Source organism: Pseudonocardia ailaonensis, assembly GCF_039531635.1.
Classification (GTDB): Bacteria; Actinomycetota; Actinomycetes; order Mycobacteriales; family Pseudonocardiaceae; genus Pseudonocardia; species Pseudonocardia ailaonensis.
Genome location: NZ_BAAAQK010000003.1, coordinates 353,112 through 410,782, shown reverse-complemented (window position 1 = coordinate 410,782; position 57,671 = coordinate 353,112). Strand labels below are relative to the sequence as shown.

Annotated in this window: 51 protein-coding genes (1 of these 51 only partly in view); 27 read left to right on the top strand and 24 right to left on the bottom strand. The window is 74.9% G+C overall.

What is annotated here, in order from left to right:
- Positions 1–215, top strand: partial view of a MarR family winged helix-turn-helix transcriptional regulator gene (locus tag ABD324_RS04685; RefSeq protein ID WP_344412685.1) — the 3' portion only. The gene continues 199 nt to the left of window position 1, outside the view; only the last 215 of its 414 coding nucleotides appear in the window; its start codon lies off the left edge, out of view; it ends in the stop codon at positions 213–215.
- A 160-nt stretch (positions 216–375) separates the two neighbouring features.
- On the opposite strand, the gene ABD324_RS04680 is transcribed toward ABD324_RS04685, so the two are convergent.
- Both ABD324_RS04680 and ABD324_RS04675 read right to left on the bottom strand, forming a co-directional pair.
- Complete coding sequence (locus ABD324_RS04680) at positions 376–1,248, bottom strand: S1 family peptidase (protein WP_344412683.1); 873 nt, start codon at positions 1,246–1,248, stop codon at positions 376–378.
- Positions 1,249–1,330: 82 nt separating this feature from the next.
- A complete protein-coding gene (locus tag ABD324_RS04675; RefSeq protein ID WP_344412682.1) occupies positions 1,331–2,566 on the bottom strand; it encodes an arginine deiminase in 1,236 nt (411 codons plus the stop codon).
- Between the two features lie 19 nt (positions 2,567–2,585).
- On the opposite strand from ABD324_RS04675, the gene ABD324_RS04670 reads away from it, so the two are divergent.
- From ABD324_RS04670 to rocD, 3 genes are all read left to right on the top strand, one after another.
- On the top strand, positions 2,586–3,035 hold the full coding sequence (locus ABD324_RS04670; RefSeq protein WP_344412681.1) for an Lrp/AsnC family transcriptional regulator: 450 nt from the start codon (positions 2,586–2,588) through the stop codon (positions 3,033–3,035).
- Positions 3,036–3,170: 135 nt separating this feature from the next.
- Positions 3,171–4,007, top strand: coding sequence for a dimethylargininase (ddaH, locus tag ABD324_RS04665; RefSeq protein ID WP_344412680.1), 837 nt, complete (start codon positions 3,171–3,173; stop codon positions 4,005–4,007).
- Positions 4,008–4,078: 71 nt separating this feature from the next.
- Positions 4,079–5,266: an ornithine--oxo-acid transaminase gene (rocD, locus tag ABD324_RS04660; protein WP_344413425.1), complete on the top strand. Its 1,188-nt coding sequence runs from the start codon at positions 4,079–4,081 to the stop codon at positions 5,264–5,266.
- Here rocD and ABD324_RS04655 read toward each other — a convergent pair.
- On the bottom strand, positions 5,253–6,368 hold the full coding sequence (locus ABD324_RS04655) for a DNRLRE domain-containing protein (RefSeq protein ID WP_344412679.1): 1,116 nt from the start codon (positions 6,366–6,368) through the stop codon (positions 5,253–5,255). The two genes, rocD and ABD324_RS04655, sit on opposite strands and share 14 nt — an antisense overlap.
- A gap of 133 nt (positions 6,369–6,501) precedes the next feature.
- A complete protein-coding gene (locus ABD324_RS04650; RefSeq protein WP_344412678.1) occupies positions 6,502–7,197 on the bottom strand; it encodes a TetR/AcrR family transcriptional regulator in 696 nt (231 codons plus the stop codon).
- 522 nt (positions 7,198–7,719) lie between these two features.
- Here ABD324_RS04650 and shbA point away from each other — a divergent pair.
- The 6 genes from shbA (at position 7,720) to ABD324_RS04620 (ending at position 13,593) form a co-directional block, all read left to right on the top strand.
- Positions 7,720–8,328 (top strand): RNA polymerase sigma factor ShbA, encoded by a 609-nt coding sequence (gene shbA, locus ABD324_RS04645; RefSeq protein ID WP_344413423.1) that lies wholly within the window; start codon positions 7,720–7,722, stop codon positions 8,326–8,328.
- Between the two features lie 99 nt (positions 8,329–8,427).
- On the top strand, positions 8,428–8,823 hold the full coding sequence (locus tag ABD324_RS04640) for a DUF948 domain-containing protein (protein ID WP_344413421.1): 396 nt from the start codon (positions 8,428–8,430) through the stop codon (positions 8,821–8,823).
- Positions 8,820–9,119, top strand: coding sequence for a hypothetical protein (locus tag ABD324_RS04635; RefSeq protein WP_344412677.1), 300 nt, complete (start codon positions 8,820–8,822; stop codon positions 9,117–9,119). Before ABD324_RS04640 ends, ABD324_RS04635 begins: the two co-directional genes overlap by 4 nt.
- Before the next feature lie 43 nt (positions 9,120–9,162).
- A complete protein-coding gene (gene alaS, locus ABD324_RS04630; RefSeq protein ID WP_344412675.1) occupies positions 9,163–11,823 on the top strand; it encodes an alanine--tRNA ligase in 2,661 nt (886 codons plus the stop codon).
- 25 nt (positions 11,824–11,848) lie between these two features.
- A complete protein-coding gene (gene ruvX, locus ABD324_RS04625) occupies positions 11,849–12,262 on the top strand; it encodes a Holliday junction resolvase RuvX (protein ID WP_344412673.1) in 414 nt (137 codons plus the stop codon).
- Between the two features lie 131 nt (positions 12,263–12,393).
- The gene (locus ABD324_RS04620) at positions 12,394–13,593 is read left to right on the top strand and encodes an endolytic transglycosylase MltG (RefSeq protein ID WP_344412671.1); all 1,200 of its coding nucleotides are present in this window, start codon (positions 12,394–12,396) and stop codon (positions 13,591–13,593) included.
- Positions 13,594–13,719: 126 nt separating this feature from the next.
- On the opposite strand, the gene ABD324_RS04615 is transcribed toward ABD324_RS04620, so the two are convergent.
- A complete protein-coding gene (locus ABD324_RS04615) occupies positions 13,720–14,571 on the bottom strand; it encodes a spermidine synthase (RefSeq protein WP_344412669.1) in 852 nt (283 codons plus the stop codon).
- 381 nt (positions 14,572–14,952) lie between these two features.
- Between ABD324_RS04615 and ABD324_RS04610 the strand changes: the two genes are divergently transcribed.
- The 5 genes from ABD324_RS04610 (at position 14,953) to aroQ (ending at position 19,547) form a co-directional block, all read left to right on the top strand.
- A complete protein-coding gene (locus tag ABD324_RS04610; protein ID WP_344412667.1) occupies positions 14,953–15,927 on the top strand; it encodes a prepilin peptidase in 975 nt (324 codons plus the stop codon).
- 32 nt (positions 15,928–15,959) lie between these two features.
- Positions 15,960–17,159, top strand: coding sequence for a chorismate synthase (gene aroC, locus ABD324_RS04605; protein ID WP_344412665.1), 1,200 nt, complete (start codon positions 15,960–15,962; stop codon positions 17,157–17,159).
- A gap of 110 nt (positions 17,160–17,269) precedes the next feature.
- Positions 17,270–17,893 carry a shikimate kinase gene (locus ABD324_RS04600; RefSeq protein WP_344412662.1) on the top strand — a complete coding sequence of 208 codons (624 nt, stop codon included), beginning with the start codon at positions 17,270–17,272 and terminating at the stop codon, positions 17,891–17,893.
- A 140-nt stretch (positions 17,894–18,033) separates the two neighbouring features.
- A complete protein-coding gene (gene aroB / locus ABD324_RS04595) occupies positions 18,034–19,122 on the top strand; it encodes a 3-dehydroquinate synthase (RefSeq protein WP_344412660.1) in 1,089 nt (362 codons plus the stop codon).
- Positions 19,119–19,547: a type II 3-dehydroquinate dehydratase gene (gene aroQ, locus ABD324_RS04590; RefSeq protein ID WP_344412658.1), complete on the top strand. Its 429-nt coding sequence runs from the start codon at positions 19,119–19,121 to the stop codon at positions 19,545–19,547. Before aroB ends, aroQ begins: the two co-directional genes overlap by 4 nt.
- Here aroQ and ABD324_RS04585 read toward each other — a convergent pair.
- Positions 19,544–20,242 carry an MBL fold metallo-hydrolase gene (locus tag ABD324_RS04585; RefSeq protein ID WP_344412655.1) on the bottom strand — a complete coding sequence of 233 codons (699 nt, stop codon included), beginning with the start codon at positions 20,240–20,242 and terminating at the stop codon, positions 19,544–19,546. The genes aroQ and ABD324_RS04585 overlap by 4 nt on opposite strands.
- Positions 20,243–20,266: 24 nt before the next feature.
- Here ABD324_RS04585 and ABD324_RS04580 point away from each other — a divergent pair, with 24 nt between their 5' ends.
- The 4 genes from ABD324_RS04580 (at position 20,267) to ABD324_RS04565 (ending at position 24,400) form a co-directional block, all read left to right on the top strand.
- Positions 20,267–21,349 carry a M24 family metallopeptidase gene (locus ABD324_RS04580; RefSeq protein WP_344412653.1) on the top strand — a complete coding sequence of 361 codons (1,083 nt, stop codon included), beginning with the start codon at positions 20,267–20,269 and terminating at the stop codon, positions 21,347–21,349.
- Between the two features lie 142 nt (positions 21,350–21,491).
- On the top strand, positions 21,492–22,055 hold the full coding sequence (gene efp, locus ABD324_RS04575; protein WP_344412651.1) for an elongation factor P: 564 nt from the start codon (positions 21,492–21,494) through the stop codon (positions 22,053–22,055).
- Position 22,056: 1 nt separating this feature from the next.
- The gene (nusB, locus tag ABD324_RS04570; protein ID WP_344412649.1) at positions 22,057–22,476 is read left to right on the top strand and encodes a transcription antitermination factor NusB; all 420 of its coding nucleotides are present in this window, start codon (positions 22,057–22,059) and stop codon (positions 22,474–22,476) included.
- Positions 22,477–22,663: 187 nt separating this feature from the next.
- The gene (locus ABD324_RS04565) at positions 22,664–24,400 is read left to right on the top strand and encodes an ankyrin repeat domain-containing protein (protein ID WP_344412647.1); all 1,737 of its coding nucleotides are present in this window, start codon (positions 22,664–22,666) and stop codon (positions 24,398–24,400) included.
- Between the two features lie 398 nt (positions 24,401–24,798).
- Here ABD324_RS04565 and ABD324_RS04560 read toward each other — a convergent pair whose 3' ends face one another.
- The 3 genes from ABD324_RS04560 to ABD324_RS04550 all read right to left on the bottom strand — a co-directional run bounded on the left by ABD324_RS04560 (position 24,799) and on the right by ABD324_RS04550 (position 28,983).
- Positions 24,799–25,524: an SDR family NAD(P)-dependent oxidoreductase gene (locus ABD324_RS04560; protein ID WP_344412645.1), complete on the bottom strand. Its 726-nt coding sequence runs from the start codon at positions 25,522–25,524 to the stop codon at positions 24,799–24,801.
- 119 nt (positions 25,525–25,643) lie between these two features.
- Complete coding sequence (locus ABD324_RS04555; RefSeq protein WP_344412643.1) at positions 25,644–26,570, bottom strand: DMT family transporter; 927 nt, start codon at positions 26,568–26,570, stop codon at positions 25,644–25,646.
- Between the two features lie 31 nt (positions 26,571–26,601).
- Positions 26,602–28,983 carry an MGDG synthase family glycosyltransferase gene (locus ABD324_RS04550; protein WP_344412641.1) on the bottom strand — a complete coding sequence of 794 codons (2,382 nt, stop codon included), beginning with the start codon at positions 28,981–28,983 and terminating at the stop codon, positions 26,602–26,604.
- A 47-nt stretch (positions 28,984–29,030) separates the two neighbouring features.
- On the opposite strand from ABD324_RS04550, the gene ABD324_RS04545 reads away from it, so the two are divergent.
- A complete protein-coding gene (locus tag ABD324_RS04545) occupies positions 29,031–30,140 on the top strand; it encodes an MGDG synthase family glycosyltransferase (RefSeq protein ID WP_344412639.1) in 1,110 nt (369 codons plus the stop codon).
- Positions 30,141–30,178: 38 nt separating this feature from the next.
- On the opposite strand, the gene ABD324_RS04540 is transcribed toward ABD324_RS04545, so the two are convergent.
- The 8 genes from ABD324_RS04540 to ABD324_RS04505 all read right to left on the bottom strand — a co-directional run bounded on the left by ABD324_RS04540 (position 30,179) and on the right by ABD324_RS04505 (position 39,870).
- Entirely contained in the window at positions 30,179–30,838 is a 660-nt protein-coding gene (locus ABD324_RS04540; RefSeq protein WP_344412637.1) for a VC0807 family protein, read from the bottom strand.
- 202 nt (positions 30,839–31,040) lie between these two features.
- Positions 31,041–32,045: an adenosyl-hopene transferase HpnH gene (hpnH, locus tag ABD324_RS04535; protein WP_344413419.1), complete on the bottom strand. Its 1,005-nt coding sequence runs from the start codon at positions 32,043–32,045 to the stop codon at positions 31,041–31,043.
- A 9-nt stretch (positions 32,046–32,054) separates the two neighbouring features.
- Entirely contained in the window at positions 32,055–33,554 is a 1,500-nt protein-coding gene (ispH, locus tag ABD324_RS04530; protein ID WP_425565742.1) for a 4-hydroxy-3-methylbut-2-enyl diphosphate reductase, read from the bottom strand.
- 53 nt (positions 33,555–33,607) lie between these two features.
- Positions 33,608–35,536: a squalene--hopene cyclase gene (gene shc, locus ABD324_RS04525; RefSeq protein ID WP_344412635.1), complete on the bottom strand. Its 1,929-nt coding sequence runs from the start codon at positions 35,534–35,536 to the stop codon at positions 33,608–33,610.
- Positions 35,536–36,585, bottom strand: coding sequence for a polyprenyl synthetase family protein (locus ABD324_RS04520; RefSeq protein ID WP_425565727.1), 1,050 nt, complete (start codon positions 36,583–36,585; stop codon positions 35,536–35,538). Before ABD324_RS04520 ends, shc begins: the two co-directional genes overlap by 1 nt.
- On the bottom strand, positions 36,582–37,994 hold the full coding sequence (hpnE, locus tag ABD324_RS04515; protein WP_344412633.1) for a hydroxysqualene dehydroxylase HpnE: 1,413 nt from the start codon (positions 37,992–37,994) through the stop codon (positions 36,582–36,584). Before hpnE ends, ABD324_RS04520 begins: the two co-directional genes overlap by 4 nt.
- Entirely contained in the window at positions 37,991–38,959 is a 969-nt protein-coding gene (locus ABD324_RS04510; RefSeq protein ID WP_344412631.1) for a squalene/phytoene synthase family protein, read from the bottom strand. The genes hpnE and ABD324_RS04510 overlap by 4 nt, the downstream gene beginning before the upstream one ends.
- Positions 38,956–39,870, bottom strand: a complete 915-nt coding sequence (locus ABD324_RS04505; RefSeq protein ID WP_344412629.1) for a squalene/phytoene synthase family protein — start codon at positions 39,868–39,870, stop codon at positions 38,956–38,958. The genes ABD324_RS04510 and ABD324_RS04505 overlap by 4 nt, the downstream gene beginning before the upstream one ends.
- A 126-nt stretch (positions 39,871–39,996) precedes the next feature.
- On the opposite strand from ABD324_RS04505, the gene ABD324_RS04500 reads away from it, so the two are divergent.
- Positions 39,997–41,226, top strand: coding sequence for a PucR family transcriptional regulator (locus ABD324_RS04500; RefSeq protein ID WP_344412627.1), 1,230 nt, complete (start codon positions 39,997–39,999; stop codon positions 41,224–41,226).
- A 211-nt stretch (positions 41,227–41,437) separates the two neighbouring features.
- Positions 41,438–41,980 carry an Rv1733c family protein gene (locus tag ABD324_RS04495; RefSeq protein ID WP_344412625.1) on the top strand — a complete coding sequence of 181 codons (543 nt, stop codon included), beginning with the start codon at positions 41,438–41,440 and terminating at the stop codon, positions 41,978–41,980.
- Positions 41,981–41,991: 11 nt separating this feature from the next.
- Here the strand turns inward: ABD324_RS04495 and ABD324_RS04490 are convergent, their stop codons facing one another.
- Genes ABD324_RS04490 through galT form a run of 3 tightly spaced genes read right to left on the bottom strand, consistent with a single transcriptional unit; the run spans position 41,992 to position 44,655 of the window.
- Positions 41,992–42,369, bottom strand: a complete 378-nt coding sequence (locus ABD324_RS04490) for a YchJ family protein (protein WP_344412623.1) — start codon at positions 42,367–42,369, stop codon at positions 41,992–41,994.
- A gap of 46 nt (positions 42,370–42,415) precedes the next feature.
- Positions 42,416–43,534, bottom strand: a complete 1,119-nt coding sequence (galK, locus tag ABD324_RS04485; protein ID WP_344412620.1) for a galactokinase — start codon at positions 43,532–43,534, stop codon at positions 42,416–42,418.
- The gene (gene galT / locus ABD324_RS04480; RefSeq protein ID WP_425565726.1) at positions 43,531–44,655 is read right to left on the bottom strand and encodes a galactose-1-phosphate uridylyltransferase; all 1,125 of its coding nucleotides are present in this window, start codon (positions 44,653–44,655) and stop codon (positions 43,531–43,533) included. The genes galK and galT overlap by 4 nt, the downstream gene beginning before the upstream one ends.
- 60 nt (positions 44,656–44,715) lie before the next feature.
- On the opposite strand from galT, the gene ABD324_RS04475 reads away from it, so the two are divergent.
- Positions 44,716–45,420: a GNAT family N-acetyltransferase gene (locus ABD324_RS04475; protein WP_425565725.1), complete on the top strand. Its 705-nt coding sequence runs from the start codon at positions 44,716–44,718 to the stop codon at positions 45,418–45,420.
- Here the strand turns inward: ABD324_RS04475 and ABD324_RS04470 are convergent.
- Together ABD324_RS04470 and ABD324_RS04465 are read right to left on the bottom strand one after the other, a co-directional pair.
- Entirely contained in the window at positions 45,404–46,624 is a 1,221-nt protein-coding gene (locus ABD324_RS04470; protein WP_344412616.1) for an ROK family transcriptional regulator, read from the bottom strand. The genes ABD324_RS04475 and ABD324_RS04470 overlap by 17 nt on opposite strands.
- Positions 46,625–46,760: 136 nt before the next feature.
- Entirely contained in the window at positions 46,761–47,336 is a 576-nt protein-coding gene (locus ABD324_RS04465; RefSeq protein WP_344413411.1) for a helix-turn-helix domain-containing protein, read from the bottom strand.
- Between the two features lie 118 nt (positions 47,337–47,454).
- Here ABD324_RS04465 and ABD324_RS04460 point away from each other — a divergent pair, with 118 nt between their 5' ends.
- The gene (locus ABD324_RS04460) at positions 47,455–48,636 is read left to right on the top strand and encodes an MFS transporter (protein WP_344412614.1); all 1,182 of its coding nucleotides are present in this window, start codon (positions 47,455–47,457) and stop codon (positions 48,634–48,636) included.
- Positions 48,637–48,828: 192 nt separating this feature from the next.
- Positions 48,829–51,960, top strand: a complete 3,132-nt coding sequence (locus ABD324_RS04455) for a helix-turn-helix transcriptional regulator (protein ID WP_344412612.1) — start codon at positions 48,829–48,831, stop codon at positions 51,958–51,960.
- Between the two features lie 119 nt (positions 51,961–52,079).
- On the opposite strand, the gene ABD324_RS04450 is transcribed toward ABD324_RS04455, so the two are convergent.
- Positions 52,080–52,721: an RNA polymerase sigma factor gene (locus tag ABD324_RS04450; protein WP_344412610.1), complete on the bottom strand. Its 642-nt coding sequence runs from the start codon at positions 52,719–52,721 to the stop codon at positions 52,080–52,082.
- Between the two features lie 198 nt (positions 52,722–52,919).
- Positions 52,920–53,192: a hypothetical protein gene (locus ABD324_RS04445; protein WP_344412608.1), complete on the bottom strand. Its 273-nt coding sequence runs from the start codon at positions 53,190–53,192 to the stop codon at positions 52,920–52,922.
- Positions 53,193–53,395: 203 nt separating this feature from the next.
- Here ABD324_RS04445 and ABD324_RS04440 point away from each other — a divergent pair, with 203 nt between their 5' ends.
- On the top strand, positions 53,396–54,646 hold the full coding sequence (locus ABD324_RS04440; RefSeq protein WP_344412606.1) for a metallophosphoesterase family protein: 1,251 nt from the start codon (positions 53,396–53,398) through the stop codon (positions 54,644–54,646).
- A partial coding sequence (locus tag ABD324_RS04435; protein ID WP_344412603.1) for an AAA family ATPase occupies positions 54,646–57,671 on the top strand: 3,026 nt, incomplete at its 3' end. The genes ABD324_RS04440 and ABD324_RS04435, both read left to right, overlap by 1 nt.

Here is a 57,671-nt window from a genome sequence, read left to right as displayed (position 1 = left end):
TCGACCGGCTCGAGGCCCGGGGGTTGCTCCGGCGGGAGCCCGATCCGGGGGACCGGCGGAACAGGATCGTCTCGATCACGGGGGAGGGGCGGGAGCTCACGGACTCCGCCGCCGCCGGGATCAGGGCCGTCGAGGAGGCCGATCTTCTCGACGGGCTGGAACCGGCCGAGCGCGCCGCGCTCCGTTCCCTGCTGGCCCGGCTGCTCGACGACTGAAGCGCCGGCGAGGTGGCTGCGACCGAGACCGGGATGTGCGTCGGACAACCTTCTCTGTCCGATGGACGGCTCGATCGACTCACGGGTCCGCGGGGCCGATCGGACGTCGCAGATGTGTGTTTCGGCCTACCGAAAGTGCCGACTCGCGGGGTTTGGTGGGTCAGGCGGTCTTGAGGGTGAGGTTGAGGGCCTGGAGGGCGGCGTCCATGGGGGTGAAGTAGGCGGTGCAGCGGTCGCCCCCGCCGGAGTGGATCCCCTGGGCCTGGCCGGCCGCGGTGATGTACGGGCCGCCCGAGTCCCCGGACGCCGAGCACAGCGCCGCGACCACCATGTTGCGCTGCTGCTGGCCGTCGAAGTTGACCGTCCGGCCCCGGGCGGTGATCGTGCCGCAGCTCTTGCCGCTGGTGCTGCCGTAGAGGCAGACCGACGCGCCGACCGGGGCCGGGGTGCTGCCGTGCACCGTCACCGTCGACACCGCGGGGCTCGCGACGGTGGCGGCGGTCACCGGCACCGCGCCGACGTCCACACTCGACTGTGCGGTGACCGCGCCGGTGCCGATCACGGCGCCCGACTGGTCGTCCCACTCGTCGGACTCACGGGTGCAGTGCCCGGCCGTGATGATCCAGTCCTGGGCGCCGCGGGCCGCGGTGAAACCGAGCGTGCAGCGCGTGGCGCCGCCGGTGATCTTCTGGCCGCCGCGCAGGTCCTGGTGCTGGGGGACACCGGCCCCGGTCTCGATCCGCACCAGGGCCGGGTCGATCCCGGCGAGCAGGCCGTCGACCGCGGCCGTCCGCGCGCCGGACAGGCGCATGTCGACCGTGTCGCCGTCGATGCCGTAGTCCGCGATCTCCGGCGGCATCGCGGCGGCGGTCCGGGTGTCCAGCAACGCCATGACGGCTCCGGCCCCGGCCAGCGGCGCGGCGGCCTTCGGGTCCTGCGGTGACGCGGCGGCGACCCCGGCCCCGGCGAGCGACGCCACCGCGGCGACGACGAGCGCGCCGCGCAGGACGGTGCGGAATCGGATGCGCGCCACGGGTTCCCCCTCGTCGCCGGACCGGACACCCGCCCAACGAGGCGCACCGGGTCCGCGAGGCGGCCGATCACCCCACCGTGCGTCACTCGAACGGGGCATCGCGGACCAGCGGGCAGCTCATGCACCGCGGCCCGCCGCGGCCCCGGCCCAGCTCGCTGCCGGGGATCTCGATCACCTCGATCCCGTTGCGGCGCAGGTAGGTGTTCGTGGTGACGGTCCGCTCGTAGGTCAGCACCACGCCCGGGGCCACCGCGAGGACGTTGCACCCGTCGTCCCACTGCTCGCGCTCGGCCGCGTGGACGTCCTGCTCCGGGGTGAGCACCCGGATGCCCGGCAGCCCCAGCGCGCCGGCGATCGCGCGGTGCATGTCCTGCGGCGGATGGTCCGTCACGACCATCTCCTTGTCCGAGCTGCCGGGGCGCACCAGGTAGGACGGCAGCATCCCGAGCCCGGCGTACTTCACGAACGTCTCCGGGTCGGCCATGGTCAGCACGGTGTCGAGGTGCATCAGCGCCCGCGTCTCCGGCATCCGCAGGGCGAGGATCCGGTCCACCTCGCCGCCCGCGAACAGGCTGCGCGCCAGGCGTTCCACCCCGGCGGGCCGGGTGCGTTCGCTCATCCCGACCAGCACCGCGCCACCGCCGAGGACGAGCACGTCGCCGCCCTCGACCGTCGCCGGCCCGTTGGCCGAGCCCGCCGACCAGACGGCGAACCCGGCGTCGGCGAAGAGCGGGTGCCACCGGTAGACGGCCTCGTAGTGCACGGACTCCCGCATCCGCGCCTGCTTGCGCATGCTGTTGATCGCGACGCCGCCGCCGATCCACGCGCTGGTGTCGCGCGTGTAGAGGTGGTTGGGCAGCGGTTCGAGCACGAAGTCGTCCGGGCCCAGCACATGAAAGGCCACCGACCGCGGCTCCGGGATCCGGTCCAGCACCTCGCGCTTGGTGATCCCGCCGATCATGTGGTCGGTCAGCGTGCGGGTGTCCAGGGCGTCGAACAGGTTGCGCAGGGCATCCACGGCCAGGGGGCCGTAGATGCGGTCGTCGAAGATCCGGCCCAGCACGTACGCGCGCGCCTCGGGCAGCTCCAGGGTCTCGCGCAGCAGCTCGCCGAACAGGTGGACCCGCACCCTGCGGTCGCGCAGGACCGCGGCGAAGCGGTCGTGCTCCTCCTGCGCGCGCTGCACCCACAGCACGTCGTCGAACAGGAGCTGCTCCTTGTTGCCCGGGGTGAGCCGCTTGAGCTCCAGCCCGGGCCGGTGCAGCAGGACCTCGCGCAACGCACCCACTTCGGAGTCCACCCGGTACACGCCGTCCATCGTGGCCGATGATGGCCGCATGCGCCCGGACGAGCTCGACGACCGCCTGATCACCCTGCTGGTGGCCGACGCGCGGCGCAGCTTCGCCGATCTCGGCGCCGAGGTGGGGCTCTCGGCGTCCGCGGTGAAACGGCGGGTCGACCGGCTGCGCGCCGACGGGGTGATCACCGGGTTCACCGCGCAGCTCGACCCGGCGGCCCTGGGCTGGACGGTCGAGGGCTACGTCGAGCTCTACTGCCGGCCGAGCACCCCGCCCGCCGCCATCCGCAGCGCCGTCGAGGGCCTCGCCGAGGTCGTCGACGCCAGCACGGTGTCGGGGGAGGCGGACGCGATGGTGCACATCGTGGCCACCGACATGCGCCATTTCGAGCGCGTCCTGGAGCAGATCGGGGCGGAGCGGTTCGTCGAGCGGACCAAGTCCGTGCTGGTCCTCTCGCCACTGATCAGGAGATCATCGCCGACGCACTGAACGTGCGCCTCGTCGTCGCAGGACGCCCGGATCGTGCGCAGATGGGCAACGGAACGGCGTTGTGGCGCGTGAGCCGTCCTCCCTACGGTGGACCCAAGTCCCGACGAGGTGACTCCCGCTCTCCAGGGAGGTTCCGTGACCGCCGTCCTGCACGATCCCGCCGCTCCCGCCGCCCGCACCCCGATCCGCCGCCACTACGTGATGTGCCCGCCGACGCACTTCGCCGTCGAGTACGCCATCAACCCCTGGATGCGCCCCGACGTGCCCGTCGACCGCGGTCTCGCGCTCGACCAGTGGGAGGCCCTGCGCCGCACCTACGTCGCGCTCGGCCACGAGGTGACCGTCGTCGACGCGGAGCCCGGCCTGCCGGACATGGTGTTCGCCGCCAACGGCGCCACGATCGTCGGCGGGCGGATCTACGGCGCGCGCTTCCGGTACGCCGAGCGCGCCCGCGAGGCCGAGCTGTACCGCAAGGCGCTGGTCGACCTCGGCCCCTACACCGAGCCCCGGTACGTCAACGAGGGCGAGGGCGACCTGCTGGTGGCGGGGGACGTGCTGCTCGCCGGGACGGGCTTTCGCACCGACCCGCGCGCCCACGCCGAGGCCGCCCGGGTGCTGCACCGCCCGGTGCTGAGCCTGGAGCTCGTCGATCCCCGCTACTACCACCTCGACACCGCGCTCACGGTGCTGTCCGACCACGACGTCGCCTACCTGCCCGAGGCCTTCTCGCCGCGCTCCCGCGGGATCCTCGCCGGCCGCTACCCGCACGCGATCCACGCCGACCCGCTCGACGCCGCGGTGCTGGGCCTCAACGCGGTGTCCGACGGCCTCCACGTCGTGCTGCCCTCGGCCGCGACCGGCCTCGCCGCGAGCCTGCGCGACCGGGGCTACGAGCCGATCGGCGTCGACCTGTCCGAGCTGCTCAAGGGCGGTGGCGGGCCCAAGTGCTGCACGCTGGAGGTGCGCGCGTGACCGTTCCCTCGGTCGTCCCGGTCTTCCCCGCCGTCCCCGCGGGCTCCGCCTCCGTCGCCGAGTCCGCGACCATCCACCACGAGCGCCTGGTCGCCGCCCACTCGGCGAACAACTACCATCCGCTCTCGGTGGTGATCGCCTCCGGCGACGGCGCCTGGGTCACCGATGTCGAGGGCCGCCGCTCTCTCGACTTCCTCGCCGGCTACTCGGCCCTGAACTTCGGCCACGGCCATCCCGCGCTCCGCGCCGCCGCGCACGCCCAGCTCGACCGCGCCACCCTCACCAGCCGCGCCTTCGGCAACGACCAGCTCGGCCCCTTCTGCGCCGAGCTCGCCGACCTGATCGGCAAGCAGATGGTCCTGCCGATGAACACCGGCGCCGAGGCCGTCGAGTCCGGGCTCAAGGTCGCCCGCAAGTGGGGCTACGAGGTCAAGGGCGTGCCCACGGACCGGGCGCGGATCGTGGTGGCCGCGGACGGTTTCCACGGTCGCACGATCTCGGTCGTCTCCTTCTCCACGGATCCCGACGCCCGGGGCGGGTTCGGTCCCTTCACCCCCGGGTTCGACGTGGTCCCGTACGGGGACGCCGCCGCTCTGCGCGCCGCGATCACGGACGACACGGTCGCGGTGCTGCTCGAGCCGATCCAGGGCGAGGCCGGGGTCGTCGTGCCGCCCGCGGGCTATCTCCGTGCCGTCCGGGACATCTGCTCGGAGCGGAACGTCCTGTTCGTCGCCGACGAGGTGCAGTCCGGCCTGGGGCGCACGGGACACGTCCTGGCGACCCGGGCCGCCGACACGGACGCCGACGTCTACCTGCTCGGCAAGGCCCTCGGCGGGGGAGTGCTGCCGGTCTCCGCGGTGGTCGCGGACGCGGACGTCCTGGGCGTGCTCCGCCCCGGCCAGCACGGTTCGACGTTCGGCGGCAACCCGCTGGCCTGCGCGGTCGGGCGGGCCGTCGTCGGGCTGCTGCACGAGGAGGACCTCCTGGGCCGCGTCCGCGCCCTGGGAACCGCCATGCACGCCCGGCTGCGCCGCATGCCGGGCCTCACCGCCGTGCGCGGGACTGGCCTGTGGGCGGGGATCGACGTCGACCCGGCGATCGGGACGGGCCGGGAGCTGAGCGAGCGGCTCGCGGTCGCGGGCGTCCTCACGAAGGACACCCACGGACCGACGCTGCGGCTGTCGCCGCCCCTGGTGATCGACGAGGCCGACCTGCACCTCGCCCTCGACCGCCTGGAGGCCGAGCTCAGCCGCGGGTGACCGTCAGGTGCGGGACCGTCGCGGTCTCCGCGGACGCGAACCGCTTCCAGGACTGCGGGTCGGTCTCGTCCGCGGCCTTGAGCATCACGGTGCCGGAGGTCGCGCCCGCGGCCGTCCAGGCCTGCACGAGGTCGGTGACGTCGACGCTGCTCCAGCCCGCCGCGCACGCCGCCCCGCCGGCCGGGTTGCCGCGGGTGTCGGTGCTGGTGGCCCAGCGCTTCTCGCCCGATGGCTGGTTCGCCCAGCGCAGCGCCGGCCCGACCCGGCTGCCGGCCGGCAGGCTCCAGACCTCCCAGGCCGTGGGGCGGCAGGACGCCGTCCAGGTCTGGTAGAGGTCCAGCGTGGCCCTGTTGATCGGAGCAGTCATCGGAGCAGCGGCCGGAGCGCTCCCGAGCGGTGTGAGGTCGAACGCGAGGTAGCTGCGTGCGGCCTGCGTGCCGTCGTAGCTGCCGATCCGCAGGTCGGGATCGCCGGACGAGTCGGTGGTGCGGATCGTCGTCTGGGTCGTCGTGTCGAAGGGGACGGGCGCGGTGGACGTGGGCGGCGCCGCGGCGACCACCCGGTCCACGGACGACTCGGCCTCGGTCATGGCCTGATGGGTGGCGGCCGTCCGCTGCAGGACGAGCTGCGGCGCGGGTGCGGGCGGTGTGCCGTCCCTGCGCACGGAGGCGACGAACCCCGCGCGGGTGGCCTCCACGACCAGGTCGTAGCCCGGCGCGGCCTGCGGGTAGGTGGCGGTCGGGCCGTCGAGCCGGGGCGCGGGCAGCGGGGTCGGCCAGGGCACGGCGGCCGAGCCGCCGTCGGTGAAGCGGACCGACGGGCCCGTCGAGGTCAGGGTGAGGTCCTGTGGCGCGGAGACGGGCCGGACCGTGCCGTCCGGCCCGGCGGCGAGCGTGAGGTCGACGGGCACCCACTCGGCGCCGCGCTGCACGCGGACCGGGCCGGACCACAGGGTGGTGACGGTGCTGGTGGATGCCGTGCCGGGGGTGGCCGTCGTGTCCTGCGGCGCGGGAGGGGCGGCGAGCGCCGGGGTGGCGGTGAGGAGGGTCGCGCCGGCGGCCACGGCCGAGAGCAGGCAGAGCAGGGTGGCGGTGCGGGACACCGCGCGTCGATCCATGATCGTCAGATGTAGTGACGGCGGGTGGGCGCGGCAAGGAACGGGCCCGCGCCGGGCCGAGGCATCACCCGATCGGGACCGCTCGTCGCAGCGATTCGGCCGCCTGTCGCAGGGTCGGTCAGCGGCCGCCGAGGAAGGGCCGCTCGCCGCGAGGGGCCTCCGCCAGGAGCTCCGGTTTGAGTACCCCGAACATCACGCTGAGTAATAATTCGGCCGTCTGCTCGGGGGGCTCGTGGGGGCGGTTGACGGCCCTGATCAGCAGGATGTTGATCACGATCCCGCCGATCTCCGGGGCCGGAGGGAAGGGGTGGAGCTCGCCCGACGCCTGGCCGTCCTCGATCAGGCCGATGACCGTGCCCGGGATGGGGGCGATCGTGCGCGGGTCGCCCTCGTCGTCCGGGTCGGGTGGCCCGCCGGCCCGCGTGGCCATGTAGTCCTGCACGCCGAACCAGAAGGCGGTGGTGAGGCCGCGGTGTCGCCTGCTGGTCCGCGTCAGGGCTCTGACCTGGTCCTTCAGGGCGTCGACGACGGGGCGGCCGGAGGTTCGGTCCGCCTCGGCCTGCTCGATCAGGGGGGCCACCAGCGAGGCGTAGGCGTGCCCGATGAGGGCGTGCTTGCTGGGGAAGTGGTTGTACGCGGTGGCCGCACTGACCTCGGCCGCGGTGGCGATGTCCTCGATCCGGGTGCGGTTCCAGCCACGGGTGGCGAACAGGGCGTCGGCAGCGTCCAGCAGCGCCCGCCGCGTGCGGTCGCGCTTGGTCCGCGCGGCCCGCGCGCGGGCGTCGCTCGAACGGCCCGGCTGGACATCGCTCATTGCACGCACGGTAGCCGAAATCCGCCGAGTTGGGGTTGACTCAAGCTTGGCCGTCACCCAAGATGGTGACCACGTACTTGAAATTCGAACTGTCCGGCGGCAGGGCACGGCCTCCGGAAACCACGGTGCGGGTCTCGGGTACGGGCATCACCCGTCCACGCCGTCGTCAGGCGGCGCTCGGGTGGTGCCGCACGCGCAGTGCAGAAGTGTGCAGTGCAGGAGTACCGAGCAGTACCCCCGAAGGCGTCGAAGGGCACATCGGTTCCCGAGGGGTTCTACCGCAACGCTGCAGAGGGCAGCCCGTCCGCGGGCGATGCCTCCTGCGCAGGGGAGGGGATTCCCGTTGTCCGTCACCACCTTCTATCCCGGTCTCTCGCGATGAGCGCGCCGTTGAGCGTCTCCGCCGTGGAGCCGCCCGAGCCTCCCGCGCGGCCGAACCTCGTCGCCGTCCCGGACCTGCCGGCCGAGCGGCCGGTGGAGCAGCAGGGTCGCCCGGCCCGGCCGGTTCCCGCTCCCGCGCTCCTGGAGCAGTACGTGGCCGGCGCCGTCGCGGGCGACACCCGTGCCCGTGACCTGCTCCTCGCCGAGATCCGCCCGCTGGTCCTGCGCTACTGCCGCGCCCGGCTGGGGCGCCAGGAGAGCGTCATCGGCTCGGCCGAGGACGTCGCCCAGGACGTGTGCCTCGCGGTGCTCGCCGCCCTGCCGACCTACACGGTCAAGGGCCTGTCGTTCCGCGCCTTCGTCTACGGCATCGCCGCGCACAAGGTCACGGACACCTTCCGGGCGATCGGCCGCAACAAGTCCGAGCCCGTCGCCGAGGTCCCGGACACCAGCGTCCTGCTCGACGGCCCGGAGCACCTCACGCTGACCGCGGAGCTCAACGCCCGCCTCGGTGAGCTGCTCGGCATCCTCACCGACCGCCAGCGCGAGGTCCTCGTGCTCCGCGTCGTCGTCGGGCTGTCGGCGGAGGAGACCGCGCAGATGGTGGGATCCACGCCCGGCGCCGTGCGCGTCACCCAGCACCGGGCCCTGGCCCGGCTGCGCCAGGTCGTCACCGGCGAGCGCCCCACGGGCCGCGGCGGCGAGGTCGGCGGAGCCCCCGAGCAGGACCGAGGCCGCGCCGCCGGGTGATCAGAACCGGACGTCGGGGTCGGCGGCCCGGGGAGTAGCCTGACCGCCGATCTCCACGCCGTGGCGATCGTGACAGAAGTCGGATCGCTGGAGGAGTACGTGTCAGCTGGTCAGATCGCGGCGCTGATCGCCGCGATCGCGTTCGTGGTGCTCGTGGTGCTGCTCGCGATCCCGCTCCTGAAGCTCGGCCGTACGCTCGACGAGGCCACCATCGCGATCCGCAAGGCGCACGAGGGCTCCGCCCCGCTCCTCACGGATGCCCACGCGACCCTGACCAGCGTGAACACCCAGCTGGAGCGCGTCGACGGGATCACGTCGAACGCCAAGGCCGTGTCCAGCAACGTCTCGGTGCTCACCTCGCTGTTCACCGCCACGCTCGGCGGCCCCCTCGTGCGCGCCGCGGCGTTCTCCTACGGCCTGAACAAGGCTCTCAAGGCCCGCCGCGCCGGCAAGGACGCGGGCCAGCACTCGCGCAGGCGGGGGCGGAAGAAGTGAAGCGGCTCTTCTGGATCGGCGTCGGAGCCGCCGCGGGCGTCTACGTCAGCCGCCGCCTCGCCGACGCCAGGCAGCAGCTGACCCCGCAGGGGATCGGCGCCAACCTGGCGGACGGGCTGCGCGAGCTCGGCGCCGGCCTCGGCGCGTTCGGGGCCGAGGTGCGCGCGGGCATGCAGACCCGTGAGGACGAGCTGACCCAGCTCGTCGAGAAGCGGACCGGCGGGCAGCTGCCGACCTACGGCGAGGCCCTGCGCAGCGAGAACAGCGGAGAGCGAGCGCCCGGGGCGGGTTCCTGATCCGCCGTCTCCCGTTCCGTCCCTCCTGGCAAAGAGAGTCATCGTGCAGACCCACGAGATCGTCCGTCGTTTCACCGAGCACTTCGTCGGCGCCGGGCACACCCCGGTCGCCAGCGCGTCGCTGATCCTCGACGACCCGAACCTGCTGTTCGTCAACGCCGGCATGGTGCAGTTCAAGCCGTACTTCCTCGGCCAGGTCCCGGCGCCGTACCCGACCGCGACGTCGATCCAGAAGTGCGTGCGCACCGGCGACATCGACGAGGTCGGGCGCACCACGCGTCACAACACGTTCTTCCAGATGGCCGGCAACTTCAGCTTCGGGGACTACTTCAAGGCCGGGGCCATCGAGCACGCCTGGAACCTGGTCACCGGGGACGTCGCGTCCGGCGGCTTCGGGTTCGACCCGGACCGCATCTGGGTCACCGTCTACGAGACGGACGACGAGGCGATCGCGCTCTGGAAGCGGATCGCCGGCCTGCCGGACGAGCGGATCCAGCGCCGGGACGGCAAGGACAACTACTGGGACATGGGCGTGCCCGGTCCCGGCGGCCCCTGCTCGGAGATCTACTACGACCGCGGGGCCGAGTTCGGCCGCGACGGCGGCCCGGTCGTCGACGAGGACCGCTACCTCGAGATCTGGAACCTCGTCTTCATGCAGGACGAGCGGGGCGAGCTCTCCCCGAAGGTCGGCCATCCGCCGATCGGCACCCTGCCGTCGAAGAACATCGACACCGGCATGGGCGTGGAGCGGGTCGCGTACCTGCTGCAGGGCGTCGCGAACGTCTACGAGACGGACCTCGTCCGCCCGGTGATCGCGCGGGCGGAGCAGTTCTCCGGCAAGCGTTACGGCACCAACGGCGAGGACGACACCCGCTTTCGGGTGATCGCCGACCACGCCCGCTCCGGTGTGATGATCATCGGCGACGGGGTCACGCCCTCGAACGAGGGTCGCGGCTACGTGCTGCGCCGGCTGCTCCGCCGCATCGTCCGCTCCGCCCGGCTGCTGGGCGTCGAGGAGCCGGTGCTCAAGGCGTTCGCGGAGGTCGTGCGGGACGAGATGTCCCCGACCTATCCCGAGCTGACCACGGACTTCGAGCGGATCTCCGCGGTCGTCGAGGCGGAGGAGGAGGCGTTCCGCGCCACCCTGTCGTCCGGGACCCGGATCTTCGACACCGCTGTCGCGGAGACCCGCTCCTCGGGACAGCTCGTGCTGCCCGGGGACAAGGCCTTCCAGCTGCACGACACGTACGGCTTCCCGATCGACCTCACCCTGGAGATGGCCGCCGAGCAGGGCCTGTCGGTCGACCAGGAGAAGTTCACCGCGCTCATGCTGGAGCAGCGGACCCGCGCGAAGGCCGACGCGGCGTCGCGCAAGCAGGGCCACGGGGACGCGTCCGTCTACCGGGCCGTGCTCGACACCCACGGCGTCACGGACTTCCTCGGCTACACCGAGGTCGCGGCGGAGGGCTCGATCGTCGGCCTGCTCGTCGACGGGCAGCCGGTGCCGGCCGCGGCGGAGGGCTCGGCCGTCGAGGTCGTGCTGGACCGCACGCCGTTCTACGCCGAGTCCGGTGGCCAGCAGGCGGACACCGGCACGCTGCGCTCGGACAGCTTCACCGTGCGGGTGGACGACGTGCAGTCGCCGATCGCGGGCCTTCGGGTGCACCGCGGGGTCGTCACGAACGGGACGGCCACGGTCGACTCGCCGGTCGTCGCGGAGATCGACATCGCCCGGCGCGGCGCGATCTCCCGCGCCCACACCGGCACGCACCTGGTGCACGCCGGCGTCCGCGGCGCGCTGGGCACGTCGGCCGCGCAGGCCGGGTCGCTCAACGCCCCCGGCCGGCTGCGGTTCGACTTCACCTCGCCCTCGGGCGCGGTGTCGCCGACCCAGCTCGCCGAGGTCGAGGGCGAGATCAACGCGGTGCTCCAGGAGAACCGCGAGATCCAGACCTACGAGACCAGCATGGACGACGCCAAGCGGCGCGGCGCCATGATGCTGTTCGGCGAGAAGTACGGCGACCGCGTGCGCGTGGTCGACATGGGCGACTACTCCCGCGAGCTCTGCGGTGGCACCCACGTCGGCCGCACCGGTGAGATCGGCCTGATCAAGGTGCTGTCCGAGGGGTCGATCGGCTCCGGTGTGCGGCGCGTGGAGGCCCTCGTCGGGCTCGACGCGTTCTCGTACATGTCCAAGGAGCACCTGCTCGTCTCGCAGCTGGCCGAACAGCTCAAGGCCAAGCCGGAGGAGCTGCCCGAGCGGGTCAACGGGCTCGTCGAGCGGCTGCGGGACGCCGAGCGCGACCTGGAGAAGCACCGTGCCGAGGCGGTCCTGGCCTCGGCCGGGACGCTGGCCGCGCAGGCCGAGGACCTCGGCGGGGTGTCGGTCGTCGCGGTCGAGGCCCCCGCGGGGCTGGGCGGCAACGACCTGCGCAACCTGGCCTCGGACGTCCGCGGCAAGCTCGGGAGCGTGCCCGGCGTCGTGGCCCTGTTCTCGGGCGACGGGGACAAGGTCGCGTTCGTCGTGGCCACCACCGCCGCGGCCCGGGACAAGGGCCTCGCCGCCGGCAAGCTGATCCCGGCCTTCGCGCCGGCCGTCGGGGGGCGGGGCGGCGGCAAGCCGGACCTGGCCCAGGGCGGCGGCACCGACCCGTCGGGGATCGCGGCGGCGATCCAGAAGCTGCGCGAGGCGGTCCGGGGTTGAGCCGCCCGGCAACCCGAGTGTCGCCGTGATCGAGCCCCGCGGGCGCCGGCTGGGGCTCGACGTCGGGTCGGTGCGCGTCGGGGCCGCCCTGTGCGACCCCGACGGGCTGATCGCGACCCCGCTGGAGACCGTCCCCCGGGACGGTGCGGCGGCGCGGATCGCCGAGCTCGTCGAGGAGCACTCGATCGTCGAGATCGTGCTCGGCCTGCCCCGCACCCTCGCCAACCGCGAGGGTCCCGCGGCCGAGGCGGCCCACGGGTTCCGTGAGGAGCTCGCCGGGTTGCCGGTCCCGGTGGTGCTGCACGACGAGCGGCTCACGACGGTCGTCGCGACGCAGCAGCTGCGGGGCCGGGTGAAGGGGCGCAAGCAGCGCTCCGTCGTGGACCAGGTCGCGGCGGTCGCGATCCTGCAGAGCTATCTGGACGCGCGTTCCCGGTGACGGATCGGACCTGAAAGGGACGGATCGGACAGCCCCGGCAGGGGTGTGTCCCGGCGCGTCGACGCGTGGCCGTTACTCTCCGGGACTGTGAACCTGAGGTCGCGGCGGCGTTCCCCCCGGGATGCGGGCCGATGAGCCACGACGTCGGGCCGCCGCTCAGCCGCCGCGAGGAGCTGTCCGCGCGCCGGGCACAGCTGCGCGAACGGGCCCGCCGTCGGCGGCGCCGCGGCCTGGTCCTGCTGCTCGCCGCGCTCGTGCTGCTCGGCGTGGTCTTCGGCGGCGGGGCCTACCTGCTGGGCTCGACGTTCTTCACGGACGACTTCGACGGCACCGGGCAGGGCGACGCCGTCGTCCGGGTGCTCGACGGCGACTCCACCCGTCAGATCGGGACGATGCTGGCCCGGCGCGGGGTCGTCGCCAGCCCGGAGGCGTTCACCGAGGCGGCGTCCGAGGAGAAGAAGGTCCTCGCCATCCAGCCCGGCTACTACCAGGTCAAGCTGCGGATGTCGGGCGAGTCGGCGGTCGCCGCGATGATCGACCCGGCCGCGCGCGTGGGCCGGCTGGAGATCCGCGGCGGCACCCAGCTCGACGACACCCGCTCCCCGGACGGGGCGGTCAGCCCGGGCGTCATCAGCCTGATCGCGCAGGCCACGTGCGCCCGGATCGACGGCGAGCGGCGCTGCCTCGCCGCGGACGACCTGCGCACCACCATGGCCACCGCGGACCCGGCGTCGCTCGGGGTGCCGGACTGGGCGGTCCAGGACGTCGCGCGGGCCGAGCCCAACCGCCGCTTCGAGGGGCTGATCGCCCCGGGGATCTACGACGTCGCGCCGGGCACCCCCGCCGCGGACGTCTGGAAGTCCCTGCTCGCCGTGTCCGTGGCACAGCTGGAGGCCAACGGGCTGGTCGGCACGGCGTCCCACGACGGCCTCGCCGCCTACCAGCTGCTGGTCCTCTCCTCGCTGGTGGAGAAGGAGGCGATCACGCCGGACATGCCGAAGGTGGCGCGGGTGATCCAGAACCGGCTGAGCATCAAGCAGCGCCTCGAGCTGGACTCCACGGTCAACTACCCGCTCGACGTGCAGGCCCTGCGGACCACCGCCGAGGCGCGCAGCTCGGGGAGCCCGTACAACTCGTACCAGAACACCGGGCTGCCGCCGACGCCGATCGCGGCCCCGGGCAAGGCGGCGATCGCCGCGGCCCTGGCCCCGGCGGCCGGGCCGTGGACCTTCTTCGTGCGCTGCCAGAAGGACGGCACCTCGTGCTTCGCGACCACGCTGGCGGAGCACCAGGCGAACGTGGGGCGGGCGATCGCCAACGGCGCCTTCTGAGCGCTCCGTGGCCGCGTGGCACCCCCACCGGTGATCATCAGGACGTCAGGGCGAACTCGGCATGATCATCCGACGGTGAGGTCCTGGTGACCGTGCACGACCGTGATCATCAGGACGCCTCTGCGGCTACTGGCCGAAGAAGCCGGGCGGGGGGATCGGGGACGGGGTCGTCGCCCCGTCGTGGCGGACCGCGATGTCCCCGGCCAGGTCCCGGGCCGCGGCGTCGCCGAGGACCCGGGCCCGGAAGGGGTCCGCGGCAGTGCGCCGGGAGAGGTCCGGGACGGGGAGCGCGGCGTCCGAGGCCACCAGCACGAGGTTGCCGAAGCGCCGGCCGGCGAGGAGATCCGGTGCGGCGATGACCACGAGCTCCGGGAAGGTCGCGCCGACGGTCGCGATCTGGCTGCGTGCGAAGTCCAGGGTGCCGCCGTCCGCCACGTTGGCGACGTAGATCCCGCCCGGGGCCAGGACCCGCCGGACGTCGGCGACGAACTCGGCCGAGGTCAGGTGCGCCGGGGTGCGGGCGCCGGCGAACACGTCGAGCACGAGCAGGCCGGCGGAGTCCGCGGGCTGCCGGGCGAGCATCGCGCGGGCGTCCCCGCTGGTCACGGCGATGCTGTCGTCGGCGGGCAGCCGGGTGGCGACGAGCTCGACCAGGGCAGCGTCGAGCTCCACGACGAGCTGGGCGGAGCCGGGACGGGTCGCGGCGACGTAGCGGGGGAGCGTCCACGCCCCACCGCCGAGGTGCAGCGCCCGGACCGCCGCGGTCGGCGGCGCCACCAGGTCGACCACGTGGCCCATCCGCCGGACGTACTCGAACTCCAGGTGCTCGGGATCCGCGAGGTCGACGTGGGACTGGGCGGTGCCGTTGACGAACAGAGTCCAGGCCAGCGGCCGCTCGGGATCACCGACCAGCTCCGCCTGGCCGTGGTCGACGTCGGCACGGATGACCGCGGAGGCGAGCGGGGGGCGTTCGGGCACGAGGACGATCCTCCCGCCCCGGAGGGCGTCCTCGTGCTCCGGGCCGGGTGATGCGCACTACCACCGGGCACCGACGGAGTCCGCCCGGACGGCCGCCGCAGGTGCGGGTTGTCCACCGGATCCGGGGCCTGGGGACGGATTCGCGTGATCGTGCCCGACGGCCGGGGTCGGGGGTGACCATTCCCTCGAGGAGTGGACGGGTCCCTCGAGGAGCGGACGGGCCGTTCCTGCGGAGCAGGGTCCCCGTGCCGCCGGCCGATCCCGGAACGGCCCGTCGGGGAGGTGACCGGCGGGCCGGACGGGTGAGCCGTCGGGGGCTCCGGTGGCGTCGGTGGGTACGAGAGCGGCGGCCGTGATGCCGTGACGAGAGACGGAGACGAGATGATCTTCCTGGCAGGCGTGACGGCACCCGCGGCCTCGGCCGCCGCGGTGACCTGGACGGGGTGGGCCGTCGTCGGGCTCGGGCTCGGTGTCCTCACCGGGGCGGCAGGGCGGGTGCTGCTGCGACGGCTGCGGCGCGGGACCCGGGTGCCGCCGCCCTGGTGCGAGGCCGTCGTGGGCCCGCTGTGGGCCGCGCTCGGTGCCGCGGCCGGTGGTGGTGCGCTCCCGTGGTCGTGGGTGCCGCTCCTGGCCGCGGCGGCGTGGTTCGGTGTGGTCGCGGGCGCGGTCGACATCCGGCACCACCGCCTTCCTGACGCCCTGACCCTGCCCGCGCTCCCGGCCGTCCTGCTGCTGGTCGTGCCCTTGGGCGGTGCGGCGCTCGGCAGAGCCGCGGCGGCCACTGTCCTGCTGGTCGGGGCCCATCTCGTGGTCCACACGGTGGCACCGGCGTCGCTCGGTGCGGGCGACGTCAAGCTCGCGGCTCCGGTCGGTGCCCTGCTCGGTGCGGCGGGATGGCCGGCGGTCCTCCTCGGCTGCGCACTCGCCGCGCTGGTCAGCGGCGTCCTGGCCGTGCTGCTCGGCCTCCGGGTCGTCGGCGGGCCGGCGGGAAGGGCCGGCTCGACGCGCCGAGAGGGGCGGATGCCGAGATCCGGGCGGGAGATCGGCCGGCTCCTGGAGGCGTCCATGCCGAGGGTGGTGCCTCCGGCGGGCGCAAAGCAGGCAGCTCGGCCGGCAGCTCGGCAGGCAACGCCTCTGCGGTCCGCGGTGGGTGGCGGGCCGATCCGCCGCCCGGCCGGGGAGTCCGGCCGTGCGGGGCACCGGCGGATCGAGGTGCACGGGCGGATCGAGGTGCACCGGCGGATCGAGGTGCCCCACGGCCCGTCGATGGTCGGTGCCGCGTGGCTGGTCGCGGTCGTCGCGGCCCTGGGCTCCGGCGCGGGGCCGATCCTGGCGGGAGGCGTCGGTGCGGGGTGAGCGGTGGGGCGCGCGGGTGAGAGAATCCCTCCGTGCTGCGTTGGATCACCGCCGGGGAATCGCACGGGCCTGCCCTGATGGCCGTGCTCGAGGGCATGGTCGCCGGGGTGGAGATCACCACGAAGGAGCTCCAGGCCGAGCTGGCCCGGCGCAAGCTGGGCCATGGCCGCAGCCCGCGGATGGCCTTCGAGGCGGACGAGCTCGAGGTGATCGGCGGCATCCGGCACGGCCTGACCCAGGGCGGCCCCGTCGCGGTGCGGATCGGCAACACCGAGTGGCCGAAGTGGGAGACCGTCATGGCGGCCGACCCCGTGGACCCGGAGCTGATCGCGAACCGGGCGCGCAACGCGCCGCTCACCCGGCCCCGCCCCGGGCATGCGGACCTCGCGGGGATGACGAAGTACGGCTTCGACGACGCGCGGCCGGTGCTGGAGCGGGCGAGTGCCCGGGAGACCGCGGCGCGGGTCGTGATGGGCACCGTGGCGAAGGCGTTCCTGAAGCAGGCCCTCGGGGTCGACGTCGTGTCGCACGTCGTGGCGATCGGTGCGGTCGACGCGCCGGAGGACGACCCGGTACCCGGCCCGGAGGACCTGGAACGCGTGGATGCCAGCCCGGTGCGGGCCTTCACCGAGGAGACCTCTCGCCGGATGATGGCGGAGATCGACTCCGCGCACGAGGAGGGCGACACCCTCGGCGGCGTGATCGAGGTGATCGCCTACGGGATGCCGGTCGGCGTCGGCTCCTACGTGCAGGCGGACCGCCGGCTGGACGCGCTGCTCGCGGGTGCGCTGATGGGCATCCAGGCGATGAAGGGTGTCGAGATCGGGGACGGGTTCCGCACCGCGCACCGGCGGGGCTCCGTGGCCCACGACGAGATGCTCCCCGGGGACCCGGTGAAGCGGGTCAGCAACCGGGCCGGCGGCATCGAGGGCGGCATGACCAACGGTGAGCCGGTGCGGGTGCGGGTCGCGATGAAGCCGATCTCCACGGTGCCGCGGGCGCTGCGGACGATCGACACGGCCACCGGTGGCGAGGCCACCGCGATCCACCAGCGGTCGGACGCCTGCGCGGTGCCGCGGGCCGGTGTGGTCATCGAGTCGGTGGTCGCGCTGGTGCTGGCCCAGGCCGCGCTGGAGAAGTTCGGCGGGGACTCGATCTCCGAGACCCGGCGCAACCTGGTCGGCTACCAGGAGGACGCGGCCCGCCGCCTGGGCCACCACTCGGGTTCCTGACCCGTACCGCGCCCTCGCACGACAGCGGTAGCTCCGCGTCCCGGTCAGCCGGGAGTCGGCCTCGAGCCCGACCCGATCGGGGCCGGCGGCCCGCTGGCTAGGATCGGCGGATGACTGACTCGGCCAGGCCCGTACTCGTGCTGGTGGGGCCGCCCGGGGCGGGTAAGAGCACCGTCGGGCGGGTCCTCGGGCGTCGCCTCGGGGTCGCGTTCACCGATGTCGACACCGAGATCGAGGCCCGCATCGGCAAGTCCATCGCGGACATGTTCACCACCGAGGGCGAGGACGCGTTCCGCGCCGTCGAGCGTGAGGTCGTCGCGGACCTGCTGGCCGTGGACTGCGGGGTGCTCGCGCTGGGCGGGGGATCGGTGCTGGCCGAGTCCACACGGGTGCTGCTGCGCGGGCACCGGGTCGTCTCGCTGAAGGTCGGCCTGGCGGACGGCATCCGCCGGACCGGGATGTCCACCGCACGCCCCCTGCTGGCCGGGGTCAATCCGCGGGCGGCGTTCCGGACGCTCCTCGAGGCCCGGGCGCCGCTGTACGCCGAGGTCGCGACCGTCGAGGTCGACACGGTCAAGCGCAGCGCCAACCAGGTCGCGACGACGGTGCTCGCCGAGCTCGGCCTGCGCCCCCACGACCAGGCACCGCCACCCGACCCGAAGGACGACGTCGTCGAGTCGGCGGAGGACGCGGCGTCCCTGCCCGACCCGGTCTTCGGCCGCCCCACCCCCTGACCGCCCAGCCGAGATGAACGCCGGCCACGTTCGATCATGGTCCCGACGTGGCCGAGGGTCGTCTCGACCTCGGCCGGACCCGGCCGACCCGTCTCTGCCCACCCGGCCTCCGGCCGTCTCCTCCCCGTTAGGCTCCTGACATGGACGAACCCGCCCCCACCCGCATCCGCGTCGCGGCCGAGCGCCCGTACGACGTGATCGTCGGCCGGGGTGTGCGCGCGTTGCTGCCGGGCGTGCTGTCTGACGCCGGCATCGGGATCGCGCTGCTGGTCCACCAGCCCGCGCTGGCGGAGGCGGCGGAGGACGCGCGGCAGGAGCTCGAGGCTGCGGGGATCGACGCCCACCGCATCGAGGTGCCCGATGCCGAGGAGGGCAAGGCGCTGTCCGTCGCCGGGTTCTGCTGGGAGGTGTGCGGCCAGATCGGCCTCACCCGCCGGGACGCGGTGATCGGCTTCGGCGGCGGCGCGGCCACGGACCTCGCCGGCTTCGTCGCGGCGACCTGGATGCGCGGGGTCAAGGTCGTGCACGTCCCCACCACGCTGCTCGGCATGGTCGACGCGGCCGTCGGCGGCAAGACCGGCATCAACACCGGCGCCGGTAAGAACCTGGTCGGGGCGTTCCATGAGCCGGCCGCCGTGCTCGTCGACCTCGCCACCCTGGAGACCCTGCCGCGGCCCGAGCTCGTCGCAGGCATGGCCGAGGTGATCAAGGCCGGGTTCATCGCGGACCCGGTGATCCTCGAGCTCGTCGAGCGCGATCCCGAGGCCGCGATCGATCCGACCGGCGAGGTGCTGCCCGAGCTGGTGCGCCGCGCCATCCAGGTGAAGGCGGACGTCGTGGGGGCGGACCTGCGGGAGTCCGACCTGCGGGAGATCCTCAACTACGGCCACACCCTGGGCCACGCGATCGAGCGCCGGGAGGACTACACCTGGCGGCACGGCTCCGCGGTCGCCGTCGGCCTGGTGTTCGCGGCGGAGCTCGCCCGCGCCGCCGGCCGTCTCGACGACGCCACCGCCGACCGGCACCGCACGATCCTGGAGTCGATCGGCCTCCCCACCACCTACGTGGCCGGCGTGCTCCCGGAGCTGGCGGAGACCATGAAGGGCGACAAGAAGTCGCGCGCCGGCACCCTGCGTTTCGTGGTGCTCGACGGGCTGGCCAAGCCCGGCCGCCTGGAGGGCCCGGCCGCCGAGCTGCTGGAGCAGGCCTACGCGAGGGTGGGGGCATGACGCGCGTCCTGGTCCTCAACGGGCCCAACATCAACCGTCTCGGCACCCGCGAGCCGGAGATCTACGGCCGCACCACCTACGCCGATCTCGTCGCCCTCTGCGGGAAGACCGGCCGCGAGCTGGGCCTCACCGTCGAGGTCCGCCAGACCGATGCCGAGCACGAGCTGCTCGGCTGGCTGCACGAGGCCGCGGACGAGGGCACCCCCGTCGTCCTGAACCCGGCGGCGTGGACCCACACCAGCGTCGCCGTCCGGGACGCCTGCGCCATGCTCACCGCGCCCCTGATCGAGGTGCACATCAGCAACGTGCACACCCGTGAGGAGTTCCGCCACCACAGCTACGTCAGCGCGGTGGCCACCGGCACGATCGTCGGCCTCGGCGTGCAGGGCTACGTGCTCGCCCTGCGCCACCTGGCGGGCCTCTAACCGAACGCCATCACGAACTCCTCCGCCGAGCGGGGGCGGAAGACCACGTTGGAGCGGCGGACGTCGAGCAGCGGGGCGTGCGGGTCCTCGGAGTAGCGGTGTCCCGGGTAGACGACCGGGTTGCCGGCGAGCGAGCCGAGGCGCTGCAGGCTCGTGTACATCGCCTCGACGTCCCCGCCCGGGAAGTCGGTGCGGCCGCAGCCCTGCAGGAACAGGGTGTCGCCCGCGATCAGGCGGCCGTCGACGAGGAAGCACTGGCTGCCCGGGGTGTGGCCGGGGGTGTGCAGCAGCCGGATCGGGATGGCGCCCACCTGCACCACGTCGTCGTTCTCGTGCGGCACGAGATCGGTCACGCCCGTGACCTTGGTGACCCAGTCCGCCTCGGCCCGCTGCACGTGCACGGGGACCTGGACGCGTTCCAGCAGCCCGGTGAGCCCGTCGAGGTCGAAGCCCGCCATCTGACCGCCGACGTGGTCCGGATGGTGGTGCGTGGCGAGCGCCCCGACCAGCCGCATGCCGTCCGCCTCGAGCACGTCGAGCAGGTCGCCGGGGGCGTACGCCGGGTCCACGACGACCGCTTCCCGGGTCTCCGTGTCCCCGATCAGGTACGCGAAGTTGACCATCTGGGTGGCGACCCGGTCGCCCACCGCGAAGTCCTGCCCGGACAGCAGCTGGCGGAAGTACAGCTCACTCATGCCGCTCAGCCTAAGGTCGGCGGCATGCCCCTTCCCACTGCCGCGCGCCGCGACGCACTCCGGGCCCTGCTGCGGAAGGCGGATCTCGACGGGCTGCTCGTCACCGACCTGGTCAACGTCCGGTACCTCACCGGCTTCACCGGCTCGAACGCCGCGCTGCTGCTCAGCGCCGTCGACGACGCCGCCAGCCGGTTCGGCACGGACGGCCGCTACACCTCCCAGGCCGCCACCGAGGTCCCCGACCTGCCCCCGGTGATCGAGAGGTCCACGGCCGTCGCGCTGGCCTCGCGGGCCACGGGCCGGATCGGGTTCGAGTCCGACGCCGTGACCGTCGACGCCCACGCGGCTCTGGTGAGCGCCGCCGAGGGGGCCACGCTGGAGCGCGCGCCGGGGCTGGTCCAGCGGCTGCGCGTGATCAAGGACGACACCGAGCTCGCCGCCCTGCGCCGCGCCTGCGCGGTCGCGGACACCGCGCTCACGGACCTGATCGCGGAGGGCGGGATCCGGCCCGGCCGCACCGAGCGCGAGGTGGCGCTCGATCTGGAGACCCGGATGCGCGCCCTGGGTGCGGACGGCCCGTCGTTCGAGTCGATCGTCGCTGCCGGCGCGCACTCCGCGATCCCGCACCACAGCCCGACCGAGGCCGTGCTGCAGGCCGGTGACCTGCTGAAGCTCGACTTCGGCGCGCTGGTCGCGGGCTATCACTCCGACATGACCCGCACGCTGGTCCTCGGCCCGCCCGCGGACTGGCAGCGCGAGCTGTACGAGCTGGTCCACGCCGCGCAGGCGGCCGGGGTGGAGGCCGTGGCCGCCGGTACGGCGACGTCCGCCGTGGACGCCGCCTCGCGGGACGTGATCGCGGACGCGGGCCGCGGGCCGGAGTTCGTGCACGGGCTCGGACACGGGGTCGGTCTCGAGATCCACGAGGCGCCGGCGCTGTCGGCGACCTCGGCGGACGTGCTGGCCGCAGGGATGGCGGTGACCGTGGAACCGGGCGTCTACCTGGCCGGACTCGGCGGGGTCCGGATCGAGGACACCCTGGTCGTGCGGGGTGCGGGGCCGGCGGAGCTGCTCACGGGCTTCCCGAAGGAGCTGCAGGAAGTCTGACCGGTATCCTGGGCGGCGGCTCGGCGAGTGAGTACGTCGCCGCAGAAACTCCGCCGCGTGCGGTCGTCCCGGTTCTCCTGGCTCGGCAGGCGCGCGCCCCCGATCGCGAGCAACCGCGACAGATCCGAGGAGAGACCCGCACGTGGCCACCACGAACGACCTCAAGAACGGCCTGGTCCTCAACCTGGAGGGCCAGCTGTGGACGGTCCAGGCGTTCCAGCACGTCAAGCCCGGTAAGGGCGGCGCCTTCGTGCGCACCACGCTGAAGAACGTGATGACCGGCAAGGTCGTCGACAAGACGTTCAACGCCGGCACCAAGGTCGAGACGGCGACGGTCGACCGCCGCGACATGACCTTCCTGTACAAGGACGGCCAGGACTTCGTCTTCATGGACGGGGACACCTACGACCAGCTGAACATCCCCGCCTCGGCCGTCGGTGACAACGCGAACTACCTGCTGGAGAACCAGGTCGCGCAGATCAGCTTCCACGAGGAAGCGCCGCTGTTCATCGAGCTGCCCACCTCGGTCGAGCTGGTCATCAGCCACACCGACCCCGGCCTGCAGGGCGACCGCTCCACCGGCGGCACCAAGCCCGCCACCCTGGAGACCGGCGCCGAGATCCAGGTCCCGCTGTTCCTCGAGACCGGCACCAAGGTGAAGGTCGACACGCGCGACGGCCGGTACCTCGGCCGCGTCTCCTCCTGACGTGCGGGCACGCACCAAGGCACGCAAACGCGCCCTGGACATCCTGTTCGAGTCCGAGGCCCGCGGCGAGGACCCGCTCGAGGTGCTGACCCAGCGCCGCGAGACGGACGACGCGCCGCCGGTCTCGGACTACGCGGCCCTGCTCGTGCGCGGCGTCGTCGAGAACCGGGAGCGGATCGACCAGCTCCTCTCCGAGCACGCCGAGGGCTGGACGATCGCCCGCATGCCAGCGGTGGACCGCACCCTGCTGCGGATCGGCGTATTCGAGCTCCTCTGGGTGGACGAGATCGACGACCCGGTCGCGATCACCGAGGCGGTCGAGCTCGCCCGCACCCTTTCGACGGACGACTCCCCGCGCTTCCTCAACGGCGTCCTCGGCCGCATCGCCGACATCGCGTCCCACCTCCGCACCACCCTGTGAGGGCGGGTCGCCCCGGCGGGCGATGAGCCCTCACGGCCCCTGGCCACCTGGTACTTTCGGGATCGGCGCGCAGGGCGCCCCCGGGTCCGCGGGCAGGGCAGAGCCCACCTGAGCTGGACTCGAGGCACGAGCTCACCCCTTCCTTTCGTGCCCGGACGCGGACCGCGGGCGCCGGAAGGAAGGCGTCATGCCTGTCTCGCTGCCGTCCGATCCCGATCTCGGCCAGCTCCGCCGCCGGGCCCGGGAGCTGCACCGTTCCGCCGCCGCGGGCGACCCGCAGGCCCTGGCGGTGATCGCGGAGCACGTTACCGCTCACGTCGGGCCGGTGGCCCTGCACGTCGCGCAGCTCGCCCTCGCCCGCTCGTACGGCTTCGGGGGTTGGCCGCCCCTGGTCCGGTACGTCGAGACGGTCACCAGGTACCGCTGGGACCCCTCCGACCCTGACGACCCCGACGACGAGGCGGCGGGCGGGGGAGCCGGAGGGCCGGCCGAGGCCTCCGGTGCCGGGCACGAGGCTGCCGGGTTCGATGCCACGGGGGCCGACGGGGCTGGCCGGGACCCGCGGAGGGGCACTTCTCTCCCGAACTCCTTCCTCCGCCTCGCCTGCCTGACCTACGCCGACGACTCCCCGGCCCGCCGCGGGCGTGCGACGGCGATGCTCACCGCCGATCCCGGGCTCGCGGAGCACTCGGTGTTCGCCGCCGCGGCGTGCGGACGAGCGGATCTCCTCCGTGGCCTCGACGCCGCCGGCGCGAACGCCGAGGGCGGGCCCTACGGCTGGCCCCCGCTGCTCTACCTCGCCTACGCCCGGCTCGGCGTCGGTGACCCCGTGGCCGCGGCATCGGCGCTGCTCGACGCGGGTGCCGACCCGAACGCCGGCCGCCTGTGGCACGGGCTGCCGACCCCGTTCACGGTGCTCACGGGCGTGCTGGGGGAGGGGGAGCGCGGGCCGGTCGCGCAGCCCCGGCACCCCCGCTGGCGGGAGCTCGCCGAGCTCATGCTGAGCCGGGGTGCCGACCCGAACGACGGACAAGGGCTCTACAACCGCATGTTCGGCGACGACTCCCCGCACGGCAACGCCCACCTGCGCCTGCTGCTCGACCACGGTCTCGGGCGCGGCGACGGCGGGCCCTGGCGCGAGCGGCTCGGCGGGGCGGTCGAGACGCCGCCGGAGATGGTCGCGGGCCAGCTCCGGTGGGCCGTGGGCCACGACCTCCCGAACCGCACCCGGATGCTCCTCGAGGCGAGGACCACCCCGACCCGGAGCACGCACCCGACGGGCGGAGCCCACTCAGCCGATGGCGGCGCCGGCGGCGACCTGGGGGATCGCGCCGATAGGGCCGACCGGGCCGACAGGGCCGACAGGGCCGACAGGGCCGACAGGGCCGACAGCGGCGACAGCGGCGACAAGGGCGGTCGGGACGGCCTCGGCGCTGCCGGCTCACCGGATCTTGCGGGCCTCGCCGCGGACGCGGCCCGGCTCGGTCACGACCGCTGCGCCGCGGTCCTCGCCGAGTTCGGGGCACCGGCGCCGCAGGTCAGCCCGGTGCAGCGCTTCCTGGGGGCGGTGCTGCGCGGCGAGAGCGTCGACGGCACGCCCGCGGCGATCGTCGACCGGGCCCGGCGGACGCGCGGCTGGGTCCTGGTCTGGGCGGCCGGGCGAGGCAACCTCGGCGCGGTCCGGACCCTGCTCGCCCTCGGTTTCGACGTGAACGCCCGCGGCCGCGGGGACATCCCCGCGTCGAGCACCTGGGAGACGGCGCTGCACCAGGCCGCCCACCGCGGCGACGCGGCGATGGTCGAGCCCCTCCTCGCCGCCGGCGCCGACCGGGAGGCCCACGACGAGCGCTTCGACGCCACTCCCGCGGACTGGGCGGCTCACGGTGGCCATCCCGCCCTCGCGGACCGCCTCCGGCAGCAGTGAGGTGCTGGTGATCATCGCCGCGCGGGACGACCGCACGTCCGTGGCGCCCCCCGCCACGACGTTGACGCCCCGGTGATCAGCTCCGAAGAAGATCATCAGAGAGTCAGGGTCGGATGATCAAGAAAATTCCACCCTGGCGCCCTGGTGATCATGAGTGGCTGGCGGTGGGGCACCGGCGATCGCGGGCCGCCAGCAACCACGCCCTGGTGATCATGGACGAGCGGCGGTCACGCACTGCTGATCAACCGCGACCGGGAGCCCCGAGCGTCGCTCCGTGGTGCTCGGGGTCCTCGAGTGGCGGCGCCTCGGCCGGGGCGGCGCGCTGGAACGCGCGGACCGCGTCGTCGTGCCGGCCGCACGCTCGCCGCGGCCCGCGGCGGAGGTCCTCGCCCGCCCGGTCAGCCGAAGCGGCGGGAGGCCCTCGCGAAGAGGGTGGGGGCGGCCCCGTGGACCTTGGCGCCCAGGGTGAGCCACTTTGGTGTCACCACCTCGACCGCGTCGCGGCGGATCCCGCGGACGATGTCCTCGGCGACCCGCTCGGCGGGGATCGGGCGGGGGAAGCGGCGGTCGTACTCCTGGCCCCGGCGGCCGAAGTACGGGGTGTCGACGGCACCGGGCAGGACCGTCGTCACCCCGACCTCGGGGACCTCGATCCGGACGGCGTCGGCGAACCCGCGCAGCCCGGCCTTCGTCGCCGAGTAGACGGCCTCCCCGGCCACGCCCAGCGCGGCGATCGAGGCCACGAACACGAGATGCCCCCGTTCCGCGCGCAGGCCCGGCAGCAGGGCCCGGGTCAGCTGGATCGGCGCCCGGAGGTTGAGGTCGATGAGCTCGTCGACCCGCGCGGGGGCCAGGTCCTCGAGGGGCCCCGCCGCGCCGACCCCGGCGTTGTGGACCACCAGGGCGGGCCTGCCCGGCAGCGCGTCGAGCAGCGGTTCGACCCCCGCCGCCAGATCGGCGACCACGGCCTTCCCACCGGTCCGCGCGGCCACCTCCTGGACGCGGTCGGGGTCGCGCCCCGTCACCACCAGCCGGGCACCGTCCGCGGCCAACCGGACGGCCAGCGCCCGCCCGATCCCCGACGACGCCCCCGTCACCAGCACGAGCCGATCCGCGACCCTCACACCCCACCCCCGCGCGTCAACGACCCTCGAAACCGCATTATGGATCCATAACGCGCCCAGGAGCCCTCGAAAACGACACTATGGATCCATAACGCGAACGACCGGAGCCGCACCGCCGCTCAGCCCGGGGCCACGTCGGGGCGGCCGTGGCCGGCGGCGGCGCTCTCCTGGTCCAGCTCGTGGAGCAGCCGGGTGCCACGCAGCGTGATGAAGGCGATCCCCGCCACGACCACGGCGGCCGCGACGCACTGCCAGGCCAGCAGGGCGGGGGAGTAGTCCAGCCGCTCGCCCAGCCACGAGACCCCGATCAGCACCGCGACGACCGGGTCCACGCTGGTGATCACCGCGACCGCCGGGGAGACCATCCGGCCCTGCTGGAAGGTGTTCTGCGACAGCAGGAACCCGATCGGGCCGAGGATGCAGACCGCGTAGAGGGTGAGGTGCTGGAAGGGTTCGAGCAGCCCCACCCGCAGCTGCCCGGTGATGACCTTCATCAGCCCCGCCGTGACCCCGTACATCACGCCGGTGGCGAGGGCGAGGGCGAGAACCCGCACCGGGTGCCTCACCACCGCGGAGAACGCGATCGAGCCGACGACGACGGCCGCGAGCCCGATGCCCAGAGGCATCCCGCCCCAGAAGTCGAGGTGCTCGTCCGTGGCGGAGGGGACCGGGCGGGCCAGGAGCAGGAACGCGGCGATACCGGCGGCGCACAGCAGCGCCCCGAAGAGGATCAGCGGATCGGGCCGGCGACGCGACATCAGCGACGAGAACGCGGCCGCGAACACCACCCCCGTGACCAGCAGGGGCTGGACCACCGCGATCGCCCCGAACGCCAGCGCCAGCAGCTGCATGAGCAGCGCGATGATCGTCGCCAGCAGCCCGAGCAGCCACATCGGGCGCTTGAGCAGGTGCCCGATCAGCCGCGGGGACAGCGTCGGCGCCTCCTCCACCTCGTGGGTGGCGCGTTGCTGGGCGGCGGTCGCGAGCCCGAAGCCGGCGGCGCCGAGCACGGCGGCAGGGACCGCGATCAGCATGTCGCCGTCCACCGTGACCACCCCCCGCCGTTCCCCGTGCCGATCATTCCCCCGGTTGCATACTCCCCAACGACCGCCGGAGGCCAGCGGGTATTCCCTCGATCACGGGAACGATCGCCGTGTCGACGGTGATGCCGAGGCAGGTGTACCTGCCCCAGTGCATCGCCCCGACGGCGAGCCCGACGCCCTCGCCGAGGGGCAGCACGGGCTGCACCTCCCGGATCAGCCCGCCGCGGAAGTGCAGCGGTCGCCGGGCCCCCGGCATCACGGACGCGATCATGTGGAAGAACCGCCGCCCGTACACGAGCCGGACCAGGGGTTGCTGCAGCCGACCGGGCAGCAGACCGAGTCCGGCGAGCACGGCCGCGGCCCCCTCGGGCTGGCCGGCGGACGAGCGGGCCGTGATCTCCCGGTCCAGGAGGGAGACCCGTTCGGCGGGTGTCATCGGCCCGGTCGGCAGGTCGACGGAGACGGCGGCGGTGCGGTTGCCGCTGGCGGCGCTCGCCACCGCGGCGCGGGTCCGGGTGGTCATCGGCACCATCGCCCGGACGCGCTCCCCGGAGCACAGCTCGTGATGGAGAGTCTCCGCGACCAGCGCCAGGACCAGGACCGTGGTGCCGACGCCGTGGGCGCGGGCGGCCTTGCGCACCTCGGCCCCGTCGAGGGTCACGGCGATCCGTCGCGGCCCGGGTGCCGACCGGCCGACGAGCGGGGACCGGCCGGCGGTGCCGGCGGTCGCGAGGCTCGCGATCCCCCGGGCGACGAGCGCGGCGTGCCGGACCCCGTCCCACCGCCGGGGCGGGGCCGCGGAGCCCGCGCGGCCGGCCGGCGTACCGGCGTTCTCGTCCGTGAAGAGGCGGATCAGCTGGTCGGTCACCGCGAGCCCGTCGCCGAGCGCGTGGTGCACCCGGGCGAGGACGGCGGAGTCCCCGGTCTCCGGCTCGTGCGCGGCCTGGAGCTCCCAGCCCCGGACCGGGTCGAGCCGGTCGGCGAAGAAGGCGGTGGTGGCGTCGTCCCAGGTCGGGTGGTCGCCGCCCGGGCCGATCGTCCAGGTCCGGCGCCGGACGTGCCGGTGCGGGTCCGGCGCGGGGACTCGCCGCCAGAACAGGGGGCGGCCCGGTCGGGCCGGGGCGAGCGAGCGGGTGAGCAGCTCGAGGTGCGGCGCGCGGGTGCGGACCAGCATGTCCAGGTGCTCGGTCCAGCCCTCGCCCGGCGCCCCTTCGACCACGACCCGGGCCCCGACCTGCTGCGGGACCGTCGGGGTGGAGGCGTGGACGAACAGCGCGTCCTGTGCCCGCACCCTCTCCTCGGCGTCCACCGCCCGCCCCGCGGGGGCCCCGGAACCCGGCCCGGGCCTGCGCAGGTCCGCCAGGGCCGCGACGTCCGCGTCCAGGTCCCCGGCCTCCCGTCGCCGCCACAGCTCCTTGACGACGGCGGCGCGCGCCCCGGGATCGGCCAGCTCGGCCACCGCTGTGCTCACCCCGGCCCGGCCGCGGCAGATCCGGGCCAGCCCCGCCTCGGCGAGGATCTCGGCGTTGGCGCGCCCGTGCCCCGGGATCGGGTCCGCCAGCAGCAGCGGCCGGGCACAGGCCAGGGCCTCGAGGGCGGTGGCCCCACCGCCGTTGGTGATCACCAGGTCGGCGTCGGCGGTCGCGGCGGCGGGATCGTCGATCCAGTCCACGACGGTCAGCCCGGGCCGGCCCAGCGCCTCCAGCCGGCGCCGCAGCGCGGGCAGGCGCCCGGTGCTGACCAGCACGTCCGCACCCCCGTCGAGGGCGCCCTGACAGATCGACACGACGTCGCCGAAGGCCAGCGACCCGCACGACACGAGCGCCAGCGGCCGGCGCCGCGGCGTGGGTTCCCGAAGAGCGAACCGCGACACCACCGGCAGCGCCGCCACCCGGACGACGGCCCCGGGGGCGGCCCGACCGAGCAGCCGCGCGCCCTCCTCGGTGCTCACCAGGTGCAGGTCCAGCGCGGCCGAGGCCCACAACGGGTGCGGCGCCGGATCGGCGACCAGCGCCACGGCCGGCATCGGCAGCAGGCCGCGCTCTCGCAACCACGCCAGCCCGGTGATGCCCTCGGGGAACGTCGCCACCACGAGGTCCGGCCGGTGCTCCGCCAGTGCGTGCGAGAGACCCCGCCCGCTCCACCGCCCGATCACCGCACGGGTACCGGCGCGGAAGAAGGGCACGTGCCACAGCAGGCGGAAGTAGAGCTCGTAGAGCCACGGGAGGTACCGGACGGCACCGGCGTAGACCGATCGGAAAAGCGGTCCGGCACCCATCCCGTCGAGCGTCTCGGTCCAGACGACCTCGACGCCGGGCCACACCCGTTCGGCGCGCTCCTCGATCGCCCGCGCGGCCGCGTGGTGCCCGGCGCCCATGCTGCCGGTGACCAGCAGCAATCGTTGCGGATGGTTCATCTCGTCCTCACCGTGCAGGGGAGCGGAAGGGGAGTACGGTGTCCTGTGTGGACGGTGATACGCCCCGGCGGGTACTGGTTCTCTCGGCGCCGGTCGGAGAGGGGCACGTCGCCGCGGCGCGCGCCCTGGCGGCGCGGATGCGCGAGCTGTGGCCCGAGGCCGAGGTGCACGAGGTGGAGAGCACCAGCGGCCCGGTCCGGGACCGGGTGCTCACGCGGAGCTACGCCACGACCATGCGGTACGCGCCGGGCCTCTACGGCCTGGGCTACGACCTGCTGGTGCACCATCCGCGCTTCGCCGAGCTGTGCAAGCGGATCGCCGCCGCCCAGGTGGGCCGGTCGCTGGCGCCGCTGCTGCGCGAGGAGCACCCGGACCTCGTGGTGTCCACCTACCCGATGATCTCCGGCGGCCTGGCCTGGCTGCGCCGCCACGAGCAGCTCGGCGCGCACACGGTCGCCGTGGTCACGGATGTGGCGGTGCACCCGTTCTGGGTGTGGGCGGACGTCGACGAGACCTGGACGCTGCTGCCGGCCTCGCGGGAGCAGGCGACCCACCTCGTCCCCGCGGCCGAGGTGCGGGTCGCGCCCGCCGCCGTCGACAAGCGGTTCCACCCGGGGGACCGGGTGGCCACCCGCCGGGAGCTCGGCCTGCGCGAGGACGCGTTCGTGGTCCTGGTGACCGGCGGCTCGCTGGCCTTCGGCGGGATGGAGGGCGTGGTCGACGCGGTGCTCGCGGGCGCCGAGGGCCCGGGCCCGGAGGTCCACGCGGTTGTGCTGTGCGGGCGCAACGAGCGGCTCCGCCAGCGCCTCGGGGCGCGGGGGATCGACGCCCGTGGCTGGACCGACCAGGTGCCCGAGCTGATCACCGCCGCCGACCTGGTGCTCACCACGGCCGGCGGGATGATCGCGAGCGAGTCCCTGGCCGTGGGGACCCCGGTGCTGTTCGCCCGCCCGGTCCCGGGCCACGGCAGGGCCGGGGCGCGGATGACGGAGGAGGCCGGCCTGGCGGTCGTCTGCCCCCGCCGGGAGGACGTGACGGCGGCGGTCCGGCGGCTGCGGACCGATCCGGCCGAGCGTGCGGAGCTCACGCGGCGGGCCCGGGAGTACTCGGCCCGCAGCCTCGACGCCGAGCTCGAGGAGCTGGCCGGGAGGATCTAGGCGCGGCAGCGCCTGCCGGCGGAGCCGGCCCGACGGTGCTAGCCGACGCGCACGGGCCGGGCCGGCACGCCGATCCGCAGCCCGATGCCCTCGCCCGCCAGCGAGCGCTTGAACCACCAGAGCGAGAGCCCGATGCCCACGGCGACCATCGAGTACGAGCCCGCCGTGGAGACCATCAGGAAGTTCCCGACGGTCTGGGTGGCCAGCACGGCGAGGGTGGTGGCGCCGTTGACGAGGAAGACCGCCGCCCAGAGCAGCGAGACCTTCTTGAAGAAGCGCTTCATCCGCGGGTGCTGGGTCAGCGCGTCGGGGAAGGCGCAGAAGTCGTCCGCGAGCTTGGCCAGCAGCGGCCGCTCGAGGCCGATCGTGACGAGCAGCAGCCCGGCGAACAGGAAGTTCTGCACCGTGGGCTGCAGGAAGTAGAGGAAGGCCGAGCCGGTCCAGAGCCCGACCACCGTGCGCGCGACCAGCAGCGACGTGGTGAGCCAGAGGACGGCCGGGATCTTCTGCCGGGTGACCACGCGGCGGCCGATGGCCAGCGCGGACCAGGACAGGGCGCCGATGATGCCGGCGTCGAACCCGGCGTGGGTGAACAGGATCCAGAACAGGGCCAGCGGGATGAGCGTGGACTCCAGCAGCGGACGTCCGGCATGACGAAGCAGTGACCCCACGGACGGGAGGTGGATCAGTGTCGTCATGCGGTGCTCCGGCATTCAGGCCCTCTTCAGGTCGGGGTACCAGCACGCGCCCTGTTCTAAACGCGTTGGCGGGAGTGTAGCGGTCCTCATCACGAGGAGATAACGGCCTCGGCGCCCGTTGTGAGTTCGGCGTCACGGACCGTTCCGTTACAGCTCCCACCAGCACGTTCTTCACCGCAGAACCACCATCACCGGCGTGTCGTCAGGCCCCGGCGGCGGTGCGGATCGTGTCCCGCAGCGACCCCATGGTCGCGAAGACCGCCGAGGGCTCGTAGCCGCAGTGCGCCATGCAGTTGGCGCAGCGGTCGTCCTTGCCCCGCCCGTAGGCCTCCCAGTCCGTGTCGTCGATCAGCTCCTTGTAGGTCTTCACGTACCCGTCGTCGAGCAGGTAGCAGGGCTTCTGCCAGCCCAGCAGCGAGTACGACGGGATGGCCCACGCGGTGCAGGACAGGTCGACGCGGCCCTCGAGGAAGTCCAGGAAGACCGAGGAGTGGTTGAGCCGCCACTTCTTGCGCCGGCCGTCGCCGAAGGCCTTCTTGAACAGCTCGCGGGTCTGCTGGACCCCCAGGAAGTTCTCCTGGTCCGGGGCCTTCTCGTAGGCGTACCCCGGCGAGATCTGCATGTTGTCGACCTTGAGGTCGTCGTTGAGGTAGTCGAGGACGTCGATGACGTCCTGCGGGGTGTCGGTCTCGAAGAACGTCGTGTTCGTGTTGACCCGGAACCCGGCCTCCTGCGCCATCTTGATCGCGGCCACGGCCTGGTCGAACACGCCGTCCTTGGCCACGGAGGCGTCGTGCCGCTCGCGCAGCCCGTCGATGTGCACCATCCACGCGAAGTTCCGGTGGGGGGTGAAGCGGTGCAGGTTCTTCGGCAGCAGCACCGCGTTCGTGCACAGGAACACGATCTTGCCGAGGTCCAGCAGCCGCTGGACGATCACCTCGATCTCCTTGTGCATCAGCGGCTCGCCGCCGGCGATGGAGACCATCGGCGCGCCGCTCTCGACGATCGCGCCGACGGCCTGCTCGACCGGCATCCGCTGCTTGAGCAGGTGCGCCGGCTGCTGGATCTTGCCGCAGCCGTTGCACGCGAGGTTGCAGGCGAACAGCGGCTCGAGCTCGACCAGCAGCGGGAACTTGTCCACCCGCTTGACCTTCTGCTTCATCAGATACGCGCCGAGACGAATGGACTGGCGCAGCGGCATTCCCATACCCACCGGTCAGCTCACCTCCTTGGGAAGAGTGAAGACGATGTCCTCGGTCCCGGTCGTCGTCGTGGTGACGTCGACCGGGCCGAGGGCGGACAGACAGGACACGACCTCGTCGACGAGCTCCGGGGGCGCCGATGCCCCCGCACTGACCCCGATCCGCCGGGCTCCGCGGAGCCACGCCAGATCGATCTCGCCGACGTCGTCGACGAGATGGGCCGCCGTGCCGGAGCGGCCGGCCACCTCGGCCAGCCGACGCGAGTTCGACGAGTTCGGCGAGCCGACGACGATCACCAGATCGACGTCGGCGGCCACCGCGCGGATGGCGCGCTGGCGGTTCGTGGTGGCGTAGCAGATGTCGTCCCGCCGGGGGGTGGAGATGGCGGGGAAGCGACCGCGCAGCACCTCGGCGATGCGCTCCGCCTCGTCCACGGCGAGGGTGGTCTGCATGGCGTAGGCGACCCTGCCGGGGTCGCGGGCGGTCACGGTGTGGGCCATCGCCTCGTTCTCGACCACGACGACGGCCTCGGGCGCCTCGCCGATGGTCCCCTCCACCTCCTCGTGGTCCGAGTGACCGATCAGGAACACCGTCTCGCCGCGGCCGCTGTGCCGCTTGACCTCGGCGTGCACCTTGGCGACGAGCGGGCAGGTCGCGTCGATGACGGACAGCTCCCGTTCGTCGGCCTCGGCGCGGACCGCGGGGGCGACCCCGTGCGCGGCCAGGACGGTGGTGGCCCCCGCCGGCACCTCGTCCAGCTCCTGGACGAACACCGCGCCGCGCTCGGTCAGCCGCCGGACGACGTGCGCGTTGTGCACGATCTGCCGCCGGACGTAGACGGGTGCGCCGTAGCGGTCCAGGGCCCGGTCGACGATGTCGATGGCCCGCTCGACCCCGGCGCAGAAGCTGCGCGGCTCGGCCAGGACGACCTCGCGCGGGCCGAGCACCTCCAGCCAGTCCCGCAGCGCCGGCGCCGCGCGCCGCAGCGACCGCAGCGCGGTCAGGCCGCGCGCGGCCGTGCCGGGCCGCAGCAGCGGCGCGGCCGGGGTGTCGACGATCGTGCGGACCACGGCGAAGGGCCCACCCGCGGCCGCGGCTGCCAGCCAGCCGGACTCCATGTCCACCGCGAGCGAGCCCTCGCGGCCGAGCTCGGTCCGCCGGACCCCGTCGACCACCGTCGGGGAGGAGACGACCGGCCCGACGTGCACGGTCATCCCGGTCCGGCGCAGCGCGGTGGCCAGCGGCCCGGCGGTCGGGATCGGCACCGGGGCCCGGAAGTCGGTGAACCGGATCTCGCTCGCCACCACCACGTCCCCGGGCCGCAGGGCGGGATCCAGCGCGCCCGCGACCCCCGCGACCAGCACGGGTCGCGGCCCGCCCGCGGCGAGCCGCGCCGCGGCCACCCCGGCGCGGGCAGGCCCCACCCCGGTCCGCACGATCCGCGCGCTGCCGAGCCGGCCGCGCAGAGCCGCCGCCTCGATCGCCATCGGCGCGCACACCACCGGCGCCCCCATCGCCCAGCGGGCGCCGGAGGTCCGCTCCGCCCGCAGGACGGGCTCGGTGGCGGTCATGCGGCGCCCTCCAGCCCGGTGTCCATCGCCGAGCACCAGCGGCCCAGCGCGGAGAGCGGGAAGACCATCCGGTAGAGCCGGTAGCGGATGTAGAAGGCGCCGGGGAAGCCGGTGCCGGTGTAGCGCTGCTCCTCCCAGCTCCCGTCGGGGAGCTGGGTGTCCACCAGGTACCGGACGGCCCGGCGGGCGGCCTCCGAGCCCGCCTCGCCGGCCGCGATCAGCCCGAGCAGGCCCCACGCCGTCTGCGACGCGGTGGAGTCGCCCGTCCCGCTGTACGAGCGGTCGGCGTACGAGCGGATGTCCTCGCCCCAGCCGCCGTCGGCGTTCTGCACCCGCTCGAGCCAGCGCACGGCCCGCCGGATCGCCGGATCGGCGGGGGAGACGCCCGCGGCGACCAGCGCCGGGACCACCCCGCCGGTGCCGTAGACGTAGTTGGTGCCCCAGCGGCCGAACCAGGAACCGTCCGCCTCCTGGTGCTCGAGCAGCCACCGGACGCCGCGGCGGGCGGACTCGGAGCCCGCGAGGCCCTCGTGGGCGAGCATCTCGACCACGTGCGCGGTGACGTCCGCCGACGGCGGGTCGATCACCGCGCCGAAGTCGCAGAAGGGCAGCTTGGTCACGAGCTCGCGGGTGTTGTCCGCGTCGAACGCGCCCCAGCCGCCGTCGCCGGACTGCATGCCGATGTTCCAGGCCACCCCGCGGTCGATCGCCGCGCGCAACCGGCCGGGATCGGGATGGTCGACCCGGCGCAGCGCGAGCACGACCTCCGCGGTGTCGTCGGTGTCCGGATAGCCGTCGTTGTCGAACTCGAAGGCCCAGCCGCCGACCGCGAGGTTCGGGCGGCGGACCGCCCAGTCCCCGCGGACCCCCCGGATCTCCTCGTCGAGCATCCAGGTGCCGGCCTTCACGACCGCCGGGTCGTCGGCCGGGACGCCGGCGTCGAGCAGGCCGGTGACCGCGAGGCAGGTGTCCCACACCGGCGACTGGCAGGCCTCGAGCATCCGGGTGGTGCCCTCGGCGGTCTCGGTGCGCACCAGGAACCGCTCGAACCCCGCGATCCCGGCCTTCATCGCCGGATGGTCCAGCGGGTAGCCGAGCAGGTGCAGCGCGATCAGGGAGTACACCCACGGCGGCTGGATGCCGCCCCAGCTGCCGTCCGCCTCCTGCCGGGCGAGGATCCACTCGGCCCCGCGGCGCATCGCCAGCTCCCGCACCGGGCCGACGGCGTGCCGCGCGTAGGCGTGGAGTCCGACGTCGAGGCGCTGGAAGGCCCCGGCCCAGGTCCACGGCTTGTCGAACGGCTCGGGCGCGGCACCCGTGCGGAGCTCGTCGACCCCGAACGGGAGCGGCTTCGACGGCTTGAGGGTCGCGACGATCGTCAGCGGGACCACGGTCTGGCGCGCCCAGCAGGACCAGTCGTAGACGTTCATCGGGAACCACGACGGCAGGAAGATCAGTTCCGGGGGCATGTTCGGCAGGTCGTCCCAGGACCAGAGCCCGAACAGCGCGAGCCAGATCCGGGTGAACACCCGGGACCCCTCGATCCCGCCCTGCGCCTGGACGAACTTCTCCGCGATGCGCATGTGCTCGGCGGAGGGGTCGTCGCCCGCGAGCCGCAGCGCGACCCAGGCCTCGATCGTGGTCGACAGGTCGGCCGGACCGCCGTCGAAGGTCGCCCAGGTGCCGTCCGCGCGTTGCTGGCTCCGGATCCAGCGGGCGGCCTCCGTGGTCTCCTGCTCGGTCCGGATGCCGAGGAACTCCCGCATCAGCAGGTCCTCGGCGTCCATCGTCACGTTGGTCTCGAGATCGCCCTGCCACCAGCCCTGCTCGTCCTGGATCGAGCGCAGGAAACCGACCGCCGCGTCGAGCGTGCGGCGGGCGTCACCGGTGTCGTGCGACCGGGTCTCCGGTGCTGTGACGCTCACTAGAACTCCCTGTCCGTGAGGTAGTGCCCGAGCGCGGCGAGCTCCGCGCGCGGGCCGTCGGCGAGCCCGGCACCGGTGAGGGCTCGTTCTGCCGAATCCATCTGCCGGCGGGCCTCGGCGGCCGCCCACTCGCGTCCCCCGCCCTGCTCAACGAGCGTGGCGGCCCTGCGGAGCTCCTCCTCCGACTGATCACCCGAGCGAGCGAGCCAGGTGGCGAGCTCGCGGCCCGCCGCACCGCCCCGCTGCACCGAGAACGTGACGGGCAGGGACTTCTTGCGGGAGCGCAGGTCCGACAGCACCGGCTTGCCCGTGACCGCGGGATCTCCCCAGATCCCGAGCAGGTCGTCGACCAGCTGGAAGGCCATGCCGACGCCCATGCCGTACTCCTGCAGGCCCCGCACGGTGTGTTCCGGCGCGCCCGCCAGGACCGCCCCGATCGCGGCGCTCGTGGCCAGCAGCGAGCCGGTCTTTCCGGCCGCCATGGACAGGCACTCGTCCACGCCGACGTCGGCGCGGCGCTCGAACGCGACGTCCTCGGCCTGGCCGCGGATCAGCTCGCGGGTGGTGGTCGCGATCAGCCGCGCGGCCTGCGCGGCGTGCGGAGAGGAGTCCTCCAGTAGTGACTCAGTGGCGAGCGCGAGCATCGCGTCGCCGCAGAGGATCGCGCTGGGCGCGCCCCACCGGGACCACACGGTCGGGCGATGCCGGCGTTCGGTGTCGCCGTCCATCAGGTCGTCGTGGAGCAGGGAGAAGTTGTGCACGAGCTCCACCGCGACGGCCCCGGCGATGCCGGACTCCTCGCTCGCACCCGCCGCCGCCGCGGAGAGCACGGCGAGCGCGGGCCGTACGGCCTTGCCGCCGCCCCGCCCGGGGGAGCCGTCGAGCTCGACCCAGCCGAAGTGGAACTCGGCCTGCTCGCGGCTGGCCGTGTCGAGCCGGGCGACCGCGGCCTTCAGCGCGGGCGTGACCTGCTCGCGGCAGCGGGCCAGCAGGGCCGGGACGTCGGGCGACGCCGGGTTCATCTTCGTGGCTCCGAGGGTGGCGGTCACGCGGCCACCGCCGCTCGCGCCGGGACGTCGGCGATCAGGGCCTCGGCGGCCGCGTCGCCGCTGCGCACCGCGCCCTCCATGGTCGCGGGCCAGCCCGTGCCGGTCCAGGCCCCGGCGAGGTAGACGCCCGGGGCCGCGTCCCCGAGCCCGCGCGGACCGGGCCGGAAGGCGGCGGTGCCGGGGGCGCCGCGGAAGGTGGCGTGCGGCTCGCGGGTGACGAAGAAGTCCAGCACCTCGGCGGTCCGGGCGGCGGGCAGGAGGGCCTCCAGGGCGGGCAGCAACCGCGCGCGGACGGCGGCGAGCGGGAGACCGGCGAGATCGTCGGCCGCGGACTGGGAGAGCGCGAGGTACTGCGCGGCGGGCCCGTGGACCCCGGCGGCGCCGGACTGCGCGGTGCGGTCGAACACCCACTGCACGGGGGTACCGACGCCGGCGACGAAGGGCTCGGCGAGCACCCGCCGGTCGTAGACGACGTGGACGTTGACGATCGGGGTGCTGCCGAGCCCCTCGGCCCAGCGCCCGGCCTGCTCGGCCGCGGCCGGGGGCAGTAGCCGCTCCGCCGCCCCCGGTGGCACGGCGCAGACGATCCGGTCGACCACGAGCCCCTCCTCCCTCTCCGTGCGGATGCCATCGGTGTGGATGCCGTCGGTGTGGATGCCGTCGGTGCGGACCTGCCATCCGTGCTCGGTGCGCCCGAGCCCGTGGACCTTGGTGGAGCGGTGGACCGTGACGCCCGCCGCGGCGAGGGCCCGGGCCGCGGCGTCGTCGTGCAGCGCGCCGAGCGGTGCGGTGGCCCAGCCGACGTCCGCCGCGTCCGCCTTCCCGAGCAGCCCCAGCTGGAAGACCGTGGCGGCCAGGGCGAGCGAGGCGTCGGCGGCGCGGGCGTTGAGGGTCGCGATGCCGATCACGTCCCACAGGTTCTCGACGGCCTTCGCGGACTGCCCGTGGGCGCGCAGCCAGCCGCCGAACGACTGCGCGTCCGTGGCCGCCGTGGTGCGGTCGAGGCGGCCCATCGCCAGCGCGGCGCGGCCCATCGCCAGCCGCTCGCGGACGCTCAGGTGCCGGTAGCGCAGCAGCGAGCCGGCGAGGTGCAGGGGCGCGGGCAGAGCCGTCCGCCGGAGCCGTGCTTCCGTGCCGCCCGGCGCGAGCACGGGGACGTCGAGCCGCTCCTGCAGCGTGACCTGCTCCGCGGCGCCGATCCGGTCGAGGAAGGCGCGGTAGGAGGTGCAGCAGCGCAGGAACACGTGCTGGCCGGTGTCGATCGCGAGCGCCCCGCGGTGCGACGAGCCGGCGACCCCGCCGAGGCGGGCCCGGGACTCGAGCAGCGTGACCCGCTGGCCGGCGTCGGCGAGCCGGAGCGCCGCGGACACCCCCGCGAGCCCCCCGCCGATCACCGCCGTGCTGGTCATGAGGGCCGCCCCACGAGCGCCTTCACGGCCACGCCCAGCTTCTGCCCGGTGCTCAGCGACCGGCGCTGCGCGTAGACGGACGGCGGGTCGGCCGCGATGTCGTCGAGCAGCCGGCGGTAGATCCCGGACATCGCGCCCGCACAGGCGGCGCTGCGCCGGTCGAGCAGCGGCAGGAGCTTCAGCCCGTCGGCGTACCAGCCGCGGGCCCGGTCCGCCGCGAACCGGATGTAGGCGGCCAGCCCGCCCGTCTTGTCGACGAGTGCGCCGGACTCGTCGAGCACCAGCTCGGCGTCGAACCGGGCCAGCTCGTCGGTGGGCAGGTAGACGCGGCCGTTCCGGAGGTCCTCGCGGATGTCGCGCAGGATGTTGGTCTGCTGCAGCGCGATCCCCAGCTGGTCGGCGTAGAGGGCGGCGTGGGGATCGGTCGTCGAACCGAAGATCCCGAGGCACAGCCGCCCGACGGAGCCGGCGACCTGCCGGCAGTAGACCTCCATGTCCGCGAAGCTCTCGTGCGGCCGGGCCGGCTCACCGGACTGCGCGGCGACGTGATCCATCCGCGCGTCCGCCTCGACCCCGTCGACCAGCTCCTCGAAGGCGCCCAACGGGACCGGGTAGCGCCGCGCCGCGTCGTGCACCGCGACCAGGACCGGGTCGGTGGGCTCCGGGGCGCTCTCGCGCATCGTCACCACGGACGCCCGGACCGCTGCCAGCGCCGCGGCCTTCTCCTCGAACGTGCCGGCACCGGGCAGGTCGCCGTCGCCGATGTCGTCGATCCGCCGGGCGAGGGCGTAGACCGCGGACAGCGCGGCGCGCTTGGGGGCGGGGAGCAGGCGGATGCCGTAGGAGAAGTTGCGGGCCTCGGTGCGGGTGATCCGCTCGCACTCGGCGTAGGCGGCGGGCAGGTCGGCCGACCAGTCCCGCGGGGCGGGGCCGGTGCTGCGGTGGTGGGGAGCGGCGTCTGTCATCGGGTGGGACTCCGGGGGGTCGTGCGACGGGACAGGAGTACCGCCGGGAGGTGCCGGAGCACATCCCGTTTTCGGCTGTGCGCAGCCTCCTCCGCGCGGCCCAGCACCTCGCCGTCGACCCGCCGGAGGGCGTCGGCGGCCGCCCGCCCGCCGCTCACGTACCCGCCGACGGCCAGCCGGGCCCAGCCGCGCAGCCGGCCCGTGATCGCGGAGCCGGCGTCGAGCAGCTCCACCGCGCGGGCCGTCTCGTGCCGCACCAGGTCGCGCAGCGCGGGCGAGGCCACGGCGGCGTCCAGGTCGGTGGGGGAGACGCCGAAGGCGGCGCGGTCCTCGGCGGGCAGGTAGATGCGCCCGCGGCCCCGGTCCTCGGACACGTCCTGGAGGTGTTCGAGCAGCTGGAGCGCGGTGCAGACCCGGTCGGAGTCGACGAGGAGCGCCGGGTCCTCCGGCACCTCGAAGATCGCCAGGACTAGCCGGCCGATGGGGTCCGCGGAGAGCGTGCAGTAGTGCAGGAGGCTCTGCCAGGTGTCGTACTCGGCCACCCGCTGGTCCTGGACGTTGGCGTCGATCAGCCGGTCGAGGGGCTCCAGGGGCAGGTCGGGCGCGGTGAGGGCGAGGCGGCGGAGCACGGCGGTGGTGGGGAAGGGGCGATGCAGGTCGGAGCGCAGGTCCTCCAGGGCGGCGACCCGCGAGTCCGGGCTGCCGGCGCCCTCGTCGCCCCGGCTCTCGTCACCGATGTCGTCGATCACCCGGACGACGTCGTAGACCGCGCGGAGCCGGCGCCGGTGACGGGCGGGGAGGACGCGCATGGCCACGGGGAAGTTCTCGGCCGCCTCGGCCTCCCGCAGCCGCTCGCCGACCGGATCCGGAGTCGCCTCCGGTCCCCTCGGCACGGTCGTCCCCCCACCCATGACTGCGATCGTGGCCTACGCAGCGTGCCGTTCTCTTCTCCTTGAGTGTTAATTCTTTCGGACCGGAGTTGTCACTCAGGTACAAAAGTGGGCGCGATGTCGCCGGGTTGGGCGTAGAACTTGCGTGTGGATTCCACAGACGCGCCCGATCTGACGTCGGATCTCGTCCCGGACGGGCTGATCACGGCCCTGCTGGCGCGCGTGCCCGCCGTCCTCGAGGAGGTCAGTGCGGCCCTTCTGTCCGAATGGCCGGACTACGCCCGATTTCTCGACGCGAATCGCGCCGAGGTCGCCGTCGCCGCGGATCATGCGCTGCACCAGCTGGTGGCGGCGGGGTCCGGCGCCCAGGACTCCGGCCTGGTCGGCGCCTTCCCCCCGGGGTTCGGCGAGGAGGAGCTGTTCGAGGAGATCGGCCGTGCCCAGTGGCGCGAGGGCCGGGACGTCTCCACGCTGTTGTCGGCCTTCCAGCTCGGGGCACGCGTGTTCTGGCGGCACGTCGCGGAGGTCGCGGTCGCGCTGAACCTGGGGCCGCGGGTGCTGGCCGGGCTCGCCGAGGGCGTGTTCGCGTTCGTGGACCGCCTCTCCTCCTCCGCCGCCCACGGTTTCGTGCTCGAGCAGTCCGAGGCCGTGGTCGCGCGCGAGCGCCTGCGCGAGGAGCTGGTGGAGCTGCTGCTCTCCGACCGGGCCACCGAGGGGGCCGTGCAGGCCGCCGCGGCGCGGGCCGGGTGGGCGGTGCCGGACGGCGTCGCCGTCGTCCTCCTGCAGGACGACAGCGTGATGGGCCGCGGGGTCCTCTCCCGGTTCGACCCGGCGTCGCTGCTGATCAACCGGGCCGACCTGGGCGGGGCGATCGTCCCGGACCTCACCCAGGGCGGGCGGCGGCAGCGGCTCGCGGACTCGTTGCGCGGCATGCAGGCCGTCGTCGGGCCGACGGTGCCGCCGCAGCTCCTGCCCGCGAGCCTGCACATCGCCGAGATCGCCTCGCGGCTGCAGCGCACCGGGGTGCTCCCCGCGGACCCGGTCTTCGCGGAGGAGCACCTCGACGCGATCATCGTGCACCGGGACAGCCGGCTGCTGGAGGCCCTGCGCCACCAGGTCCTCCGGCCGCTCGAGGCCTCCGCCCCGGCGTCGCGGGAACGGCTGTGCGAGACGCTGGCCTCCTGGTTGCGGCATCTGGGTGACCGGCAGGCCGTGGCCGCGGAGCTGCACGTCCACCCGCAGACGGTTCGCTACCGGTTGGCGAGGCTGCACGAGCTGTTCGGGCCCCAGCTCGACGATCCGCAGACCCGTGCCCGGCTCCTCCTGGCGCTCGCCTGGGGGGCACCGCGTCCGCCGGAGGTCGACCCGCCGCGCTGAGCGGCCGCCGGGGCGGGGGGAACCGTCCCGCAGGTCAGGTGACGGATCCCACCGTCGCCTGGCTCTCATCCGCGTTGCCGCGCTGCGCCGGTCGGAGCACCGTAGTTAGCAAGCGCAACAACTGGTGAGAGGACCCGACGTGCGACCCCATCGGCCAGGAAGCTCGCCGAACCCCGGACACCCCCCGGCCTCACCGGCCGGAACGGCCCGCATGCCGCTGCGCCGCACCGACCGCGTCGAGTCCCTGGTGGGCTGGGCGCTCGGCGTGCTCGGCGTCCTCGTCCTGGCGATCGCCCTCGTCACCGGCCTGTCGCTGCACGGGCAGGCCATGGCCCAGGCCGCGAGCGACGAGACGGACCGGGTCTCCACCGAGGCGGTGCTGCTCGAGCCGGTCGAGAGCGCCATCGGCGTGGATCCGACCGCGGGCGCGGCGCAGACCCAGGCGATGGCCAGCTGGCACGCGCCGGACGGCTCGGTGCGCACCGGCGAGATCCCGGTCATCGGGGCGCAGGCCGCGGGATCCTCTGTTCCCGTGTGGACGGACCGCGGCGGGGCGCTCACCGCGCCGCCGGTCGACGCGCTGCAGGCAGACGTCACCGCGGTCGTCGGCGGGCTGCTCGTCCTGATACTGGGCGGGCTGCTGCTCCTGGGCGTCCGCGCCCTGGTCCGGCTGCGGATCGCCCAGGTGAACGCGCGCTGGTGGGCGAGCCGGTGGGCGCTCTTCGAGCCGGTCTGGAGCGGCCGCAAGGCCTAGACGTCGAGGGCCTAGATGTCGAGGGCCTGGACGTCGAGGGCCTCGACGTACAGCCAGGCCCCGTTCTCGCGGACGAAGCGGCTGCGCTCGTGCAGCACCCCGCCCGTGTGGTGCGCGCGGAACTCGACGATCCCCTCGTCGTCGTCCGGTCCACCGTCGACCCGGTCGAGGATCTCCAGACCGGTCCACGCCGGCCCGCCGTCGAGATCGAGACGGCGCGGGCGAGTGCGGGGATGCCAGCTCCGGCGCAGGTGGGCGACGTCCCCGAGCACGAAGGCCGCGTACCGCGACCGCATCAGAGCCTCGGCGGTCGGCGCGGGCTCCCCCGCGTGGAAGCGCCCGCAACAGGCCCCGTAGGCCCCATCGCCGCAGGGACACCCCGTCAGCATCGGGGGGCCACGGCTGCTGGTCGGGTCGCCGGGCACGGCAGGCGGTTCACAGGCGGTGGGCTCCGGAGGACGGGACGGCCGGGAAGGTCACCGGAGGCTCGAAGGCCCGGTCGGCGTAGGCCTGCTCCACCGCTGCGGTGACCTCGGCCCCGCGACCGGCGTCGACCAGCGCGATCACGCAGCCGCCGAAGCCGCCGCCGGTCATGCGGGCGCCGTGCGCGCCGGCGGCGACCGCGGTCTCCTGCGCGACGTCGACGTGCGGGACCGTGATCGCGAAGTCGTCCCGCATCGACGCGTGGGAGGCGCACAGCAGCGGCCCGATCTCCCGGGGATCGCGGCCGCCGCGCAGCAGCTCCACGACCTCCAGCACGCGGGCGTTCTCGGTCACCACGTGCCGGGCCCGGCGGCGCAGCCGCTCGTCCGTCAGCGTCTCGACGGACTCCGGCGTCGCGTCCCGCAGCGCGGGCACACCGAGCAGCTCCGCCGCCCGCGCGCAGTCCGCGCGCCGCTCGCCGTACTGCCCGTCGACGAGCTGGTGGGGCGCCCTCGTGTCGATCACCAGCAGCTCGAGGCCGTGGGCGGCGAGGTCGAACGGGATGAGCTCGACGGCGTCGGTGCGGGTGTCGAGGAAGACGAGCCGGCCCGCGGCGCCGTGCATCGCCGCCATCTGGTCCATGCCGCCCGTCGGGGCGCCGACGTAGTCGTTCTCCGCCCTTCGGGCGAGCCGGGCGATCTCGGTGGGGCCCAGGGTGGTCCGGGTGAGGTCCGCGATCGCGACGGCGACCGCGCACTCCAGCGAGGCCGACGACGACAGCCCGGCCCCCACCGGCACGTCGCCCTCGACCAGGATCTCGAGATCGACCACGGGCAGGCCGGCCTCGCGGAAGGCCCATACGACCCCGGCGACGTAGGCGGCCCAGCCCTCGACCTGTCCGGGCGCGACGGTGATCGCGGTGAACGACACCGGCTCGGGCTCGCGGGTGGAGCGGACGGTCGTCCGGCCGGCCACGGCGGCGGCCACGGTCGTCCGCCGGTCCAGGGCCAGGGGGAGCACGAAGCCGTCGTTGTAGTCGGTGTGCTCACCGATCAGGTTGACCCGGCCGGGAGCAACCCACACGCCGTCCGGCTCGTGGCCGAAGGCGATCGCGAAGTCGTCGTCGATCATGCGCCGAGCTCGCGCAGCCGCGCGGCCACGTCCTCCGGGGTGGTGTCGTTGATGAACACGCCCATGCCCGACTCCGACCCGGCCAGGTACTTGATCTTGTCCGGCGACCGGAGGATCGAGAACAGCTCCAGGTGCAGGCGCGCGAGATGGCGGTCCTCCCGCACCGGCGCCTGGTGCCACGCGGCGATGTAGGGGAGCGGCCGGCCGTGGAACCGCTCCAGCCGGGCCAGCACGTCGAGCCAGATCGCGGCGAGGTCGTCGCGCTCGTCGTCCGTGAGCTCCGGCAGGTCGCGCGCCGCGCGGTGCGGGTAGAGATGCACCTCGACCGGCCACCGGGCCGCCACCGGCACGAACGCCGTCCAGTGCGCCGACTCGGCGACGACCCGCGCGCCGTCGGTCCGTTCGCGCTCCAGGATGTCCGCGTACAGATCGCTGCGGGTGCGATCCCGGTAACGCCGCGCGGACTCGAGCTGCTGCCGGGTCCGCGGCGTGACGAAGGGATAGCCGTAGATCTGCCCGTGCGGGTGCGCGAGCGTCACCCCGATCTCGGCTCCCCGGTTCTCGAACGGGTACACCTGCTCGACGCCCGGGAGCGCGCTCAGCGCCTCGGTCCGGTCCGCGAGGGTGTCGATCACCAGCCGCACGCGCTCCACCGGGAGCCCGCCGAAGCGGCCGTCGTGGTCGCTGGTGAACGCGACGACCTCGCAGCGCCCCACCCCGCCGGAGAACGACGGGAAGCGGTTCTCGAAGGCCACCACCTCGTAGTCCGGGGTGGGGATCTCGGTGTCGTGGCCCGGCGTGGTCGGGCACAGGGGGCACTGGTCCGCGCCGCCGGAGGGCTGGAAGGTGCGGGTCTGGCGGTGGCTCGCGATGGCCACCCACTCGTCGAGCAGCTCGTCGTAGCGGATCTCCGAGACGGTGTGCACCTCGGGCAGCCCACGATGGTCCACCCCGGCCACCCGGCCCGCCGCTCCGCCGATGTCGCGGCCCGCCGCGGCGCCGATGTCGCGGCCCGCCGCGGCGCCGATGTCGCGGCCCGCCGCGGCGTCGTACCAGAGGATCTCCCGGCCGTCGGACAGTCGGCCGGTGGTGCGGTGGAACCGCGGGTGTACCTGCGTCACGAGATCGCTCCAGGGGTCGTGCCGGTGCGCGTGCGCACGCTACCGCGCGCGCGGGGCAGGATGGATCACGTGGCAGACCCTCTGACGAATCCCGTCCTCGCCGCTCTGACGGGGCCGCACCGCGCGTTCGCCGAGACCCGCGGCCGGGTGGCGCGCTACCGACCGGACGTCACGCCCTTCGCCGGGATCCCGCTCGACCCGACGGAGGAGGACTGGGCCGATCTCGCGGCGCTGTCCGGACCCGGGGGCACGGCCGTGCTGGCCGGCCCGCAGCGACCGGCTCCGGAGGGCTGGCACACGGTCATGAACCTGCCGGGCGTGCAGATGGACGGCTCGGCCATGCAGACCGCCCCGGACGCCGAGGCCGTGCGCCTCGGCCCGGCCGACGTGCCGGAGATGCTCGACCTGGTGGCCCGCACCGAGCCCGGCCCCTTCCTCGAGCGGACCGTCGAGCTCGGCGTCTACCTGGGGATCCGGCGCGGGGGCGCGCTGGTCGCGATGGCCGGCGAGCGGATGCGCGTGCCCGGCGCGACCGAGATCAGCGCCGTCTGCACCGACCCCGCGGCGCGCGGGCAGGGGCTCGCGGCGCGACTCGTGCGCGCGGTCGGCGCGGTGATCCGCGAGCGCGGCGACCTCCCGTTCCTGCACGCCGCGGCCTCGAACACCGGGGCGATCCGGGTCTACGAGAAGCTCGGCTTCACCCTGGCCCGGGAGGTCTCGTTCGTCGCCGTCACCGCACCGGCAGCGGTCACGGCTCGCTGCTGAGCACGTCGCCGAGCACCTCGCTGAGCACGCTGTCGACCGCCGCGGGGGACAGGACCTGGTCGAGGACGAGGATCGCGCAACCCGTCACGCCGCTGCGACCCGCGAGCGCGCCCGGCTCGATCCGCAGCGTCTGCGTGGCGATCGCGACCGCCCGCTTGAACACGGACTCCCGGATCCCCGCGACGAGCGGCTCGTAGGCGCCGACCAGGTCACCGCCCACGGTGATCACGGCCGGGTTCAGCAGGTTCACCGCGTCCGCCAGCACCTCGCCGATCCGGCGCCCGGCCACCCGGACCAGCCGCACCGCCTCCGCGTCCCCGGCCTGCACCAGCTCGACCACGCCGGACACGGTGTCCACCTTCCGCCCGGCCGCGGTGAGATCGCGGATCAGCGCGCTGCCGCTGGCGAGGGCCTCGATGCAGTCCACGTTGCCGCAGTGACAGGCCACACCCGGCCCGTCGGCGATCCGGGTGTGCCCGATCTCGCCGGCCGAACCGCGGGCCCCGCGGCGCAGCCCGCCGTCGCTGACGACCGCCGCGCCGATACCCGTGGACACCTTGACCACCAACAGGTCCCGGACCTCGGGGCGGGCGTGCTGCTCCGCGATCGCCATGACGTTCACGTCGTTCTCCACCCGCACCGCCACCGGGAACCGCGCCGACAGCAGCGGGGCCAACGGCACCCCCGCCCAGCCCGGCAGCACCGGGACGCCGCAGCTGCTCCCGGCCTCCGGATCGACCGTGCCGGGGATCGACAGCCCGATGCCGCGCACCCCCGCGGGATCGGCACCGGCCTCACCCAGCAGCTTCGCGAGCCGGTCGCCGACCGCGCGCATGACGGCCTCGGGCCCGGTCGACACCCTGATCCGCACGGAGTCCTGGGCCAGCACCGTGCCGGCGAGGTCGCAGACCGCGAGCGACGTGCGGCTGACCCCCACCGACGCCGCGAGCACCGTGCCCCCGCCGGCGTGGAACGCGAGCCGCGCCGCCGGCCGCCCGCCCGTCGCGGCACCGCCCTGCAGCTCCGTGAGCAGGCCCTCCGCCAGTAGACGTTCCACCCGCGCCGCCACCGCGGTGCGCGACAGCCCGGTCGCCCGGCCGATCTCGGTCCGTGTGGCCACGCTTCCCTGGCGGATCAGCACCAGGATCTCCCCGGCCGTCGCCGGCGCGGTCGACGCCCGGCGACCCCGCATCGCTCCCGTCACGTCACATGCCTCCCTGCGGGCTCCCACGTGCCCGGATACCGAAGATGCCACATTTCCGTCTTTCGGAGGCGGAACCCGGGGGCACGATCAGCCCGGCGCGTCCGGTCCGCTCACGACGGCCCGCCGTCCGTTCTGCTCACGACGGCCCGCCGTCCGCAGGCCTCGCCCGGGTGTGGAACCGCTCACCCTGCGGGCCGAAGATCGACAGCACCTCGACGGGCCGGTCGTCCGCCGGGCCGAACCAGTGCGGCACCCGGGTGTCGAACTCCGCGGCCTCGCCCGGCGGCAGGACGATGTCGTGGACGTCGAGCACCAGCCGCAGCCGGCCGTCGAGCACGTAGAGCCACTCGTAACCCTCGTGGACCTTGGGGTCCGGCTCGCCCTCGCCCGGTCGCAGGACCATCTTGAACGCCCGCAGCCCACCCGGCCTCCGGGTGAGCGGCAGGATGGTCCGCTTCCCGAACGTCTGGGCCTGCAGCCGCACCCGCGGATCGCCGACCGGAGGCGCTCCCACCAGCTCGTCGAGCGGCACGCCATGGCTCTGCGCGATGGGCAGCAACAGCTCCAGGGAGGGCTTGCGCTGCCCCGACTCCAGCCGCGACAGCGTGCTCACCGAGATGCCCGTGGCCTCCGAGAGCGCGCCGAGCGTCACCCCTCGGGCCTGCCGGACCCGCCGCAACCGGGGCCCGACGGCGGTCAGCACATCCGACAGGTCGTCGTCCATGCCGCACAGTGCAGATCCGGCAAGCCGTGTTGTCAAGACAGCATGCCGTCGTCGGATGCCTCACGACGGCGAGACGGCAGCGCTGCGGACGCGCAGGATGGAACCAGTGACCGCCACGCACGAGAGCCCACCCCGCGGCGCCGTCGCCCCCGCCCTCCTGGTCTCCGCGATCCTCCTGCTGGCCCTCAACCTGCGGGGCCCGATCGTCGCGGTCTCCCCGGTCGCCGGCGCCATCCGCGCGGACCTGGGGATCGACTCCGCCACCGTCGGGCTGCTGACCAGCCTGCCGGTCCTGTGCTTCGGCCTCGCGACCCCGCTGGCGTCCGCCCTGCTGGCGCGGCTCGGGGTGGCCCGCGGGGTGCTGGTGGCGCTCGGTGTCCTCCTCGCCGGGACGGTCGTGCGGTCGGTCGGGGGGCTGCCCACCGCGATCGTCGGGACGCTGCTGATCGGCGCGGCCGTGACCGTCGGCAACGTGGCGGTACCGGTGGTGATCGGCCGGGACCTGCCGCAGCGGGCCGGTGCCGTGCTCGGCCTCTACACCGCCGCCCTCAACGTCGGCTCGATGATCACCCTGTCCCTCACCGTGCCGATCGCCGGCGCGACGAACTGGCGGATCGCGGTGGCCTCGTGGGGCCTGCTGGGGCTGGCCTCGGCCGCGTTGTGGTGGTGGGCCACGCGGCGCGCGGTCGCCGGCGGCCCCGCCGCACCGGCCGGGACCACCGTGGCCGGACCGGTCTGGTGGCGCCGGCCCGTCGTGTGGACGCTGACGGCGGCCTTCTCCGGCCAGGCCTTCGCCTACTACGGCGTGACGGCCTGGCTGCCGCAGCTGCTCGCGGACGAGCGGGGGATGGGTGTCGGGGCGGCGGGGACGGCGTCGTCGGTGTTCCAGGTCGCCGCGATCGCCGGCGCCGTGGGGGTACCGGTGCTGCTGCGGGTGGTCCCGGCGCGGGTCACGGTGTGGGTGGTCGCCGCCGCCTGGCTCACGCTGCCGCTCGGGCTGCTGGTCGCCCCGGCGGCCTGGGCGGTCTGGTGCGCCCTCGGCGGCGCCGCCCAGGGCGGCGGGATCACCGTGATCTTCTCGCTGATCGTCCGGCAGGCCCGCGACCAGGCCGAGAACCGGCGGATGTCCGCGCTGGTCCAGGGCGGCGGGTACACCGTGGCCGCGGCCGGACCGCTGGTCCTCGGGGCGCTCCACGAGAGCAGCGGGGGCTGGACGGTGCCGCTGCTCGCGGTGGTCGCCGCGGTCCTGCTCCTGGCCGGTGCGGGGACGCTCGCCGCCCGTCGCTGAAAGATTCTCCGGCCGCCGTGTATCAGCGCCGGCCCGATGCTGCTCGAACCCGGCGTGGGGGAGGGTGCCGCCGGGCCGGGGCCGTGGGGGTGGTGCAGGAGGGGCGCGCGTGCGTCCGGCCCGCGCCGGCCCCGGCCCGCGGTGACGGGGGTCTGCTGGACCCGGCGACCCGGCCTGAATACGGTACGTAGAGTGACCACACCGGACCGCCCTCCGCTGATCGGGCGATCCGACGAGCTCCGGAACCTGCACGCGCTGTTCGCCGCGGCCGCCGACGGTAGGCCGGGCGTGGCGCTGGTGGGCGGGGAACCGGGCGTCGGGAAGTCCCGGCTGGTGGCCGAGCTCGCCGCCACGGCCGCCGCCCGGGGAGCCCTGGTCCTGCACGGATCGGCCGTCGACGTCGGGGAGTCGCCCCCGCTGCTGCCGCTACGGCTGGCCGTGCGGGCGCTGGCCCGCCGCCCCGAGGGTCCCGCGGTCCTCGACCCCTGGCGGGCGGAGCTGGAGGACCTCGGGCTGCTCCCGGGTTCCGGTGCCGGTCGCGAGCACCCGCTCGACGCCGCCTCCCGGGTGCTGTCCGGGCTGGCGGAGGACCGCACGGTGCTGCTCGTCCTCGACGACCTGCAGTGGGCGGACCGCACCACCCGGGACCTGCTCACCTACCTCACCGCGGGGATGGCGGACGAGCGGCTCCTCGTCGTCGGGACGCACCGGGGCGGGCTCGACGCGATCGGGCTCGGCGGTCTCGCCCGCCACCCGCGCGTCCGGACGCTGCCGCTCGGGCCGCTGGACCGGGCGTCGATCGCGGTGCTCGCCGCCGGGGTCGGCCAGGCGGACCTGGTGTGGGAGCGCAGCGGCGGCAACGCCTTCATCGCGGAGGAGACCCTGCGGGCCCTGCGCGACGGCGAACCGGCCGCGCTCTCCGGCACCCTGCGCGATCTCGTGCTCGCCCGGGTCCGGACGCTGCCCCAGGACGCCCGGACCGTGCTCGACGCCCTGTCGGTGGCCGAGGGCCCCGTGTCGCACGACCTCGCCGGCCTGGTCACGGGCCTGCCCGGCGACCGGCTGCTGGCCGCGGTGCGGGCGGCCGTCGACGAGGGCTCCGTGGTGGTCGACGAGCCGGGCCCGGAGGGCGGCCCCGAGGGCTACCGGCTGCGGCACGGGCTGGCGGTCGAGGTCGTCGCCGGCGCGCTGCTGCCCGCGCAGCGCCGGGACCTGCACCGCCGGTACGCCGGGGCGCTGGCGGAGCTGACGCCCGGGGCGGACCGGGCCGGGATCGCCGCCCTGCTCGCGCACCACTGGGACCGGGCGGGCGACCGGGAGCGCGCCCGCGACGCCGCGGCGGTGGCAGCGGGGGCGGCGGAGCGGCTGCACGGATGGGCGGAGGCCTACCGGCACTGGCGACGGGCGGCGGACCTGTCGGTCGGGACCTTGGCTGTCGGGACGGGGCGTGTCGGGACGGAGCCTGTCGGGACCGAGCCTGTCGGGACCGAGCCTGTCGGGACCGGGGCGGTCGCCGCCGCATCGACCGACCCTTCCGCCGGCGCGCCGGTCCCGGCTCCCGAGCAGGTCGCGCTGCTGGGCGCGGTGCTCTCCGGAGCGGCCCGGCATCCGGCGCCGCTCGCGGACCGGGCCCTCTCCCTGGACCGGGCGGCCGCGGCCGCCCACCTCGCCGGTGAGCACGACGCCGCCATCCACGCCCTCCGCGAGCTCATCGCCCTGCAGAGCCCGGCGGGTCCGGCCGGCGCCGCGCCCGTCCTCGTCTCCCGGCTCGGGGAGTACCTGCTCGCGGCGGGCCGCGGCACCGAGGCCGAACGCCTCTACGTCGATGCACTCACCGGCGCGGGCCGGGACGCCACCGCGATCCTCGCCGGCCACGCCGAGGCCCTCTGGGCCGCCGGCCGGTTCGCCGACGCCCAGTCCGAGGCCACCCGGGCCCTCGCCGCCGCCCGCCGCGCCGGCACCCTCGCCGACCAGGCCCGCATCCTCGTCACGCTCGGGTTCAGCCTGGCCTATCTCGAGGACACCGCCGCCGGGGCCGCCGCGCTGGCCGAGGGGTTGCGGGTCGCCGAGGCCAGCGGTTCGGCGGCCGTGCTCGGTCGCGCCTACCAGGGCCGGGCCGAGCTGCTGTCCGGCCCGCTCAACGCGCTGGCCGAGGGCATCGACCTGGCCCTGGCCGGCGCCACGCGCCTCGGCGAGCTGGGCCTCGGCCGCACGCACGGGGTGCGGCTGCTCGCGCTGGCCGCCAACGGGCAGTTCCGCTGCGGCCGCTGGGACGAGGCCGTCGAGGTGATCGACCAGGCCTTCGCCGCGCACCCCTCGGGCTCCGAGGCGCTCGACATCCGGCTCTCCCGTGGCCGGATGCGGGTCGGCCGCGGCGACCTCGCCGGGGCCGGCGAGGACCTCGATGCGGTCGCGCTGCTCGCCCACGACACCGCCGGTGCCCGCTACCGGCTCCCGCTGCTCACGCTGCGCGCCGGGCTGGACATGTTCCGCGGTCGGCCCGACGAGGGGGTCGGGCACGTGCTGGCCGGCCTGGACGTCGTCGAGGAGGGGCACGACGACGTCTGGCTCGAGGCCCCGCTCGTCTGGCACGGGCTGCGGGCGCACGCCGAGACCGTCCGGCTGGACCGGCCACCGCCCGGGGACCGGGAGATCGCCCGGCTGCGCGAGCACGGCACCGCCCTGCACGAGCGCGCCGCCCGGGCGGTCCCCATGGTGGGCGGCGTGGTCGAGGTGTTCGCCCGCATGTGCGACGCCGAGGCCGGCCGCGCCGACGGCGAGTCCGATCCCCAGGCGTGGGCCGACGTGGCGGAGCGGTGGTCGCGCCGGGACCAGCCCTACCCCGCGGCCTACGCGCGACTGCGGACCGCGGAGGCCCTGCTCGCCGGGCGCACCCGCAACCGGGCCGCCGCCGACGCGCTGGCGGAGGCCCACGAGACCGGGCAACGGCTGGGGGCGAGACCCTTCCTCGACGAGGTCCGCGACCTGGCGCGCCGTGCCCGCATCCCGCTGCCCGAGCCGGCCACGACCGAGGTGCCGGCGCCGCGGCCCCGGGCCCGCGACGTCCCGGGGAGGCGTCCGAGCCGGGGAGAGGCGCTGGCCTCGCTCACGCCCCGCGAGGGTGAGGTCCTGGCCGAGATCGCCGCCGGCCTCACCAACCGGGAGATCGCGGAGCGGCTGTTCATCAGCGAGAAGACCGTGGGCATCCACGTCACCCGGCTGCTGGCGAAGCTCGGCGTCCGGAGCCGGGTCCAGGCCGGTGCCGTGTACCTGCGCGGCTCGTCGACGGTCTCCGACGATCAGGTCGGCCGCTCGCAGCTCTGAGCGGTGCAGGAGTTGCGGAGGTCCACCGTCGGGCCGTGTCCAGGCCGGTCGCCGGGCGGAGCCGTGGGCCCGGGGCGCCCTGCCGGCCCCGCGTCGGACCTCCCGGGCGACCCGCGCTCTCAGACCGCGGCGGGGACAGGGGCGTCCGCGCGGGCCCGGGCGACGGGCCGGACCGCCAGGTCCAGCCCCTGCTCCGCCGCCATCCGCCGCAGCTGGTCCAGGGCCCGCGCCCGGGTCGGCCCGATGCTGCCCGTGGGGATCCCGGTGACCCGGCTGATCCGCTCGTAGCTCCAGCCCTCGTCGCCGAACAGGGCTGCCACCAGCAGCCGTCGCCGCCTCGGCAGGCCCGCGACCAGCGCGTGCAGGGCCGCGGCCAGGTCGGCGTCGATCGCCCGCTGCTCCGGCCCGGGGGCGGGATCGGCGACGAGCGCGCCGGCGTCCTCGGCCGGGATGCCGGCATGCGCGGTGCGGTCGATGATCCGCAGGCACTCCCGGCCCGCGACCGTCGACAGCCAGCCCGGGAGGCGGGCCACGTCCGTGATCTTGTCCGCGTTCTGGGCGAGCCGCAGCCACGTGGCCGAGACGGCGTCGTCGGCGTCGGCGGGTTGCAGCCGGAAGCCGCGGACCCGGGCCCGGACCAGGCGCTCGTAGCGGGCGATCGTGTCCCGCCATGCGGCGGCGTCGCCGCGGGCGAGCAGGTCGAGCAGGTCCGAGGTCGGGACGGGGTGCTGGGCGGTGGGTGCGACGGTGGGCGCGGACATGGCGGGTCTCCGGCGGGGGTTCCGAGAGCCTCGCACCGGGGCACCGGCACGCAGCTGACCTGGTTTTCCTGACCTGGTCGAGCCTGGTGCAGAGAGCCCTCTCCGCGCGTCTGGACAACCCCCTAGGAGGGTCTGCCGGACCCCCCTATTTCGCGGGGGTGAACCCCCGCGGACCGGGGGCGCACCCCCTTGCCCGGGTCAGTGCTCGCGCACCCGCTCCGCCCGGCGGTTGATCCACGCCGCCGCGGCGGGGGAGGCGCCCCGGCGGCTGCGGTCCCACTCGCCGGTGTCCGGCGGCTCGGCGGCCGACCGCGTGCGGGCCGCCCCGCCACAGGGCGCGGTGTGCACGGCCGAGTAGACGAAGCGGACGGTGCCGTCCGCGTCCACGCTGTCGATGTGCCCGAGGGTGTAGTGGCCCTCGGAAACGGTGTCGACGGGCGCGAAGCAGCGCTCGCAGAGGAGGATCCGCACGTCGCCTCCGGAAGTCGTCGGGGTGTGCCCCTGATCGACGGTGAACGAGGCCGGAATCGCTGAATTCTCCCATCCGCGAGCCCGTTTCCCCAGCTCGCGGGGCGTGGCGTGGCGCACGTCGGCGGATCGGACCGGAACTGTCGCCCTCCGGCGGTACCCTTCGAATCTCACCGTTGTAGTTCCGTGCCGGGAGGGGAGCGACCGTGCGCCTGGTCCATGCCGCCGATCTGCACCTCGACAGTCCGCTGCGCGGGCTCGCCCGGCTCGCGGACTCCGAGCTGGCGGACACGCTGCGCCGCGCCACCCGCCGGGCCTGCGAGAACCTGGTCGACCTGGTCGTCGCCGAGCGGGCGGACGCGCTGCTCCTGGCCGGGGACGTCTACGACGGGGACTGGCGGGACTACGCCACCGGCGCCTTCTTCGTCCGCCAGCTGTCCCGGCTGCACGACGAGGGCGTCCCCGTCTTCCTGATCAACGGCAACCACGATGCCGAGAGCGAGATCACGCGCTCGCTGCGGCTCCCGCCGAACGTCCACCGGCTCGCCACGGAGCGTCCCGAGACCGTGGTGCTCGACGACGTGGGCCTCGCCGTCCACGGGCAGGGCTTCCCCACCCGCGCGGTGCTGGAGAACCTCGTCCCCGCGTATCCGGACCGGATCCCCGGCCTGGTCAACGTGGGGATGCTGCACACCTCCGTGCTCGGCGCCGAGGGCCACGACTCCTACGCGCCCTGCACGCCCGAGGACCTCGAGCGCTGTCGCTACGAGTACTTCGCGTTGGGTCACGTGCACGAGCGGCGGGTGGTGTGCGAGGGCGAGCACGTGGCCGCGTTCAGCGGGAACCTGCAGGGCCGCCACCCCCGCGAGCCCGGGGCCAAGGGCGCCACGGTCGTCGAGGTCGCGCCCGGCGGCCGCGCCGAGCTGCGGCACGAGGTGTGCGACGTGGCCCGCTGGACCCACGTGCGGCTCGACGCGTCGGAGTGCCTCGACCCGGACGACGTGCTCGACGCCCTCGACGCCGAGCTGCGCGGGATCGGCCTGGCCGCCGGCTCGCGGCCGGTCGCGGCCCGGGTCACGCTCGACGGTGCGACCCCCGCCGCTCCGGCCCTGCTCGACGCCGAGTGGCTGCGCGCGGAGGTCGACGTCGTCGCCGAGAAGTCCGGCGCGGTCGTCGAGATGCTGCGCAACCGCACCCGCAGCCCCCGTGCATCGGTGCCGGTGCCGACCGCGGTCGACGAGGAGCTGGCCGGCGCCGTGGCCGCGGCCGCCGCGAGGCTGGCCGAGGACCCCGAGCGGGCCGGCGCGCTCGTGGCGTCCCTCGAACGCGAGGCCGGCCGGCGGCTGCGCGGCGCGGGCCTGGACCTGCGCGATCCCGAAGGGCTCGCCGCGCTGGCCCGCCGCGCCGAGGAGGAGCTCCGCGCCCGGCTCGCCGGCTCCGACCCGGGCGCGGCCTAGTGCGCATCACCGGCCTCACCCTCGAGCGCTACGGCACGCACGAGGACCGCGTGCTCGCGCCCGGGCGCGGGTTGACGCTGGTCACCGGCCCGAACGAGGCGGGCAAGACCACGCTTCTCGACGCGGTGTCGGACCTGTTGTGGGGGTTCCCGCGGCCCGTGCGGCACGCCTATGCGGCCTCACCCGCGCGGCTGGCGATCACCGCGTCGGTCTCGTCGCCGTCGGGCGAGCTCGCGGTCCGGCGGACCACCCGCGGTCTCTTCGCCCCGGACGAGACCCCGGTGGAAGCGCCCTGGGGCCCGGGTGGCGCACAGTCCCGGCGCAGCTGGCAGCAGAGCTTCGGGCTCGGCCACCAGGCGTTGCGGGAGGGCGGCGCGCGGCTCTGCGAGGGCGACGGCGAGCTCGCCGAGCTGGTGTTCACCGCGCGCAGCGGCCGGGACGTCCGCGCGATCCTCGCGGAGCTCGACGAGGAGGCGGACCGCCTCTACAAGGAGCACCGCAACGCCTCGAAGGTCGAGCTGCGCCGGGCGCTGTCCGCCTTCGAGCACGCCGATGCGGCGGCGTCGGAGCAGATGTCGCGGGCGGGGGACGTCGCCGCGCTGGCCGAGGAGATCGGCCGGCTGGAGCGCCGCGCCGCCGGGCTCGCGCGGGACCGGGAGGCGGCCGCGCGGGCCGTCGCCGAGGCCCAGCAGCGGGTTCGTGCGCATCCCGCGGCCCGGGACGTGGCGCGGTTGCGGGCCGCGCTCGCCGGGCTCGCGGCCTCCGGGGTGGTCCTGGACGCCTCGCGCCTCGCGGAGTTCGACACCGCCCGCGCCGCGCGCGAGGAGGCGGAGAACGCGGCCGAGGAGCTCGAGACGCGGCTGCGCGCCCTCCGCGGCGAGCGCGCGGAGATCCTGGTCGACGAGGCCGTCACCGCGGACGGCGACCTGATCCGCCGCCTCGAGGGTGAACGGCAGGCCCGCCAGGCGGACGCCGAGCGCCTGGGCACCCTGCGGGCGGAGACCGCGCACCGGGCCCGCGAGGCCGAGAATCTGCTCGCGCGCGTCGAGCCGGGTGTGGAGCCGCGCGCGGTGCGCCGCCGCCTGGAACAGCTGACGATCCCGGCGGACCGGGCCGCGGAGCTGGCGGCGCTGGCCGGCGAGGTCGAGCGCGCCGAGGCCGCCGACGAGCGGGCCGCCGAGCAGCACCGCGAGGCCCGCCGCACCGTCCGGCAGGCGGCCGAGGGCACCGTCGGCCCGGACACCGCCGCGGTCGCGAGGGTCGCCGAGGCCCGCCGCGCGATCCTCGCCGCGGGCTCCGCCGCCACCCTGCGCCGCCTCGCCCTCCGCGAGTCCGCCGACGCCGCCCTCCGCGCCCGCAGCGCCCTCGAGGGCACGGGCATCGACCTGCCGCCCGTGGGCTCACCGACGGGGGAGGGCCCGGCCGGCCGGTCGAACGGCGAGCGCCGCGGGCGGGGATCGACGGGCGTTCGGCCGTCCGGGTCGGGTGCCGCCGGTCCGCGCACGGGCACTCCGCCGCCCGGGCGCTCGTCCACCGGCGGCGACGGTGCCGGTCCGTCCCGGGTCCCGGACCGGGCGGAGGCCGGGGTGCCCGCGGACCTCGTACCGGCCCCGCCCTCCCCGGCGCGGATCGCCGCCCTCCGCACGGCGCTGCGGGAGGCCGCCGAGGCCGAGGGCCAGACCCGCCGAGAGGCTTACCGAGCCGGCCGCCGCCACCACTCCGCTCAGGAGGCCCTCGCCGCTCTCGAAGCGCTGGGTGCCCCCGCGGACCCGGCCGCCCTCGCCTCTGCGCGCCGCACCCGCGACGAGGCGGTCGACGCCCTCCTCGCCGCGGTCCAGGGCCGGTCCGCCCCGACCGGAGGAGAACGATCGCCGAGCGAGCGTTTCCCTCCAGACCCGTCGCGGGTGCGGGGAGACCACCGGACCGTTGTCTCCACAGCCCGCCACGACAGCTCCGCGTCCACCGGATCGGCGACGCCCGATCCTGCTCCCGGCCTCGCATCCGCCGCAGCCGTCACCCGGCCCGACGCTCACGGCGGCGGCCTGTCCAGCCCTGATCCGGTCACCGGGGCCTCGCCTTCCCCGACTCCCGCCGCGGCGGGAGTACCGGAGCCCCCTCCCCACCCGACCTCCGCCGATCCGGCAGGGGAACGGTCGGACATCGACCGGTTCCCTGCCGGATTGCCGGCGCCCGACCAGAGCGACCACGGTGCCGCGCTTGCCCGGGCTGCCCTCGCGGTGGAGCGGGCCGTGCGGGAGGCGGATGCGCTGGCGGACGGGGTGATCGCCGCCGCGGACCGGATGGCCGAGCTGTCGCGGGCCCGCGCCGACCTCGCCGCCACCGAGGAGGAGCTCGGCGCCGCGGAGAGCGCCGCCGCCCGTTCCCGCGCGGGCCGCGAGGAGTCGCGCGAGCGGTGGATCGCGCTCTGGGCCCCCTGCCCCGCCCCGCACCCGGACGAGGCCGACGGCGTCCGTCGCGGCCTCCTCGACGCCCGTCAGGCCCTCGCCGAACGCGATCACGCCCTCGCCCGCGCCGCCGATCTCGCCGACGGCGAGCACACGCAGACCGCCACGCTGCGGTCCGCGCTCGACGCCGCCGGCCGCCCCCGTCCCACCGCCGACCTCGATGCCCTCCTGGTCGCCGCCGCGGACCTGGAGACCGAGGCGGACCTCGCCCGGGACCGCCGCACGGTGCTCGCCAGCCTGCGGGGGGACGCCGAGCGTGCCGCCCGCGAGAGCGACGCCCGCCGCCACGACCTCGACGCCGCCCTGCTCCGCTGGCGCCATGCCCTGCGGGCCGCCGGCAGCACCCCGGACGTCGGCCCTGCGGCCTGGCGCACCCGGCAGGAGCTGCTGGCCGAGGCGGTGCGCGCGGAGTCCGAGGCCCGCCTGGCGGGCGCCGAGGCGAAGCGTCTCGCGGCGCGCGTCGCCGCCCACGAGAAGGCGGTCGCGCAGCTCGCCGAGCGCCATCTGGCCCGCCGCCCGTCGCAGCCCGCGCCCCGCCCGCAGCGCTCCCGCGCCGCGGC

Coding starts and splice junctions, on each gene's coding strand:
- ABD324_RS04450 (WP_344412610.1), bottom strand. CDS start 52,721: ATGTCCGCGCCCACCGTCGCACCCACCGCCCAGCACCCCGTCCCGACC.
- aroB (WP_344412660.1), top strand. CDS start 18,034: ATGGACGAACCCGCCCCCACCCGCATCCGCGTCGCGGCCGAGCGCCCG.
- ABD324_RS04675 (WP_344412682.1), bottom strand. CDS start 2,566: ATGGACGGCGTGTACCGGGTGGACTCCGAAGTGGGTGCGTTGCGCGAG.
- ABD324_RS04565 (WP_344412647.1), top strand. CDS start 22,664: ATGCCTGTCTCGCTGCCGTCCGATCCCGATCTCGGCCAGCTCCGCCGC.
- ABD324_RS04550 (WP_344412641.1), bottom strand. CDS start 28,983: ATGAACCATCCGCAACGATTGCTGCTGGTCACCGGCAGCATGGGCGCC.
- ABD324_RS04610 (WP_344412667.1), top strand. CDS start 14,953: ATGATCTTCCTGGCAGGCGTGACGGCACCCGCGGCCTCGGCCGCCGCG.
- ispH (WP_425565742.1), bottom strand. CDS start 33,554: ATGGGGGCGCCGGTGGTGTGCGCGCCGATGGCGATCGAGGCGGCGGCT.
- ABD324_RS04600 (WP_344412662.1), top strand. CDS start 17,270: ATGACTGACTCGGCCAGGCCCGTACTCGTGCTGGTGGGGCCGCCCGGG.
- ABD324_RS04475 (WP_425565725.1), top strand. CDS start 44,716: ATGGATCACGTGGCAGACCCTCTGACGAATCCCGTCCTCGCCGCTCTG.
- galK (WP_344412620.1), bottom strand. CDS start 43,534: ATGATCGACGACGACTTCGCGATCGCCTTCGGCCACGAGCCGGACGGC.
- ABD324_RS04510 (WP_344412631.1), bottom strand. CDS start 38,959: ATGACAGACGCCGCTCCCCACCACCGCAGCACCGGCCCCGCCCCGCGG.
- ABD324_RS04585 (WP_344412655.1), bottom strand. CDS start 20,242: ATGAGTGAGCTGTACTTCCGCCAGCTGCTGTCCGGGCAGGACTTCGCG.
- ABD324_RS04670 (WP_344412681.1), top strand. CDS start 2,586: ATGCGCCCGGACGAGCTCGACGACCGCCTGATCACCCTGCTGGTGGCC.
- ABD324_RS04650 (WP_344412678.1), bottom strand. CDS start 7,197: ATGAGCGATGTCCAGCCGGGCCGTTCGAGCGACGCCCGCGCGCGGGCC.
- hpnH (WP_344413419.1), bottom strand. CDS start 32,045: ATGGGAATGCCGCTGCGCCAGTCCATTCGTCTCGGCGCGTATCTGATG.
- aroQ (WP_344412658.1), top strand. CDS start 19,119: ATGACGCGCGTCCTGGTCCTCAACGGGCCCAACATCAACCGTCTCGGC.
- hpnE (WP_344412633.1), bottom strand. CDS start 37,994: ATGACCAGCACGGCGGTGATCGGCGGGGGGCTCGCGGGGGTGTCCGCG.
- ABD324_RS04540 (WP_344412637.1), bottom strand. CDS start 30,838: ATGACGACACTGATCCACCTCCCGTCCGTGGGGTCACTGCTTCGTCAT.
- ABD324_RS04490 (WP_344412623.1), bottom strand. CDS start 42,369: ATGCTGACGGGGTGTCCCTGCGGCGATGGGGCCTACGGGGCCTGTTGC.
- ABD324_RS04495 (WP_344412625.1), top strand. CDS start 41,438: ATGCCGCTGCGCCGCACCGACCGCGTCGAGTCCCTGGTGGGCTGGGCG.
- ABD324_RS04505 (WP_344412629.1), bottom strand. CDS start 39,870: ATGGGTGGGGGGACGACCGTGCCGAGGGGACCGGAGGCGACTCCGGAT.
- ABD324_RS04620 (WP_344412671.1), top strand. CDS start 12,394: ATGAGCCACGACGTCGGGCCGCCGCTCAGCCGCCGCGAGGAGCTGTCC.
- ABD324_RS04580 (WP_344412653.1), top strand. CDS start 20,267: ATGCCCCTTCCCACTGCCGCGCGCCGCGACGCACTCCGGGCCCTGCTG.